This window comes from Pseudomonas svalbardensis (assembly GCF_030053115.1).
In the GTDB taxonomy this organism is placed as follows: Bacteria; Pseudomonadota; Gammaproteobacteria; order Pseudomonadales; family Pseudomonadaceae; genus Aquipseudomonas; species Aquipseudomonas svalbardensis.
Genome location: NZ_CP125619.1, coordinates 2935998 through 2993668, shown reverse-complemented (window position 1 = coordinate 2993668; position 57671 = coordinate 2935998). Strand labels below are relative to the sequence as shown.

53 protein-coding genes (2 of these 53 cut by a window edge) are annotated in these 57671 nt (G+C 59.9%); 24 read left to right on the top strand and 29 right to left on the bottom strand.

The features are described 5' to 3' along the window. Together QFX16_RS13815 and QFX16_RS13810 are read right to left on the bottom strand one after the other, a co-directional pair. Positions 1 to 602: the start of an NAD-glutamate dehydrogenase gene (locus tag QFX16_RS13815; protein WP_283184355.1), read on the bottom strand. Its footprint begins 4306 nt before the window's first position; 602 of the gene's 4908 nt are visible here — the first part of the coding sequence; it begins with the start codon at positions 600 to 602; its stop codon lies off the left edge, out of view. A gap of 203 nt (positions 603 to 805) precedes the next feature. Next, positions 806 to 1006 (bottom strand): hypothetical protein, encoded by a 201-nt coding sequence (locus QFX16_RS13810; RefSeq protein ID WP_283184354.1) that lies wholly within the window; start codon positions 1004 to 1006, stop codon positions 806 to 808. 98 nt (positions 1007 to 1104) lie between these two features. On the opposite strand from QFX16_RS13810, the gene QFX16_RS13805 reads away from it, so the two are divergent. From QFX16_RS13805 to QFX16_RS13775, 7 genes are all read left to right on the top strand, one after another. Then, the gene (locus QFX16_RS13805; RefSeq protein ID WP_008150802.1) at positions 1105 to 1458 is read left to right on the top strand and encodes a hypothetical protein; all 354 of its coding nucleotides are present in this window, start codon (positions 1105 to 1107) and stop codon (positions 1456 to 1458) included. Between the two features lie 275 nt (positions 1459 to 1733). Continuing rightward, a complete protein-coding gene (locus QFX16_RS13800) occupies positions 1734 to 2693 on the top strand; it encodes an AAA family ATPase (RefSeq protein WP_064677924.1) in 960 nt (319 codons plus the stop codon). A 5-nt stretch (positions 2694 to 2698) separates the two neighbouring features. Continuing rightward, positions 2699 to 3643, top strand: a complete 945-nt coding sequence (locus tag QFX16_RS13795; protein WP_283184353.1) for a DUF58 domain-containing protein — start codon at positions 2699 to 2701, stop codon at positions 3641 to 3643. Beyond that, positions 3640 to 4134 carry a DUF4381 domain-containing protein gene (locus tag QFX16_RS13790; RefSeq protein WP_033054673.1) on the top strand — a complete coding sequence of 165 codons (495 nt, stop codon included), beginning with the start codon at positions 3640 to 3642 and terminating at the stop codon, positions 4132 to 4134. Before QFX16_RS13795 ends, QFX16_RS13790 begins: the two co-directional genes overlap by 4 nt. Continuing rightward, positions 4127 to 5206 carry a vWA domain-containing protein gene (locus QFX16_RS13785; protein ID WP_283184352.1) on the top strand — a complete coding sequence of 360 codons (1080 nt, stop codon included), beginning with the start codon at positions 4127 to 4129 and terminating at the stop codon, positions 5204 to 5206. The genes QFX16_RS13790 and QFX16_RS13785 overlap by 8 nt, the downstream gene beginning before the upstream one ends. After that, on the top strand, positions 5203 to 6942 hold the full coding sequence (locus QFX16_RS13780) for a tetratricopeptide repeat protein (protein WP_283184351.1): 1740 nt from the start codon (positions 5203 to 5205) through the stop codon (positions 6940 to 6942). Before QFX16_RS13785 ends, QFX16_RS13780 begins: the two co-directional genes overlap by 4 nt. After that, positions 6939 to 8591 carry a BatD family protein gene (locus tag QFX16_RS13775; RefSeq protein WP_283184350.1) on the top strand — a complete coding sequence of 551 codons (1653 nt, stop codon included), beginning with the start codon at positions 6939 to 6941 and terminating at the stop codon, positions 8589 to 8591. Before QFX16_RS13780 ends, QFX16_RS13775 begins: the two co-directional genes overlap by 4 nt. A gap of 6 nt (positions 8592 to 8597) precedes the next feature. Here QFX16_RS13775 and QFX16_RS13770 read toward each other — a convergent pair whose 3' ends face one another. Then, positions 8598 to 10181, bottom strand: coding sequence for an ABC-F family ATP-binding cassette domain-containing protein (locus tag QFX16_RS13770; protein ID WP_283184349.1), 1584 nt, complete (start codon positions 10179 to 10181; stop codon positions 8598 to 8600). Between the two features lie 201 nt (positions 10182 to 10382). On the opposite strand from QFX16_RS13770, the gene QFX16_RS13765 reads away from it, so the two are divergent. Genes QFX16_RS13765 through QFX16_RS13755 form a run of 3 tightly spaced genes read left to right on the top strand, consistent with a single transcriptional unit; the run spans position 10383 to position 15858 of the window. After that, on the top strand, positions 10383 to 11627 hold the full coding sequence (locus QFX16_RS13765; protein ID WP_283184348.1) for an exonuclease SbcCD subunit D C-terminal domain-containing protein: 1245 nt from the start codon (positions 10383 to 10385) through the stop codon (positions 11625 to 11627). Further along, positions 11624 to 15265, top strand: coding sequence for an AAA family ATPase (locus QFX16_RS13760; RefSeq protein WP_283184347.1), 3642 nt, complete (start codon positions 11624 to 11626; stop codon positions 15263 to 15265). Before QFX16_RS13765 ends, QFX16_RS13760 begins: the two co-directional genes overlap by 4 nt. Next, a complete protein-coding gene (locus tag QFX16_RS13755; protein ID WP_283184346.1) occupies positions 15262 to 15858 on the top strand; it encodes a glutathione S-transferase in 597 nt (198 codons plus the stop codon). The genes QFX16_RS13760 and QFX16_RS13755 overlap by 4 nt, the downstream gene beginning before the upstream one ends. Positions 15859 to 15881: 23 nt before the next feature. On the opposite strand, the gene QFX16_RS13750 is transcribed toward QFX16_RS13755, so the two are convergent. The 9 genes from QFX16_RS13750 to QFX16_RS13710 all read right to left on the bottom strand — a co-directional run bounded on the left by QFX16_RS13750 (position 15882) and on the right by QFX16_RS13710 (position 22855). After that, a complete protein-coding gene (locus tag QFX16_RS13750) occupies positions 15882 to 16139 on the bottom strand; it encodes a hypothetical protein (RefSeq protein ID WP_283184345.1) in 258 nt (85 codons plus the stop codon). Next, a complete protein-coding gene (locus tag QFX16_RS13745; RefSeq protein WP_283184344.1) occupies positions 16136 to 16348 on the bottom strand; it encodes a hypothetical protein in 213 nt (70 codons plus the stop codon). Before QFX16_RS13745 ends, QFX16_RS13750 begins: the two co-directional genes overlap by 4 nt. Before the next feature lie 115 nt (positions 16349 to 16463). Next, positions 16464 to 16589 (bottom strand): hypothetical protein, encoded by a 126-nt coding sequence (locus QFX16_RS13740; RefSeq protein ID WP_255141673.1) that lies wholly within the window; start codon positions 16587 to 16589, stop codon positions 16464 to 16466. Positions 16590 to 16797: 208 nt separating this feature from the next. Beyond that, a complete protein-coding gene (locus QFX16_RS13735) occupies positions 16798 to 16977 on the bottom strand; it encodes a hypothetical protein (protein WP_008030101.1) in 180 nt (59 codons plus the stop codon). A 155-nt stretch (positions 16978 to 17132) separates the two neighbouring features. Continuing rightward, positions 17133 to 18302, bottom strand: a complete 1170-nt coding sequence (locus tag QFX16_RS13730; RefSeq protein ID WP_283184565.1) for a lactonase family protein — start codon at positions 18300 to 18302, stop codon at positions 17133 to 17135. Beyond that, a complete protein-coding gene (locus tag QFX16_RS13725) occupies positions 18295 to 18591 on the bottom strand; it encodes a DUF5629 family protein (RefSeq protein WP_283184343.1) in 297 nt (98 codons plus the stop codon). The genes QFX16_RS13730 and QFX16_RS13725 overlap by 8 nt, the downstream gene beginning before the upstream one ends. 201 nt (positions 18592 to 18792) lie before the next feature. Next, positions 18793 to 20373 carry an aldehyde dehydrogenase (NADP(+)) gene (locus tag QFX16_RS13720; protein WP_283184342.1) on the bottom strand — a complete coding sequence of 527 codons (1581 nt, stop codon included), beginning with the start codon at positions 20371 to 20373 and terminating at the stop codon, positions 18793 to 18795. A gap of 10 nt (positions 20374 to 20383) precedes the next feature. Beyond that, positions 20384 to 21376 carry an AraD1 family protein gene (gene araD1 / locus QFX16_RS13715; protein ID WP_283184341.1) on the bottom strand — a complete coding sequence of 331 codons (993 nt, stop codon included), beginning with the start codon at positions 21374 to 21376 and terminating at the stop codon, positions 20384 to 20386. 156 nt (positions 21377 to 21532) lie between these two features. Next, positions 21533 to 22855 carry an MFS transporter gene (locus tag QFX16_RS13710; protein ID WP_283184340.1) on the bottom strand — a complete coding sequence of 441 codons (1323 nt, stop codon included), beginning with the start codon at positions 22853 to 22855 and terminating at the stop codon, positions 21533 to 21535. A 193-nt stretch (positions 22856 to 23048) separates the two neighbouring features. On the opposite strand from QFX16_RS13710, the gene QFX16_RS13705 reads away from it, so the two are divergent. Both QFX16_RS13705 and QFX16_RS13700 read left to right on the top strand, forming a co-directional pair. Beyond that, a complete protein-coding gene (locus QFX16_RS13705; RefSeq protein ID WP_283184339.1) occupies positions 23049 to 24785 on the top strand; it encodes an IlvD/Edd family dehydratase in 1737 nt (578 codons plus the stop codon). 120 nt (positions 24786 to 24905) lie between these two features. Continuing rightward, positions 24906 to 25625: a FadR/GntR family transcriptional regulator gene (locus QFX16_RS13700; RefSeq protein WP_046049561.1), complete on the top strand. Its 720-nt coding sequence runs from the start codon at positions 24906 to 24908 to the stop codon at positions 25623 to 25625. A 70-nt stretch (positions 25626 to 25695) separates the two neighbouring features. Here QFX16_RS13700 and QFX16_RS13695 read toward each other — a convergent pair whose 3' ends face one another. The 8 genes from QFX16_RS13695 to QFX16_RS13660 all read right to left on the bottom strand — a co-directional run bounded on the left by QFX16_RS13695 (position 25696) and on the right by QFX16_RS13660 (position 35999). Further along, a complete protein-coding gene (locus tag QFX16_RS13695) occupies positions 25696 to 28080 on the bottom strand; it encodes an efflux RND transporter permease subunit (protein WP_283184338.1) in 2385 nt (794 codons plus the stop codon). A 28-nt stretch (positions 28081 to 28108) separates the two neighbouring features. Next, positions 28109 to 29182 (bottom strand): WD40/YVTN/BNR-like repeat-containing protein, encoded by a 1074-nt coding sequence (locus QFX16_RS13690; protein WP_283184337.1) that lies wholly within the window; start codon positions 29180 to 29182, stop codon positions 28109 to 28111. A 300-nt stretch (positions 29183 to 29482) separates the two neighbouring features. Further along, positions 29483 to 32140, bottom strand: a complete 2658-nt coding sequence (pepN, locus tag QFX16_RS13685) for an aminopeptidase N (RefSeq protein ID WP_283184336.1) — start codon at positions 32138 to 32140, stop codon at positions 29483 to 29485. Between the two features lie 10 nt (positions 32141 to 32150). After that, positions 32151 to 32981: a DUF2797 domain-containing protein gene (locus tag QFX16_RS13680; RefSeq protein WP_076031239.1), complete on the bottom strand. Its 831-nt coding sequence runs from the start codon at positions 32979 to 32981 to the stop codon at positions 32151 to 32153. Continuing rightward, entirely contained in the window at positions 32978 to 33238 is a 261-nt protein-coding gene (locus QFX16_RS13675) for a YeaC family protein (protein ID WP_008152127.1), read from the bottom strand. Before QFX16_RS13675 ends, QFX16_RS13680 begins: the two co-directional genes overlap by 4 nt. A 33-nt stretch (positions 33239 to 33271) precedes the next feature. After that, positions 33272 to 34141 carry a rhomboid family intramembrane serine protease gene (locus QFX16_RS13670; RefSeq protein WP_283184335.1) on the bottom strand — a complete coding sequence of 290 codons (870 nt, stop codon included), beginning with the start codon at positions 34139 to 34141 and terminating at the stop codon, positions 33272 to 33274. Further along, positions 34138 to 35109: a metallophosphoesterase gene (locus QFX16_RS13665; protein WP_283184334.1), complete on the bottom strand. Its 972-nt coding sequence runs from the start codon at positions 35107 to 35109 to the stop codon at positions 34138 to 34140. The genes QFX16_RS13670 and QFX16_RS13665 overlap by 4 nt, the downstream gene beginning before the upstream one ends. Next, the gene (locus QFX16_RS13660; protein ID WP_007906781.1) at positions 35109 to 35999 is read right to left on the bottom strand and encodes an NAD(+) kinase; all 891 of its coding nucleotides are present in this window, start codon (positions 35997 to 35999) and stop codon (positions 35109 to 35111) included. Before QFX16_RS13660 ends, QFX16_RS13665 begins: the two co-directional genes overlap by 1 nt. A 107-nt stretch (positions 36000 to 36106) precedes the next feature. Here QFX16_RS13660 and QFX16_RS13655 point away from each other — a divergent pair, with 107 nt between their 5' ends. Beyond that, positions 36107 to 37057, top strand: a complete 951-nt coding sequence (locus tag QFX16_RS13655) for a DUF1853 family protein (protein ID WP_283184333.1) — start codon at positions 36107 to 36109, stop codon at positions 37055 to 37057. A 42-nt stretch (positions 37058 to 37099) separates the two neighbouring features. Here the strand turns inward: QFX16_RS13655 and QFX16_RS13650 are convergent, their stop codons facing one another. Beyond that, positions 37100 to 37228 carry a hypothetical protein gene (locus tag QFX16_RS13650; RefSeq protein ID WP_283184332.1) on the bottom strand — a complete coding sequence of 43 codons (129 nt, stop codon included), beginning with the start codon at positions 37226 to 37228 and terminating at the stop codon, positions 37100 to 37102. Then, on the bottom strand, positions 37225 to 37785 hold the full coding sequence (locus QFX16_RS13645) for an NADPH-dependent FMN reductase (protein ID WP_283184331.1): 561 nt from the start codon (positions 37783 to 37785) through the stop codon (positions 37225 to 37227). Before QFX16_RS13645 ends, QFX16_RS13650 begins: the two co-directional genes overlap by 4 nt. Positions 37786 to 37960: 175 nt before the next feature. Here QFX16_RS13645 and QFX16_RS13640 point away from each other — a divergent pair, with 175 nt between their 5' ends. After that, positions 37961 to 38221, top strand: coding sequence for a hypothetical protein (locus QFX16_RS13640; RefSeq protein WP_074876303.1), 261 nt, complete (start codon positions 37961 to 37963; stop codon positions 38219 to 38221). Positions 38222 to 38309: 88 nt separating this feature from the next. Continuing rightward, on the top strand, positions 38310 to 39203 hold the full coding sequence (locus tag QFX16_RS13635; RefSeq protein ID WP_283184330.1) for a LysR family transcriptional regulator: 894 nt from the start codon (positions 38310 to 38312) through the stop codon (positions 39201 to 39203). On the opposite strand, the gene QFX16_RS13630 is transcribed toward QFX16_RS13635, so the two are convergent. The 3 genes from QFX16_RS13630 to dnaQ form a co-directional block, all read right to left on the bottom strand. Next, the gene (locus QFX16_RS13630; RefSeq protein ID WP_283184329.1) at positions 39169 to 39783 is read right to left on the bottom strand and encodes a GNAT family N-acetyltransferase; all 615 of its coding nucleotides are present in this window, start codon (positions 39781 to 39783) and stop codon (positions 39169 to 39171) included. The genes QFX16_RS13635 and QFX16_RS13630 overlap by 35 nt on opposite strands. Before the next feature lie 14 nt (positions 39784 to 39797). After that, entirely contained in the window at positions 39798 to 42053 is a 2256-nt protein-coding gene (locus tag QFX16_RS13625; protein ID WP_283184328.1) for an Orn/Lys/Arg family decarboxylase, read from the bottom strand. Positions 42054 to 42180: 127 nt separating this feature from the next. After that, complete coding sequence (gene dnaQ, locus QFX16_RS13620; protein WP_283184327.1) at positions 42181 to 42939, bottom strand: DNA polymerase III subunit epsilon; 759 nt, start codon at positions 42937 to 42939, stop codon at positions 42181 to 42183. A gap of 187 nt (positions 42940 to 43126) precedes the next feature. Here dnaQ and QFX16_RS13615 point away from each other — a divergent pair, with 187 nt between their 5' ends. Further along, the gene (locus QFX16_RS13615; protein ID WP_283184326.1) at positions 43127 to 43429 is read left to right on the top strand and encodes a DUF2388 domain-containing protein; all 303 of its coding nucleotides are present in this window, start codon (positions 43127 to 43129) and stop codon (positions 43427 to 43429) included. A 132-nt stretch (positions 43430 to 43561) separates the two neighbouring features. On the opposite strand, the gene rnhA is transcribed toward QFX16_RS13615, so the two are convergent. Together rnhA and QFX16_RS13605 are read right to left on the bottom strand one after the other, a co-directional pair. Next, the gene (rnhA, locus tag QFX16_RS13610) at positions 43562 to 44014 is read right to left on the bottom strand and encodes a ribonuclease HI (RefSeq protein ID WP_008152099.1); all 453 of its coding nucleotides are present in this window, start codon (positions 44012 to 44014) and stop codon (positions 43562 to 43564) included. 92 nt (positions 44015 to 44106) lie between these two features. Then, positions 44107 to 44865 carry a class I SAM-dependent methyltransferase gene (locus QFX16_RS13605; protein ID WP_283184325.1) on the bottom strand — a complete coding sequence of 253 codons (759 nt, stop codon included), beginning with the start codon at positions 44863 to 44865 and terminating at the stop codon, positions 44107 to 44109. A gap of 65 nt (positions 44866 to 44930) precedes the next feature. Here QFX16_RS13605 and gloB point away from each other — a divergent pair, with 65 nt between their 5' ends. The 8 genes from gloB to fabI all read left to right on the top strand — a co-directional run bounded on the left by gloB (position 44931) and on the right by fabI (position 55735). Next, a complete protein-coding gene (gloB, locus tag QFX16_RS13600; RefSeq protein ID WP_283184324.1) occupies positions 44931 to 45698 on the top strand; it encodes a hydroxyacylglutathione hydrolase in 768 nt (255 codons plus the stop codon). Positions 45699 to 45797: 99 nt separating this feature from the next. Then, positions 45798 to 47240 (top strand): transglycosylase SLT domain-containing protein, encoded by a 1443-nt coding sequence (locus QFX16_RS13595; RefSeq protein ID WP_283184323.1) that lies wholly within the window; start codon positions 45798 to 45800, stop codon positions 47238 to 47240. Between the two features lie 297 nt (positions 47241 to 47537). After that, entirely contained in the window at positions 47538 to 49370 is a 1833-nt protein-coding gene (locus QFX16_RS13590) for an extracellular solute-binding protein (protein WP_283184322.1), read from the top strand. Continuing rightward, a complete protein-coding gene (locus QFX16_RS13585; RefSeq protein ID WP_283184321.1) occupies positions 49367 to 51208 on the top strand; it encodes an extracellular solute-binding protein in 1842 nt (613 codons plus the stop codon). Before QFX16_RS13590 ends, QFX16_RS13585 begins: the two co-directional genes overlap by 4 nt. A gap of 4 nt (positions 51209 to 51212) precedes the next feature. Further along, a complete protein-coding gene (locus QFX16_RS13580; RefSeq protein WP_056741785.1) occupies positions 51213 to 52286 on the top strand; it encodes a microcin C ABC transporter permease YejB in 1074 nt (357 codons plus the stop codon). 1 nt (position 52287) lies between these two features. Next, positions 52288 to 53307 (top strand): ABC transporter permease, encoded by a 1020-nt coding sequence (locus QFX16_RS13575; RefSeq protein ID WP_123364351.1) that lies wholly within the window; start codon positions 52288 to 52290, stop codon positions 53305 to 53307. A 1-nt stretch (position 53308) separates the two neighbouring features. After that, on the top strand, positions 53309 to 54919 hold the full coding sequence (locus QFX16_RS13570) for an ABC transporter ATP-binding protein (protein WP_283184320.1): 1611 nt from the start codon (positions 53309 to 53311) through the stop codon (positions 54917 to 54919). A 21-nt stretch (positions 54920 to 54940) separates the two neighbouring features. Next, positions 54941 to 55735, top strand: coding sequence for an enoyl-ACP reductase FabI (gene fabI, locus QFX16_RS13565; protein WP_008152082.1), 795 nt, complete (start codon positions 54941 to 54943; stop codon positions 55733 to 55735). Positions 55736 to 55782: 47 nt separating this feature from the next. Here the strand turns inward: fabI and QFX16_RS13560 are convergent, their stop codons facing one another. Both QFX16_RS13560 and QFX16_RS13555 read right to left on the bottom strand, forming a co-directional pair. After that, positions 55783 to 57114, bottom strand: coding sequence for an IS4 family transposase (locus tag QFX16_RS13560; RefSeq protein WP_283182085.1), 1332 nt, complete (start codon positions 57112 to 57114; stop codon positions 55783 to 55785). Positions 57115 to 57233: 119 nt separating this feature from the next. Continuing rightward, positions 57234 to 57671: the 3' portion of a LysR family transcriptional regulator gene (locus tag QFX16_RS13555; RefSeq protein ID WP_283184319.1), read on the bottom strand. 417 nt of this gene lie beyond the right edge of the window; the window shows 438 of its 855 coding nt (coding positions 418-855); the start codon falls outside the window, past its right edge; its stop codon occupies positions 57234 to 57236.

Below are 57671 nucleotides of genomic sequence, written 5' to 3'. Positions count from 1 at the left end.
TCCTGGACCTTGGTTTTCATCGGTTCGAAATCGGCGACCGCGACGCGGACTTCACCGAGAACCTGTTCCAATTCCTTGCTCAGGACATTCAGTTCGGCCGAGTTGGCGCAACGGTCGATTTCCAGGTACATCAACGACTCTTGCAGCACGTCGTCGCCCTGGGTGCCTTTCGGCAGGATTTCCAGCAGCTCGCCCTTGCTGCCGCGACGCACGCTCAGCACAGTGGTTTGCAGGGTGTGGATGCTGTAACCGCGACGGTTCAGCTCGGTGCGTACCGAGTCCACCAGAAATGGCAGGTCGTGGTGCAGCACTTCGACCGCGGTGTGGGTCGACTGCCAGCCGTGGCGTTCGTAATCGGGGTTGTAGACGCGCACTTGCGGTTGCGCGTGATCGAAGCGCTCAAGCAGGCGCCACGCAGAAAGGGTGCAGCCGGCGAGGTCGGACAACCGACGCTGGGTCAGCTCGTCCAGGGAAATGATGCCGAAAAATTGTTCCGCGAACAGCGCCACTTGTGGCAGTGCCTGTTCACTGATGTGCTGGGCCAGTGCCGCTTGCAGTTGGTGCTGGAAGTCGGCTTTGCTGGCTGCGGTGAAGAACGCCATCTGTGGTACTCCGCTTGGGCTTGTTATTGATGGAAGCGTCGCGTGCAAACCCCTTTCGGGGCAATCCGTCACCCTGTTCCTGATTCTCGGGCAGAGGAAACAGGATGACAGGTGGGTGAAGCTGGACGAGACACTCAGGTCACATTCACCTTCCATGAATGGGCATCTGCAAAAACGACTGGGCAAGGTACAGCACAATGCCTTTACAGGTGCTCATCCGTTGCGCAGCTTAACCAGTGCGGCAAGCCCCGTGCTTGCAGCGCTGCGACATATTCGGTCATCGGTACGCAGCTTGCGCCTTGTGCATCGAACAACACTAGCAGCCGCACGACAAAACGGGGGTTTAAGCCCGTTTTTGCGGCACATCCGTACCAGAAATGACCAGCAACACCCCAGATGTTCACGACACATCCTCTGACAACCAGGCGAGCAGAAATTCCCGTCTGCTGGCAGAATCGTCCTTTGTTCGTCTTCACAATGCTCGTCGAGCCAGGAATTCCCCATGCAAATGACCACCGCCCTCTTGATCGTCAACCCGTGCGATGACGAAGAAGACAACATGGCCATGCTCTGCTGCCACAGCGATCAGGGCGATATGTTCCTGATGACCCGCTACCCCGACGAGGACGCGCTGGACATCAGCCTCGGCGACGAGCCTTCAACCCTGGACGGCGTGAAAGTCACCCTCAGCCCTACCCGACTGTTGATCGAAATCGCTGCCGCTGACGCCGATGCGCTGAACGGTGATGATTCGCTGGAAATCATTCACAGCACTGATGCGGCGGATTTGGCCGAAGTGGAAGAAACGTTGCAGAACATCCTCAAGGGCACTGGCACCTACATCAGCCAGCTTTGAATCTCAGCGCCTGAGCGGACGCCTTCGCGAGCAAGCCCGCTCCCACATTCGATCGCATTTCTCCTGGCTGAACGCGATCAAATGTGGGAGCGGGCTTGCTCGCGAAGAGGCCCGAAAGAACACCATCCCCCTACGCGCCCTGCAACCCCCCAACCATTTCCCACACTTTGCACAAAATGCCGTTAGTCGCCGCCCCCCGCGATAGATTAAAGTAACGCCCCCAGCCCTGGCGTTATTCGAACGTCTTCGGTCACCCTTTCCAGGAACAGTCATCGATGGAACATCGTGAAGCGCTGCTAGCGCTGCGAACCTTTCTTTCAACGCAGATTCTCGGCCAGGAAAAACTCATCGAGCGCTTGCTCATCGCTTTGCTCGCCGACGGCCACATGCTGGTCGAGGGCGCTCCGGGCCTGGCCAAGACCAAGGCCATCAAAGAACTTGCCGAAGGCATCGAAGCACAGTTCCATCGCATCCAGTTCACCCCCGACCTGTTGCCCGCGGACATTACCGGCACGGAAATCTACCGCCCGGAAACCGGCAGTTTCGTGTTCCAGCAAGGCCCGATCTTCCACAACCTGGTGCTGGCGGACGAAATCAACCGCGCCCCGGCCAAGGTTCAATCCGCCCTGCTCGAAGCCATGGGCGAACGCCAGGTCAGCGTCGGGCGCAGCACGTACGACCTGTCGCCGCTGTTCCTGGTGATGGCCACGCAAAACCCGATCGAACAGGAAGGCACCTACCCGTTACCCGAAGCCCAGCTCGACCGCTTCCTGATGCACGTGAAAATCGGCTTCCCGGACGCCGCCGTCGAACGTCGGATCCTGCAACAGGCCCGTGGCGAAGCACTGAACGGCGAAACCAAGCCCGAGCGCCGGGTCAGCCAGCAGGCGATTTTTGCCGCGCGCAAGGAAATCCTCGGCTTGTACATGGCCGACGCCGTGGAGGAATACCTGGTGCAACTGGTCATGGCCACACGCACCCCGGCCAAGTTCGACCCGGAGATGGCCGAGTGGATCGCCTATGGCGCCAGCCCACGCGGCTCGATCGCCCTCGACCGTTGCGCCCGGGCCCACGCCTGGCTGGCCGGTCGCGACTTCGTCAGCCCGGAAGACATTCAAGCGGTGCTGTTCGATGTGCTGCGTCACCGCATCATTCTTTCCTTTGAAGCCGAAGCCGCGGGCATCGACCAGGACCGGGTGGTCCAGCGGATTCTCGACGTCGTAGCCGTCGCTTGACCCCGATGAACGCCCTCCTGCCGCCCGAGCCGGGCATCCGTGTCAGCCTCGCCGAGCTGATCGAGATGCGCCATCGCGTGCGTGAAGTGCAATTGTTTTCCACACCGAGCCAGCGCAGCCCGCTGATCGGCTTGCACCACTCCAAACTGCGCGGACGCGGGGTGGACTTCGATCAGGTGCGGGTCTATCAGGCCGGCGATGACGTGCGAAGCATCGACTGGCGCGTCACCGCCCGCACCCAGGAACCCCATACCAAGCTGTTCCATGAAGAGCGCGAGCGGCCGATTTTCATCATGGTCGAACAAAGTCGCCGGCTGTTTTTCGGCTCGGGACTGATGTTCAAATCGGTGCTCGCCGCCCAGGCCGCGAGCCTGATCGGCTGGGCTGCACTGGGTCATAACGATCGGGTCGGCGGACTGGTGTTTGGCAACAACGAGCACTATGAAATCAAGCCACGACGCAGCAAACAGAGCCTGCTGCAATTGCTCAACCGTCTGGTGCGGGTCAATCAGTCGCTGCACACGGAAAGCGAGCCGGACCGGGACGCCTTCAACATTGCCCTGCGTCGCGCCCGGGAAGTATTGCGTCCCGGCAGCCTGGTGATCGTGATCTGCGACGAACGCACCCTGACCGAGGGCGCCGAACAACAGCTGAGTTTGTTGTCGCGGCATTGCGATCTATTGCTGCTGCCCGTATCCGATCCACTGGATCACGCCTTGCCCGCCGCCGGACTTTTACGTTTCGCCGAACGCGGTGCGCAACTGGAACTCGACACCCTGAATTTCGAGCTGCGCCAGACCTATCGCGCCCAGGCCGAAGCGCGTATCGCTCGCTGGGAGCTGCTGGCGCAGAAGCTGCGGGTTTTGCTGATGCCCCTGAGCACCCAGAGCGAGATGGTCGAGCAACTGCGCGAGTACCTGAACCCGCAGAAACCGGGGAAAGGCCGATGAGCAGCCTCGATCAACTGCAACCACTGATTTCCCCGCCACCGATCGAATTCTGGCCACCGGCGCCGGGCTGGTGGCTGTTGCTGTTGTTACTGCCTCTGATCGGTTTCGGTCTGTGGAAGGCCAGGCACTTCTTTGCGAACAAACGCCCTATCGTGCGCGCCGAACAACCGCTGGACCCGGTGCGCCTCGCCGCGCTGGCAGAACTGGCGCGGATGCCCAAACCCTACGACGGCGCTCCGGCCGGTGCTTGGTTGCAGCAACTCAACGGTTTGCTCAAACGCCTGTGCCGCAACCATTACCCCTACAGCCAGAGCCATACCCTCAATGGGCGCAAATGGCTGGCATTCCTCGACAATCGTTGCCCGGCTGCCGGCCTGACCCGCTGGATGGTGCTGGTCGAAGGCGCCTACAAACCCGAATGCAAACTCGACGACAAGGCCATCGCCGGCCTGACGCAGGCTGTCGACACCTGGATTCGTAAACATGTTTGAGTTCGCCTGGCCGTGGATCTTTGCCCTGTTGCCGCTGCCCTGGCTGATGCGCGTCGTGCTGCCTGTCGCCGACAGTGGCGAGCCGGCGCTCAAAGTCAGCTTCCTCGGCGACCTCGAAGGCCTGGCCCGCCGCCGGGCTCGGGCCAACCTGCCGGCCTGGCGCCAACAGGCACCGTTCATGCTGCTGTGGCTGTTGCTCCTGATGGGCGCGGCGCGCCCGCAATGGCTTGGCGAACCGCTGCCCATCGCCGCCAGCGGTCGCGATCTGCTGGTAGCGGTCGACGTGTCTGGCTCGATGGATTACCCCGACATGCAATGGCAGGACGAAGAGGTCAGTCGACTCACGCTGGTTCAGCACTTGATCGGTGACTTCCTTGAAAGTCGCGACGGCGATCGCGTCGGCCTGATCCTGTTCGGCAGCCAGGCGTATCTGCAAGCACCGCTGACGTTCGACCGGCACACGGTGCGCGTGTGGCTCGACGAAGCGCGGATCGGCATCGCCGGCAAGAACACCGCCATCGGCGATGCCATCGGCCTGGCGCTCAAACGCCTGCGCCAACGCCCGGCACACAGTCGCGTACTGATTCTGGTCACTGACGGCGCCAACAACGGTGGCCAAATCGATCCGCTCACGGCTGCGCGACTGGCAGCTAGCGAAGGCGTGAAAATCTACCCGATCGGTATCGGCGCCGATCCGGAGCAAAGCGGCACTTTGGGTTTCCTGGGGGTCAACCCGAGCCTCGACCTCGATGAACCCTCCTTGATGGCGATCGCCGAAGCCACGGGCGGCCAGTATTTTCGCGCCCACGATGACAAGGAACTGCAAGCGATCAAGGACACCCTCGATAAACTGGAACCGGTGACCCAGCAACCGACTCAGGCCCGCCCGGCGCAGGCGTTGTACCACTGGCCTTTGGCGATAGCGTTGCTGTTGAGCATGCTGTTGGTGGTTCGCGAGCGCTGGCCGGACAACCCGTTGCGGCGACTGTTTACCAAGGATCTGTTTTTGCAATCGCAACTGCCCGACTGGCGCCAGCGGCTTAAACGCCTGCGTCTGCGGAGGCGCCGATGAGTGCACTCTGGCCGTACGTGTTCCGCCCCTGGTGGTTGCTGTTGTTGCCATTGCTCGGCGGGTTGCTCTGGCAACTCTGGCATCGGCAGAAACGCGCCGGGCGCTGGCAGATGATTCTGCCACCGGCCTTCCATGCGGCGTTGCTCAGTGGTGGCAACGGTCGCGACAGCAAATTGCCGTGGGTCATCCTTGGATGTGCCTGGGTGCTGACCGTTCTGGCGCTGCTCGGGCCGAGCTGGGAACGTGTCGAGCAAGCCAGCCAGAAACCCGCCGACCCGCTGGTCGTGGTCCTTGAGCTGACCCCGGAAATGCTCGCCACCGACGTACCACCCAACCGGCTGGAACAGGCCCGGCGCAAACTGTTCGACCTGCTGGAGAACCGCAGCGATGCCCAGACCGCGATCGTCGTCTACGCCGGCAGCGCTCACACATTGGTCCCGCTGTCGGATGACCTGTCGACCAGCCGCAATCTATTGGATGCCCTCAAGCCTTCGCTGATGCCCCAAGCAGGACATCGCGCTGATCTCGCGGTGACCAAGGCCCTTGCCCTGCTGGATCAGGGTGCCCTCGGTGACGGGCGGATCCTGCTGGTCGGTTCAACCTTGACCGAACAGGAACGACAAGGGATTCAGCAGGCGCTGGACGGCAAGTCGACACAATTTCTGATGCTCGGTATCGGCACTGCCGAAGGGGCGCCGATCACCCAGGAGGACGGCAGTTTTCTGAAGGATGACCAAGGTGCGATTCTGGTGCCACATCTGGACGAACCCAGCCTGAAAGCCTTTGCCAACGACCTGGACGGACTTTATCGCCACGCGCGCCTGGACGATGCCGACTTGCGCGCCCTCGGCTTGCTCGACGGTCCACGCGCGCTGCGCAACGACGGCCAGACCCTGCGCCTCGATACGTGGGCCGATCAAGGTTACTGGCTGTTGTTGCCGTTGTTGTTGCTGGCGGCGTGCGCCGGTCGTCGCGGCTGGCTGTTCTGCCTGCCACTGCTCTTGCTGCTGCCACAACCGAGTTATGCCTTCGACTTCAACGATTTGTGGCTGCGACCCGACCAACAGGGTCTGATCTTGCTGAAGCAGAAGCGTCCGTCCGAGGCTGCGCAGCATTTCGAAGATCGACAATGGCAAGGTGTGGCGCTCTACGAGGCAGGCGACTACAGCGGCGCCGCCCAGCGGTTCGCCGAAGGCAGCGACGCCCACGCCCACTACAATCGTGGCAACGCCCTGGCCAAAAGCGGTGAGCTGGAAGCCGCGCTGGATGCCTACGAACAGGCGCTGGAGCGTCAACCGGATTTGCGCCCGGCCCTGACCAACAAGACGCTGGTGGAAAGTCTGCTCAAGCAGAAAAACACTCCACCGCCCGTTGCACCGGACAAAAACGCCGGCAACGAGACCGAGCCCCCCACGCAAGAACCGCCGCCGGGCGCGGCCACTCAACCGTCGGATAAGGGCGAACCGAAAACCGACGGCCAACAAGCCACGACGGACTCCGACCAACAGAGCAAAACGTCGTCGAAACCCGGCACCAATGAAGTCCCGGGCAGCGAGCTGGGGAATGAAGACAGCACCCGACCACCGATGCGCCCGGCCAGCGATAGCATCGATGGTGAACAGCGCCAGGCGCTGGAACAATGGCTGCGCAAGATCCCGGATGACCCGGGTGAATTGCTCAGACGCAAATTCTGGTACGAACAGCAACAACATCAGGATCAGGGAAAAACTCGATGACCCGCTTCACCGCTTTCTTGCTCGCACTGCTGCCCGCCCTGTTGCTCTGCACTGTTCAGGCACAGGCAGCCGGGCTGGTCGCCAGTGTCGATCGCAGTCGCCTGAACAGCGGCGAGACGATTGAACTGACCCTGGAATCCAACGACGTGACGCAGTTCGGCAAGCCTGATCTGACACCGCTGGAGCCGCTGTTCGAAGTGCGCGGCACCCGTCAGGTCAACCAGTTGACCACCCTGAATGGCGACAACCGTGCGACCACCCGCTGGATCATCACCCTACTGCCTCGGCAGAACGGCAGCGTGGTGATTCCGTCACTGCAACTGGGTGACGTGCAGAGCCAGCCAATCACCGTGCAAGTGGTCGAAACCGAAACCCAGGACAGCCTGACCAAACGGGCCCCGGTGTTCATCGACGCCAGCCTCGATCAAAACAGCGTGTACGTGCAGGCCCAGGCGATCCTGACCTTGCGCATCTACCATTCGGTGTCGCTGTACGACGACAGCAGCCTGCCCCCCTTGCAGATCCCCGATGTGCGCATCGAGCAACTGGGCGAGGCGCGCACCTACGAGAAAGACATCAATGGCCAGCGCCACGGCGTGATCGAGATGCGCTACGCGATCTACCCGCAACACAGCGGTGAGTTGGTCATTCCGCCGCAGATATTCAATGCTGCACTCGTGGACGCACAGCCCGCCCAAGACGCCGCCTCCCAGGCACCGAAATCCGGCAAGCTGATGCGGGTCAGCTCCGCCGAGATTCTGCTGACGGTCAAAGCCAAACCCATCACCTACCCGGCCGACATGCCATGGCTGCCGGCCCGTAGCCTCAGCCTGAGCGAAAGCTGGAACCCAGAACCGGATCATGCGCAGGTGGGTGATTCGTTGACCCGCAGCCTGACGGTAAAGGCTGAGGGGCTGGACAGTTCGCAATTGCCACCGCTGCCCGCCACCGACGTCAACGGCTTGCGGCGCTACCCCGATCAACCGGTGCTGGGCAACCAGAACAGCGAACGAGGCCTGATCGGCAGTCGCGAAGACCGTGAAGCGCTGGTACCCACGCGTAGCGGCGCAATCGAGTTGCCCGCGGTTGAAGTGGTCTGGTGGAACACCTTCGAGGACCACCTGGATCACAGCAGTCTGCCGGCCCGAACCCTGCCAGTGGCGAATAATCCGAGCTTGATGGTCGACACCCCGGCCGGCACGCCTCAAGTCTTTTCCGCGGCCGACAATGAAGCCCTCTGGTGGTGGAAACTTAGCACCCTGATCCTGGCCTGCACCACCCTGCTGGGCTTCGGTCTCTGGTGGCGCGCCCGCTGGCAACCGGCGATCCTGCGCGCGGCGCAGACCGGCCCGAGCCCGCGCACCGTGCTCGACGATCTCAAGCGCGCCTGTCAGGCCAACGACTCCCACGCCACCCGCCAGGCCCTCGACGCCTGGGCCCGGCAACAACCGGAAACCCTGGCCGATATGGCGGCGCGTTTTGTGCCGTTGTCCGACGCCCTCGATGGCTTGAACGGCGCGCTCTACAGCGAAACCGGCCAACATTGGCAAGGTGGCGATCTGTGGCGTGCGATCAAGGCAATTCCGATTGCCGAGCGGGCTCAGGATCCGGTGGGCGACAGCGGATTGCCGCCGCTTTATCCGAAGTAACGGTCCCTAGCTGTTGAGATGGAACTCGGCGTCCAGATGAATGGCCTGTAAAAAAGCGCTGTCGTGAGAGACGACGATCAAAGCCCCTTGGTACTGATTGAGCATCTGCTCCAGCGCAATTTTACTGGGCAAGTCCAAATGGTTGTCCGGTTCGTCCAGCAATAGCAATTGCGGTGGCCGCTGTGCATATAACTGCGCAGCCAGTGCTATTTTCAGGCGTTCGCCGCCGCTCAACTGACAGGTCTTGAGCGTCGCACGATCCGCATCAATGCCCATCTGCGCCAACCGGGTTCGCGCCTCGGCTTCGGGCAACTGCGGATTACTCTCGTAGAGCCATTGCACCGCCGTGCGTTCGGGGGACTGTAATCCGGCGTGTTGATCCAGCCAGCCAACATGGCAACTGCGAATGAGTTCGCCTTCGCGCACCGGCAGTTGGCCGGCGATCACTCGCAACAGGGTCGACTTGCCGCTGCCGTTGGCGCCCAGGATTGCCATGCGCATAGGCCCCGTCAGCGTCAGATTGAGCGGCGCCGCGTAACCGAACGGGAGAATGACGTCGTTGAGCTGCACAATCAGTTTGCCATTGGGCACTGCGCTTTCCGGAGACAACATCATGCGTTGAATGTCCGGCGCGCACCGCGCACGGGCCTCGGCGATCCGTTGTTGCTGCTGCTCCCGGGCCACCTGTTGATTGAGGCGCAATTTTCCCTGACTGTTTTCACTGCGTTCTTTCTGGGCGTTGGTGATCAGCTTGGTCTGATTGCCGTCACGGGCCTGACGGTCGCCGCGCGCATTACGCCGTTGCTGACGCTCCATCTGCACGGCCATCTCACGTTGCTCGCGCTTGGCCTGCGCCCGCTCACCTTGCAATGCCGACTGGAACGACTGCTGTTCCTGCTCGCGTGCCGCCGCATACTGACTGTAGTTGCCGCCATAAACCGCCAGCCCCAAGGGTGAAAGCTCGACAATTTCGTTCACGTGCTCCAGAAGACCCCGGTCGTGGCTGATCAACACCAGGCCATTGGGCCAGCGATCGATCTGCTGCGATAACTTGTGTTGCTGATCAATATCCAGGTGGTTGCTGGGCTCATCCAGAATGAGCCAGTCGGCTCTGGATAACCACGCCCCCAGCAACGCCACCCGTTGCCGTTCGCCACCACTGAGTGCGTCGGTGCGCGCGTCGGCATTCAAATGACCCAGGCCGATCTGCTGCAGCTCCGCCTCAAGGCGTGTGGCGCAATCCCATTGATCGACTGCCAGCGAATGGTCGTCATCGTCGACGCTGCCTTGGGCAATGCGATCCAGTGCCGCCAGAATAGGGGCCACCCCGGCCAGTGCGGCAACGCTGGGATAGCGCTCGGGTTCCAGTAACTGGGCCACGGAGTAAACCCGCCCTTCGCGACGGACGATGCCGCTTGTGGGCAGTTGCTCCCCCGTCAGGAGCCGGCCAAGCAAAGACTTGCCACAGCCATTGGCGCCCACGATGCCGGTGGCCCTGGCACTGAAGGTGTGGTTCAAGTGATCGAACAGAACGCGCCCGTCGGGCAGGTTGTACGACACTTGATCAAGTTGAAGTAACTGTTGAGTCATGACGCCTCCTTAAACATTAAAACTCCCTGATGCTGCGCAACAGCGTTCGACTGCCCTCTACCATACTGAAGCTGCACCACCCAATCGACAGGCTATCTTTCAAGGCTTTCAGCATCCCCGGTCTTTTGCCAGTAAACTCTCTCCCCTTTCGCCGTTGTCATTTTCCTCGCGGCCATCACCTTATTTCCCACGGAGTTCACCTTGCGTCTGTTTCACACCTCCGACTGGCACCTCGGGCAGAACCTGCACGGCCAGGAACGCGATTTCGAACACGGCTGTTTCCTTGAGTGGCTGCTGTGTCAGCTGAAGCTGGACCAGCCTGATGTGCTGCTGATCGCCGGCGATATCTTCGACACGGTCAATCCGCCGGTCAAAGCCCAGGAGCGTCTCTACGATTTCATCGTCAGCGCCCATGAACAGCAGCCGAAGCTGACCATCGTGATGATCGCCGGCAACCACGATTCCGGCTCGCGCATTGAACTGCCCGCGCCGTTGATGCGGCGTTTGCGCACGCATGCGCTGGGTCGTGTGCTGTGGCTGGATGACGGTCAACTCGACGCCGAGCGCCTGCTGCTGCCATTGCCGGATGCCAAAGGCAAAACCGTCGCCTGGTGCCTGGCGCTGCCGTTCCTGCGCCCCGCCGAAGTAACCGGCGCGCACCTGGGTGACAACTACCTGCGCGGCATCGGTCAGGTTCACGAATGGCTGATCGAAGCGGCCAATGCCAAGCGCAAACCAGGTCAAGCCCTGATCGCCATCAGCCACGCGCATATGGCCGGCGGTTCGGTCTCGGAAGACTCCGAGCGCAGCCTGATCATCGGTAACGCCGAAGCGCTGCCCGCCAGCCTGTTCGGGCCGAGCATCAGTTACGTCGCCCTCGGCCACTTGCACAAGCCGCAGAAGGTCAATGGTGAGGAACGTATCCGCTACAGCGGCTCGCCGATTCCGTTGTCGTTCTCCGAGATTGGCTATCAGCACCAGATTCTCGACATCAAACTCGAGGGCGAAACCCTGATCAGCGTCGAACCCAAACTGATCCCCCGGGCGGTGAATCTGCAACGCATCGGTCCCGCGCCATTGGCGGAAATCCTGCTGCAACTGGCCGACTTGCCGAACATCGACCTGCTGGCCGATATCCAACGCCAGCCGTGGCTGGAAGTTCGGGTGCGCCTCGATGAGCCGCAACCCGACTTGCGTTATCAAGTGGAAACCGCCCTGCAAGGCAAAGCCGTGCGCCTGGTGCGGATCGCCGCTGAATATGCCGGCAATGGCAGCCGCGATGGCGTCGATGACGGCACGACCTTGATCGAACTCGACCAGCTCTCACCTCAGGAACTGTTCAGCCGCGCCTGGCAGGACAATTACGGCAGCGAGGTCGACGAGCAAACCCTCAAGGACTTCGCCGAGCTGTTGCAAGACGTGCAGATGGAGAGCGAACAACCATGAAGATCCTCGCGATCCGCCTGAAAAACCTCGCCTCACTGGCCGGCCCCTTTGAAATCGACTTTACCGCTGAGCCGTTGGCCAGCGCCGGTCTGTTCGCGATCACCGGGCCGACCGGCGCCGGTAAAAGCACCTTGCTCGACGCCTTGTGCCTGGCGCTGTTCGGTGCTGTGCCTCGGCTTAGCAATGCTCAGGTGTCTGCCAAAGCGCCAGACGCTGACGGCGAGATCAGCACTGGCGACCCCCGCACGCTGCTGCGTCGTGGCACGGGTGAAGGTTATGCCGAAGTAGATTTCGTTGGCATCGATGGCCGTCGCTACCGCGCTCGCTGGGAAGCTAATCGCGCCCGCGAGAAGGCCGGCGGCAAGCTGCAAGCCAGCCGTCAGAGTTTGCGCGACATCGATCTGGATCAACTGCTGGCCAGTCAGAAAGTTGAATTCAAAATCCATCTCGAATCCGTACTGGGCCTGAACTTTGAGCAATTCACCCGCGCGGTGCTGCTGGCCCAGAGTGAATTCAGTGCTTTTCTCAAGGCTAACGACAACGAGCGTAGCGAACTGCTGGAAAAACTCACCGACACCGCGCTCTATACGCGCCTCGGCCGCCGGGCTTTCGACAAAACCAAAGAAGCTCGCGAAACCCACAAGCTGCTGCAGGACCAGGCCACCGGCGTGACGCCATTGTCGCCAGAAGCTCGGGCAGAACTCGATGAACGATTCAGCGAGGCTCAGCAACAACTCAAGACCCAGCAAGCGCAGCTCAAGCAATTGGAATTGCAACACACCTGGCTCAAGGACCTGCGTCAATTGCAGGACGAGCAGCAGAGCGCCACCGAGCAGTTGCAATCGGCCCAGCAGCGTTGGGAAGTTCTGGCCGGCGAACGTTTGAAGCTGACTCGCCTGGAGCAACTGGCCCCGCAACGGCACCAGTTCGCCCGCAAAACAGAACTCACTGCCCAGCTCACACCGCTGGCCGCGCAGATTCAGCAGCACACCCAACAGCAAACCGAACTGTATGAGCGCCAAGCGCAACTCGAACACAGCCTGAGCGCCGCGCAGACCGCACTGGTCGCGGCCCAAGGCCAACACACCTCTAGCGCTCCGCTGCTGCGTCAGGCGTTTGAAGAGCAAAGCAACCTCGCCCGCCTGGTCAAAGACGCCAGTCTCAGTGCCGACCTCAAGCAGCAGGCGGAACTGGCCTGCACTCAGGGCCAAAACACGATCCAAGGCTTGCTCGACCAACAGAAACAGGTCGTCGAACGTTTGCAGCGGATTGCCGGGGAGCTTGAGCAAAGCACCCCTCTGGCGCCCTTGAGCGATGCCTGGAACGCCTACCGTGATCGCCTGCAACAGCTGATGCTGATCGGCAATCGCCTGAACAAGGGCCAGGCCGAACTGGCCGCCCTGGAACAAAGCGCTGCTCGCGCTGCCGAGGACCTGTCCACTCAACGCCAGAGCCTTGAAGTGCTGTACAAGGAGGCCGGTGCCGAACCGGAAGCGGTGGCCGAGCAGATTCAGATTCTCGGTAGTCTGTTGCAGGATAACCGTAAGCAGCAGCGGGCCTTTGAAGAGCTGACGCGCCTGTGGGCCAGTCAGCAGGAACTGGACAAGCGCGCGTCCGAACTCCAGCAGCGCCAGCTGACCGCTCAGCAAGAACGAGAACGTCTGACCCAGGACGGTGTGAAGGCCAAGAACGAGTTGGTCGTTGCAGAACAAACCCTGACCGTCACCCGCCAATTGCTGGAACGCCAGCGTCTGGCCCGCAGCGCCAGCGTCGAAGAACTGCGCGAGCAGTTGCAAGACGATCAGCCGTGCCCAGTCTGCGGCAGCCCCGACCATCCTTATCATCAGCCCGAAGCCCTGCTGCAGAGCCTTGGCCGGCATGATGAAAGCGAACAGGCCAACGCACAAAAAGCCGTCGACCTGCTGAAAGAAAAGCTCACTGAACTGCGCGCAGAAGTGGGCGGCGTGATTGCGCAGCAAAAGGAGTTGCTGCAACAGCAAGAACACCTCGCGACCCAGCTGCAGAACCTGGCACCGAGCCTTGAAGCACATCCGTTATCTGCGCAGCTGTTGACGCAGGATGCGGCTAAACGCGATGCCTGGCTGGTGCAGCAAAACAACCAGTTGAACCAAAGCATCACTCAGGACGAACAACGGCAAACCGCCCTGCTCACCCTGCAACAGGACGCCGCGCGCCTTCAACAGCAACTGCGTAGCGCTGAAGCGGCGAGCCAGCAAGCTGCCCAGCACCTGGCCAACCAGCAACGTGAGTTGAGCAGTGATCACCAGCGTCTGGACGAGGAGTTGACGGCGTTCAGCACCCTGCTCCCGGCCGATACGCTGCAAGCGCTGCGCCACGAACCGGCCGCGACCTTCATGCAACTGGACCGGCAGATCGCCCAGCGGCTGGAACAACTCGATCAGCAACGCGATGAACTCGGCGAGCAGCAACAACGGCAGCAGACGCTGGAGAAAGAACAGGACCGCCAACTCACGCGCATCCAGCAGTTGGAAACGGCCCGCCAGCAGTTCACCGCCCTCGCCGACCAGCAACAGGTCTGCCAGCAAAAACTCACGCAACTGCTCGGCGAACACACTAGCGCCGAGCAGTGGCAGCAGAAACTGGATCAAGCCGTCGAACAGGCGCGCAATGCTGAGGCGACGGCCAATCAGGAACTGCAATCCGTGCGTACGCGGCTGGTGCAACTGGGCGCCGAACTCAAGGCCCAGCAGGAACGCTGGCAGGCGCTGGAAACCGAAGATCGCGAGCTGAGCGGCAAGATCGCCGACTGGCGCGCATTGCATCCGGAACTGGATGACGGTGGTCTGGAAGATCTGCTGAGTGTCGACGACCAGCAGGTCAGCGAACTGCGTCAGCAATTGCAGCAAAGCGAAAAAGCCATCGAACAAACCAAGGTTCTGTTGCAGGAACGCGATCAGCGTCTGCTCAATCACCAGGCACAGCACAACGGCAATCTCGACGCCGAACAACTGGCGATAGCGCTTACCGAGCTACAAAACCTGTTCACCGCCGGCGAACACCGTTGCGCCGAACTGCGCGCCGAACAGGCCGAGGATCAGCGCCGGCAAAATGCCAATCAGGCCCTCGCGCAGCAGATCGCCGACGCCTACACCGAATACCAGCGCTGGGCACGTTTGAATGCACTGATCGGTTCGGCCACGGGCGACACCTTCCGCAAGATCGCCCAGGCCTACAACCTCGACCTGCTGGTGCATCACGCCAACGTTCAGTTGCGCCAACTGGTGCGGCGCTATCGCCTCAAACGTGGCGGCAGCATGCTCGGTTTGTTGGTGATGGACACCGAGATGGGTGATGAACTGCGTTCGGTGCATTCGTTGTCCGGCGGCGAGACGTTCCTGGTGTCGCTGGCCCTGGCCTTGGGCCTGGCATCGATGGCATCGAGCACGCTGAAAATCGAATCATTGTTCATCGATGAAGGCTTCGGCAGCCTTGATCCGGAATCCCTGCAACTGGCCATGGATGCTCTCGACGGCTTGCAAGCGCAGGGACGAAAAGTCGCGGTGATTTCACACGTGCAGGAAATGCATGAACGGATTCCGGTGCAGATTCAGGTCCGCCGTCAGGGCAACGGCCTGAGTACCCTGGAGGTGAAATGAATACGCTGTATTCCTTCCGCCGCTGCCCCTACGCGATGCGGGCGCGCATGGCCCTGCGTTATTCCGGCGTTGCGGTGAATATCGTCGAGGTCAGCCTGAAGGCCAAACCTGCGGAAATGCTGGCGCTGTCGAGCAAAGGCACGGTGCCGGTACTGAGCGTCGACGGTCAGGTGATCGATGAAAGCCTGGCGATCATGCACTGGGCCCTGGCGCAGAACGATCCGCAGGATTGGTTGCTCAAGGATGATCCTGTCGGTCAGCAACTCATCGCCGAGCTGATCGAAGAAAACGATCAGGTGTTCAAGGTGCACCTGAATCGCTACAAGTACGCCGAGCGATACCCCGAGCAGCCAATGGTGTTTTATCGCGCCGAGGGCGAGGTGTTTTTGCGCAGGCTCGATGAGTTGCTGGAGGGACGCGACTACTTGCTGGCCGAGCATCCGAGCCTGGCGGATGTGGCGCTGATGCCGTTCGTGCGGCAATTCGCCCATGTGGATCGCGAGTGGTTCGGGCAGACGCCCTATCGCCGTTTGCAGGATTGGTTGCAGCGGTTTGTGGAGTCGGAGCTTTTCATCGGAATAATGGCGAAGTAACGGTCCATTGTGGCTGCTGGCATTCACGCCAACACTGCACACATCTCCAACGCCGAGCAATCCACGTGGAACGGCCCGAAAAAACTGCCCTGGCGTTTGATCGGTGGGTTGCCGGCCAGCAGCCCCAGGGCCTTCGCGGTTTCAATGTTGCGAGCAAGGTTGTGATTGGCTTCGATAGTCCGCGCCACCGACCCCGCCGAGCCCTGTCCGATCCCCAACAAGGAAGATCCATTGGTCATGAACGCCAGGAAGGCGATGACCCAAAGTCTGTGCCCTTTCATTCCCCGGCGACTCCTGCGAGTTCAGCCTGATCGACCATCGCGCTGTGCGAACGGTGTTCAAACTGGATGCCGGGATGAGTGACTTGAATCGGCGCTTCAAGAGGTTGGCGCGTTTGAGGCGAGAGGCTGACAACCAGCACCAGGACTACGTAAAGACCGATAGTCAGGTAGGCGCCGTGTTTGGCAGAAGTGATGATTGCGCTGGCCATGATGTTCTCCGCAGGCATGTTTCGATGCCCAGAGAATCGATCAAAAAAGCGGTGATAACCACTCAGGGTTATCCATAGTGACCATCAACTTCGTTGATCATTAAGCCAGTCCATTTCAGTCTTCAATAAAACTCATCAAGCGCTCGCGGGCCGCATCCGGCTCGTCTGGAACGGGCTGGGCAGCCGAAAGAATGGGGGTGGAATAGAGAAACAGAAGAACCACGGCCAGACGCATTGCCATGCTGTCGATCCTTATCAGGAGAAGGAGTCAAAAAATCAGCGTCAAATTTAAACTTATGGCCATGTGATATCAAGCAATACATTGATAGCAATATGATGCTGTCGTAAACGCGTTATGCAGGAGCGACATCACTCAGGTCTCTCGAAGCGTTTCAGCTCGATCGGCGCAAGTGACTTCGCTCCTGCATAAAAGGTGCAGGGTTCAAATTTCAGGCTTGGGTCTTGTGATCCAGAGCCGCGTAAAAGTTTGCGCTCTGTTGCAGGTATTTCTGGGTGTAGCTTTGGGCGTGGGATTTTTTGTCGCTGATTTCAACGTTGGCGCTGGCTGGCAACGCAACGGTGGCAGAGATAGCGGAAGCGGCGATTACGGAGAAGAGATTGAAATTCATGGCGGTGTTCCTCGGATTCAGTTGGCTTGCTTGCCCGGTGGGGCCGTGAAGCAAACTTAACCTTCGAGGTTGGCGCCTTGAAATCTTTTGTAGCATTAGCAGATATCAGCGTCATTAATAGAAGGATGCAGGCCCCATCAACCGGGGCCTGCGGCCTATTGACGCACCAGGAACTTGAGGTCGCTCGGGGCATTCATCGGCAGTTTTTGCACGGTTTTACCCAGCAGGCCTGTCTTTGAATCGCGTTCGACGACGACAATCTGGTTACTTTTCTGGTTAGCGATCAACAAGAACTTGCCACTCGGATCGAGGCTGAACTCGCGCGGGTGATCACCTTCAACGGAACGGCGCTGCAGCTCCTTGAGGTGCCCGCTCGCAGGATCGATGGAAAACACCAGCAGCTGATTGGCGGTGCCACGGTTGCTGACGTAGAGGAACTTGCCATCGCGCGATGCGTGAAGCGCAGCGGCTGCCTTGTCCGAAACGGGCTGCCCCGTCGCCAACTCGACCATCTGCGTTTGCTTGAGTTGGCCGTCCTTGTAATCGAACACCGCAACCTGCGCACTCATTTCCATGGTCAGCCACGCGTGCTTGCCATCGGCGCTGAACAGCAGATGACGCGGGCCGCTGCCGGGTGGCAACTGGACGGACGCCGGTGTAGCGGCGGTCAAGGGCAGTTCCGGGTTGACCTTCGGGTCGAAGCGGTAGGCAAAGATCTGGTCAGCGCCCAAGTCGTTGGAGAACACATACTGGCCGTCCGGCGACGAAACCGTTGAATGCACGTGCGCCGACATCTGCCGCTCGGGATTGACCCGGCTTGATGGATGGCTGCTCATTTGCACCACGGGTTTGAGCTTGCCATCGGCGCCCACCGGCAATACTGCCAGCGTGCCACCCGGATCTTCAGCCACCGAATAGTTGCTGACAAACAGGTGGCTGGCTTCAAAGCCGAGGCTCGAATGAGTCGGCTCGTTGCCCAGACTCTGCACCTGATTGATCAGGCTCAGTTCATGGGTCTTTGGATCGATCGCATAACTGCTGACGCGCCCTACCGGATCGGTCTGTCCCGGGCCGTTTTCGTTGACCACGAACAGCTGACGCTGGTCCGTGGACAGGGTCAGCCAGGATGGGTTTTCGCTCTTGATCACTTGCAGTGGTTTGGCGTCGATCTGCCCAGTGGCGGCGTCGAAGTTCAGGCGATAAATCCCCTGGCTCTGACCAGCTGTATAGGAACCGACCAGCAACTGATAGTCCTCGGCCGAGGCAACCTGAAAACCCATCGCGCCGACGCTACCGGCCATCAACAGTGGCCAGAGCTTACGCATCCTCATTCACTTCTTCCTCGTCGTCATCACCGCGGAACGCGGTCATGCACACCAACCGGTGCTCACCGGAACTGCCGGTGATCAGCCAGCTTTGCAGGGTTGGATCGAAGGTCGCGGCCTCGACTTCGGCCGGGGTGAACTCCCAGTGCTTGGACACACGACCGTCCAAGCATTCGATGTGCAGGTTATCGTCTTCATCGAGGGAGAATTCGAAGGCGTGCAGCCCGTCGATTTCCACCATATCGCAGTGTTCGAGGGTGGCGAGCAAGGTGTCGGTTGCGGCAGTCATGGCAGTCAATCTTTGAATGGGAAAGACGCAATGATAGCTCAATGTGGCAGCGGTCCCGCGCCCGGCACAAAACTCACTAACGACAAAGAACAAATGTGGGAGCGAGCCTGCTCGCGAAGGCGATGTATCAGTCAAAATGATGTCGACTGACACTCCGTCTTCGCGAGCAGGCTCGCTCCCACAGGGGATTGCGGTTTGCTGTTAGAGGGCGTCTCGGGATGGCTGGCCGTCCACTAATCGCTGAATACGCAACGGATTGCCATTCTTCAAGGCATCCGGCAGCAGGCTGTCGGGGTAGTTCTGGAAACACACCGGGCGCAGGAAACGGTCGATGGCCAAGGTGCCGACCGACGTGCCGCGCGCATCGGAAGTTGCCGGATACGGCCCGCCATGGACCATCGAATCGCAGACTTCCACGCCGGTCGGATAGCCGTTGAGCAGGATCCGTCCGACCTTCTGTTCCAGCAACGGCGTCAGCTCAGCGAACTGCTCGAAGTCTGCCGGCTCGCCAATGATCGTCGCCGTCAGCTGCCCGTGCAGGCCGTTCAATGCGGCGCTGAGTTGCGCCTGATCGGCGACTTCGACAAACACCGTGGTCGGGCCGAACACCTCTTCCTGCAGCACTTCATCGCCATTAATCAACAGGCTGACATCGGCCTTGAACAGTTGCGGCCGGGCCTGATTACCCTGCTGTGGCTGACCGGCCAGTTGTTCGATTCCCGGATGAGCGAGGAGTTTTTGCAGGCCTTGGCCATAGCTGCTCAAGGTCCCGGCATTGAGCATCGTTTGCGCCGGCTGATCGCCGATCAGGCTCGCCACCTGTTGCACGAACGCGCTGAACTGCGGCGAACGAATACCGATCACCAAACCGGGATTGGTGCAGAACTGACCGCAGCCCTGAACCACCGAAGCGGTCAGGTCGCGGGCGACCGATTCGGCGCGAACTTGCAGCGCCTGTGGCAACACGATCACCGGGTTGATGCTCGAAATCTCGGCGAACACCGGGATCGGTTGTGGACGCGCGGCAGCCATGTCGCACAACGCACGACCGCCCTTCAACGAACCGGTAAAGCCTACCGCCTGAATCGCCGGATGCTTGACCAGCGCTTCGCCGACCCCACCGCCGTAGATCATGTTGAACACGCCAGCCGGCATCCCGGTTTTTTCTGCGGCGCGGATGATCGCGTCGGCCACCCGTTCGGCTGTGGCCATGTGACCGCTGTGGGCCTTGAACACCACCGGGCAACCGGCGGCCAACGCCGACGCGGTGTCGCCGCCAGCCGTAGAGAACGCCAACGGAAAGTTACTGGCACCAAACACGGCGACCGGCCCGAGGCCGATGCGGTACTGACGCAAGTCCGGACGCGGCAACGGTTTGCGCTCAGGCAATGCCTGATCGATCCGCGCACCGTAGAAATCACCGCGACGCAGCACCTTGGCGAACAGGCGCATCTGACCGCTGGTGCGACCGCGCTCGCCTTGAATCCGTGCCGCTGGCAGCGCAGTTTCGCGGCAGACCAGCGCTACAAAGTCATCGCCCAGCGCGTCCAGTTCATCGGCAATCGCGTCGAGAAATTGCGCCCGACGTTCGGCGCTCAGGCTGCGATAGGTTGGGTAAGCCGAGGCGGCAGCCTTGGCGGCGGCATCGACTTCTTCAAGGGTGGCCTGGTGGAAACTGTAAGGCAGGTTTTCGCCCGTATTGGCGTCAACGCTTTTGACGATGATTTCGCCGGCAGCGCTGCGCTGACCGCCGATGTAGTTGTGACCAAGAATCTGGGTCATGCCTATCTCCTTAAAGGGTGCCAACGGTGCCAGGCTCGAACGCTGCTTCAACCGGTGCAATCCCGTTGATCAACGGTGCACCGAACTCGGCCTGACTGATCTCGAACACGTCACCCGGCTGGGTGCGAATGCCGTCGGCAAAGGACAGGGTCGCAGTGCCGAAGAAGTGAATGTGCACATCGCCCGGACGGAGGAACTGGCTGTACTTGAAATGGTGGTACTCGAGGTTTTCCAGGCTGTGGCACATGTTGGCCTCACCACTGAGAAACTCGTTCTGCCACAGCACTTCACCGTGACGCAGGATGCGGCTGGTGCCTGCCAGGTGCTCCGGCAGTTCACCGACCCGAAGTTCCGGGCCATAACTGCAACTGCGCAGTTTGGAATGGGCCAGGTAGAGGTAATTTTTGCGTTCCATTACGTGATCGGAGAACTCATTGCCCACGGCAAAACCGAGTCGATACGGTTTGCCGTCGTGGCCGATGACGTAGAGCCCGCTGAGCTCCGGCTCCTCCCCCGCGTCTTCGGCGAACGGTGGCAGCGGGAACGGTTGGCCCGGACGCACGACGATGCTGCCGTCGCCCTTGTAGAACCATTCCGGTTGTACGCCGGCCTGCCCCGCCGTCGGTTTGCCGCCCTCCACGCCCCATTTGAAGATGCGCATGGTGTCGGTCATCGCGGCTTCGTCGCCGACTTGCTGATGCATCTTGTCCCGTGCCCACGCGCTGCCTAAATGGGTCAGGCCCGTACCGCTGACCAGCATGTGTGCCGGGTCCGGGTGATCCAGCGGTGGCAGGATGCGCAGTTTGGCCAACAGCTCTGCATAGTCATGGCTGATGCCCAGGCCCAGGTTTCTCACCTGTTGCTCAAGATTGACGCCCGCCTCGATCGCCGCCAACGCCAGGTCGCGAACCGTGCGCGCGTCCTGCACTTCGCGCACCAGACCGTCTTCGACCACGCCCACCCGGCGCTCGCCGTTACTCAATTCGAACTGAACTAAACGCATGATTTTCTCCTTTGAACAAACTCGAAAACGCCACAAAACCAATGTGGGAGCGAGCCTGCTCGCGATGAGGCCATTCAGTCCGACATCAATGTTGAATATCAGGCCATCATCGCGAGCAGGCTCGCTCCCACAGTTGATTAGTGTTAATCCTCAGATTCAGGTACGGGTAGCGCCACGGGCGCTGGCAGCGAACTGGTCGGCCGGCAGTACGTGCTTGCGTTCCAGCAGGCGATAAACCACACCGGTCAACACCAGCCCGAACACCATCACACCCGAAAGGAAATACAGGCCCGAAGCCAGGTTGCCGGTGTATTCCTTGAGCGCGCCGATCACGAACGGACCGATGTAGCCGCCGAGGTTGCCCACCGAGTTGATCAAGGCGATCCCGGCCGCCGCACTGGCGCCGGCAAAGAAGCGGCCCGGCAAGGTCCAGAACACCGCGGTGCAGGAAAACAGCGCGAAGGCCACCAGGCACAACGCCGCCAGTTGCAGCACCGGCACCGTTAGCCACGCGCTGAGGAACAGGCCGATGGCACCCAACACGTAAAGCACCGCCAAGTGACCGTAGCGATCATTCAAGCGGTCGGAACTTCGCGGAATGATCAGCAACCCGATGATCCCGAAGATGTACGGCACCGACGACACGAAACCGGTCACCAGATCCGTGCCACCGAACTGCTTGATCAGGGTCGGCAGCCACAAACCCAGGCCGTAGATGCTCAGGGTCACCGGCAGATAGAACAGCGCCAGCAGCAACACACGTTTGTCCTTAAGGGCGTGCAAGGGATTGCCGTGGCGGGTCTGACCGTATTCCTCAAGGTCCTTTTTCAGTTCGCCGGTCAGCCAGTCCTTTTCGGCCTGGTCCATCCACTTCACCTGTTTCGGACCGTCCGGCAGCCAAAGCAGCACTGGCCAGGTCAACAGGATCGCCGGGGCGCCGATGACGATGAACAGCCACTGCCAGCCATGCAGGCCAAGAATGCCGTCCATGCCGAGCAGACCGCCGGACACCGGGCCGGTGATCAACATGGCGATGGGTTGGGAAAGGATGAATAGCCCGAGGATCTTGCCGCGATGGCGCACCGGGAACCACTGGGTGATGTAGTAGAGAACGCCCGGGAAGAACCCGGCTTCCGCCGCGCCGAGCAGAAAGCGCATCACATAGAAACTGTGCGCCCCCTGGACGAAGGCCATGCCGATGGTGATGGCGCCCCAGGTGATCATGATTCGCGCGAACCAGCGCCGCGCGCCAAAGCGTTCGAGCATCAGGTTGCTGGGGATTTCCAGCAGGAAATAGCCAATGAAAAACAGCCCTGCACCCAGCCCGTAAGCGGCGTCACCGATGCCGAGGTCGGCGCCCATGTGCAATTTGGCGAAGCCTACGGCGGAACGATCCACATAGGCGATCAGGTACAGCAGGATCAGGAAGGGAATCAGTTTCAGCGTGATGCGACGAATAAGCCGCAGTTCCTGGCTCATGAGATCGGTCTCCGATTGTTGTTGTTATAGAACCTCGGGAGACGCCTCTCGCGGAAAACCGCCAGGGCAATCCCTCCGTTGAAACGGACTATATAGTAATACTATTTACGCAACAACACTTCCAAACAGCCGAATTTGCGCTTATGTTACGCCTCATCCCGAACAATATAGTCATACAATAAGAGAACCGATCATGTCTGATAAGAAACCCACCCTGCGCTCCGCCCAATGGTTTGGCACTGCCGACAAGAACGGCTTCATGTACCGCAGCTGGATGAAGAATCAGGGCATCGCCGACCACCAGTTCCACGGCAAGCCGATCATCGGCATCTGCAACACCTGGTCGGAACTGACCCCGTGCAACGCGCATTTCCGCCAGATTGCGGAGCACGTCAAACGTGGGGTGATCGAGGCTGGGGGCTTTCCCGTGGAATTCCCGGTGTTCTCCAACGGCGAGTCGAACCTGCGTCCGACCGCCATGCTCACTCGCAACCTGGCGAGCATGGACGTCGAAGAAGCGATTCGCGGCAACCCGATTGACGGTGTTGTGCTGCTGACCGGCTGCGACAAAACCACCCCGGCGTTGTTGATGGGTGCGGCCAGTTGCGACGTGCCGACCATTGTCGTCACCGGCGGGCCGATGCTCAACGGTAAGCACAAGGGCCAGGATATCGGCTCGGGCACCGTGGTCTGGCAGCTCAGTGAACAGGTGAAAGCCGGCACGATTACCATCGACGATTTCCTTGCGGCCGAGGGTGGCATGTCCCGCTCGGCCGGTACCTGCAACACAATGGGCACCGCGTCGACCATGGCCTGCATGGCTGAAGCACTGGGCACTTCCCTACCCCACAACGCAGCGATTCCAGCGGTCGATGCGCGTCGTTATGTGCTGGCGCACATGTCCGGCATGCGCGCGGTGGAGATGGTTCGCGAAGATTTGAAGCTGTCGAAAATCCTCACCAAAGAAGCCTTCGAAAACGCCATTCGGGTGAACGCCGCCATCGGTGGTTCGACCAATGCCGTGATCCATTTGAAAGCCATTGCCGGGCGCATCGGTGTCGAGCTGGATCTGGATGACTGGACCCGCATCGGTCGCGGCATGCCGACCATCGTCGACCTGCAACCGTCCGGGCGTTTCCTGATGGAAGAGTTCTACTACGCCGGTGGCCTGCCAGCGGTGCTGCGTCGTCTGGGTGAAGCTAACCTGATTCCGAATCCGAACGCCCTGACCGTCAACGGCAAGACCCTCGGCGAGAACACTAAAGACGCACCGATCTATGGCCAGGACGAAGTGATCCGCACCCTCGACAACCCGATCCGTGCCGACGGCGGCATCTGTGTTTTGCGCGGCAACCTGGCGCCACTCGGTGCAGTGCTCAAGCCTTCAGCCGCCAGCGCCGAACTGATGCAACATCGCGGGCGTGCGGTGGTGTTCGAGAACTTCGACATGTACAAGGCGCGGATCAACGATCCGGAGCTGGAGGTGGATGCCAACTCGATTCTGGTGATGAAAAACTGCGGTCCGAAGGGTTATCCGGGCATGGCCGAAGTCGGCAACATGGGCTTGCCGGCCAAGTTGCTGGCCCAAGGCGTGACGGACATGGTGCGCATTTCCGATGCGCGCATGAGCGGCACGGCGTACGGCACTGTCGTTCTGCACGTAGCCCCGGAAGCGGCCGCTGGCGGACCTTTGGCGACGGTGAAGGAAGGTGACTGGATCGAACTCGACTGCGCCAACGGTCGTCTGCACCTGGACATTCCCGACGCCGAACTGGCGGCGCGCATGACTGATCTGCAGCCACCGCAGCAGTTGATCGTGGGTGGCTATCGTCAGCTGTACATTGATCATGTCCTGCAGGCGGATCAGGGTTGCGATTTCGACTTCCTGGTCGGCTGCCGCGGTTCTGAAGTTCCCCGCCACTCTCACTGATCACCCATGCTCCTACAGATGAATTTCATCTGATTCAGGACTGTGCTTGCTCTGGCGACCGTCCTCGCCGCGCCTGTTATCATGCGCGGCACCCCCTCGCCCAGGATCGCGCCGTTCCCCATGGATTACCGCAAACCCTCCGACCGCAAAAGCATGCACTCGCGCATCGTCCAGGAACTGGGCATGCAGATCGTTTCCGGACGCTTCAAGCCGTGTGACAAACTGCCCGCCGAAGCCCTGTTGTGCGAGGAGTACGCGGTCAGCCGTCCAGTCCTGCGCGAAGCCACCCGGGTATTGGTCGCCAAGGGTCTGGTGTATTCCCGTCCGCGGGTGGGCACGGTGGTCAAGCAGCGCAAGGAATGGCACATGCTCGATCCGGATGTGCTGCATTGGCTGATGCAAAGCAGCCCGCAAAATGAATTCTTCGATTTGCTGACCAGCGTACGCAGCATCATTGAGCCCGCAGCGGCCGCCCTCGCGGCGCAGTTCGCCACGGACGCTGACATCGCCTCCATCGGTGAAGCCTACCAACGCATGGAAGCGGCGCCGACGCCGGAAGCGCTGCTGCAACCGGATCTGGATTTCCATAGCCGGATTGCCGATGCAACACACAACGACTTGCTGGCGAACCTGTGCAACATGCTGTCGGTGGCGATTGCCGAAGCCTTGAAGCATTCCAACCAGCGACCAAATCTGCATGAACTGGCATTGCCCCGGCACAAGGCAATTCTGACGGCTATCGAGAATCGTGATGCGTTGGGTGCGCGGCATGCGACGCTGGTGCAGTTGGATGATGCGCGTAGTGCGTTGAATGCGGTGCTGGGTACCGATTTGTCATAGAGCAAAGTCAAAAGGTCTTCGAATAAAAAAGCCGCAACCATGGTTGCGGCTTTTCTATTTCAGCCTGGGCTCAGTGAGCGAACAACGAGTTGCCCTTCTGCCCCGCCAGTTTCTCCGGTTTGATCAGGAACCGTGCCAGCGCTGGCAACAGCCACAGTGCGCCAAACATGTTCCAGAGCAACATGAAGGTCAGCATCAGGCCCATGTCGGCCTGGAACTTGATGGCCGAGAAGATCCAGGTGCACACGCCGATCGCCAGGCACAGGCCGGTGAACAGCACGGCTTTACCGGTGGACTTCAGCGTCTGGTAGTACGCCTCTTGCAACGGCAGACCAGCACGGAGGAAGCTTTCCAAGCGGCTGTAGATGTAGATCCCGTAGTCCACGCCAATCCCCACCCCGAGCGCCACGACAGGCAAGGTCGCGACTTTCACGCCGATGCCCATGAAGGCCATCAGGGCGTTACCGAGTACCGAGGTCAGGACCAGCGGCAGGACGATGCACAACGTCGCCGCCCAGGAACGGAAGGTGATCATGCACATGGTCGCCACGCAGATGTACACCAGGATCAGGATGGTCAGCTCGGATTCCTTGATCACCTCGTTGGTGGCGGCCTCGATTCCGGCGTTACCGGCGGCGAGGATGAATTCCAGACCTTCCTTGTTGTTCTCCTTGGCGAAGTCCTGCACCGCATGCACGGCGCGATCCAGCGTGGCGGCCTTGTGGTCGTTGAGGAACACCAGCACCGGCGCCAGGGAGCAACTGTTGTTGTACAGGCCGTCAGCCCGGGCGATCGAGTTGTTCAGCACGTCCGGGTTACGCGACAGGGTTTCCCATTTCAGGTTGCCTTCGTTCATGCCCTTGATCATCTGCTTGGACACGGTCACCAGCGAGATTGCCGACTGCACGCCCTCGGTGTTCTGCATCTTCCACATCAGCTCGTCGATCGGCGCCATGGCTTCGTAGCGCGAGCAGCCTTCGGACTTGGTCTTGACCATCACCACCAACACGTCGGAACTGGTGGAGTAGTTGCTGATGATGAAGTTGTTGTCCTTGTTGTAACGCGAGTCTGGACGCAGCTCTGGAGCGCCCTGATCCAGGTCGCCGATTTTCAGGTTCTGGCTGTACCAGAGGCCGCCACCAAAGGCCAGCAAGGCCAGCGCGATGGACACCGGCGCGACTTTCGGGCTGGCAAAATTCGACAGCAGGCGCCAGAACGGGTGTTCGCGGTGCGCGTCTTTCTTGCTGCGTTCGACGGCGCGTTTACTGATGCCGACGTAGGAAATCGCCACCGGCAGCAGGATCAGGTTGGTGAACACGATCACCGCCACGCCGATAGACGCGCCGATGGCCAGTTCACGAATCACGCCGATGTCGATGATCAGCAGCGTGATGAAACCCACCGCATCCGCGAGGATCGCAATCATCCCCGGCAGGAACAGCTGACGGAACGTGCGCCGCGCCGCGGTCAAGGCGTTGTCTGCCTCACTGGACTGCAAGGCGATACCGTTGATCTTTTGCACGCCGTGGGAAATACCAATGGCGAAGATCAGGAACGGCACCAGCATCGAGTAGGGATCGAGCCCGAAACCAAAGAAGTGCATCAAGCCCAGCTGCCAGACCACCGCTACCAGCGTGGTACTCAATACCGCCACGGTGCTGCGCATGCAGTTGGTGAACCAGTAGAGCAGGATCAACGTGATGATGAAGGCGACGCCGAAGAACATCACCACCATGACCAGCCCATCGATCAGGTCGCCGACTTTCTTGGCGAAACCAACGATGTGGATCTGCACGTTAGGGTTCTGGGCTTCGAATTTGTTACGGATCTTGTCTTCGAGTTCGTGAGAGAACTTGCGATAGTCCAGCGCCAGCAACTTGCCTTGGTCCTGCGGGTCCGGGTAGGACTCCAGCAGCGGGATATCGACAATGCTCGAATTGAAGTCGTTGGCCACCAGACGCCCGACCTGACCAGACTTGAGCACGTTGTTGCGCAACAGGTCGAGGCTTTGCTGGGAACCGTTGTAGCTCTGCGGAATAACTTCACCACCGGCGAAGCCCTCCTCTGTCACTTCGGTCCAGCGTACGCTCGGGCTCCACAGCGACTTGAGGCCGGAACGGTCGACGCCGGAGATGTAGAACACCTCGTCGTTGATCTGACGCAGCGTCTCCATGTACTCCTTGGAGAAAATGTCGCCGTCGGTGGCTTCGACGGAAATCCGCACCGTGTTACCCAGATTCGCCAGATCGTTGCGGTGCTCCATCATCTTTTGAATGAACGGATGTTCGAGCGGGATCATTTTTTCGAAACTGGTGGACGGCCGGATCAGCGTCGCCTGCCAGAACAGGAAAATACTCACCAGCAGGCAGATGGTGATCACTGCCGGGCGGTTGTTGAAAATCAGGCGTTCAAGAAACGTCGCCTTGTCTTGATGATGACTGCTCAAGGATGTCATAGACCCGCCTTCTTATTATTTGCCCGGCTCATTTGGACGACCCGTTTTTTCCATTCTCTGCGCCGGCACCGGTTGGCGAAGTGACGCGAACGCCACCCTGTCCTGCCAGAATCAGATTGCCGTTCCCCGCTGCGGTGACTGCCGAAACGGAAATGCGATCCGGACGATTGAACACGCTGAAGGTTTCGCCGTTGTCGTTGCTGCGGATCACCGAGCCACCGTTGCCGACGATCACGATGGAACCGTCGTCGAGCAGCGTCGCGCCGGACAGACCGAATTCCAGCGCACCGCGAGCGGCCTTGAGCTCAACCGGCTCCCAGGTCGTACCGAAATCGGTGGAGCGAAACAGATTGCCCCGCAGCCCGTAGGCCAGCAGCGTATTGGCTTGAGCGGTGCCGATCACGCCAAACAATGAGCCCTCATAGGGACCTTCAAGCTTCTCCCAGGTCTGGCCCCAGTCGGCGGAGCGGAACATGCTGCCCTGCTCGCCGACGATGAACAGCCCGGAATCCTTCACCGCGGCGATGGCGTTGAGGTGGTACTGGTCTTCGTTGTCCAGACGATCGCTGGCGTCTTCCCAATTTTTGCCGCCGTCGGTGGTGGCCAGCAACGCGCCGTAAGCGCCCACGGCAAAGCCGCTATTGACGTCCTGGAACCAGACGTCGAGCAGCGGCGATTCGCGTTTCAGATCTTCGAATTGCTTGGTCCAGGTGACGCCGCCGTCCTCGCTCGCGAGGATCTGCGCGTCATGGCCGACGGCCCAACCGTGTTTGTCGTCGACGAAAAACACCGAGGTCAGCAGTTGCCGCGTCGGCACCTTGGCTTGGGTCCAGGTCGCGCCCTGGTCATCTGAATACAAAATGTGCCCGCGATCACCGACCGCCACCAGACGCTTGCCGGCGTGCACGACGTCGAGCATCAGACTCTTGCTGGCTTTGGCAGATTCAACGGAATAGACAATGTCGGATGCTGGCGCAGCAGCGGCCAGCACAGGTGCCGACAGCACGGCACAGCCCAACAGCGAGAGCGCTGTAGCCAGCAACGCGAATTTGCGTAATGCCGGCGGGCGGCAGATACCCACACCCATGACAGGCTCACTCATAGACCTTCCCCCATTATTATTGTTAGGCCGTTCAACCTTTCAGGGCGCCGCAAGGGCTGCTCTTTGGGATTGCCTTTTCTGGAGCATAGTCCTGAAATACGCAATCTAGAGCCCCTTCGGAAGCTGGCTTATCCTATCGGGGTTTGGAAAGGTCTGACAATCGGCGCCACGTTATGTTTTGTTAACTGGGGAGATAACGGGCGTGGCTGAATGGGGAGGCATTCGGAGGGGTGATGTGGCAGAAGATCGTTCCCGCGCTCTGTGCGGGAACGATCAACCGCTGTAGGAGCGAACCCACAGTCAGGCCAGGCTTTTGCTGACCACTTCAAACACATCACTCGACAACTGACCCGAAGCACGAATCCGCTCCAGCTCACCTTTCATCAACGCCTGACGCGCATCGTCATACTTGCGCCAGCGAGTCAGCGGCGCCAACTGCCGAGAAGCGATCTGCGGGTTGAACCCGTTCAACTCGATCACCAGATCGGCCAGGAACCGATAACCCGAACCATCGGCCGCATGGAAGTTGATCAGGTTCTGCCCGGCGAACGCGCCGACCAGTGCGCGCACCTTATTCGGGTTCTTGATATTAAATGTCGGATGCTGCATCAACGCCTTGACCCGCTCCAGCCCACCGGGCAACACACTGCCGGCCTGGACGCTGAACCACTGATCCATGACCAGCGGATTATCCTTGAAGTGCTCGGCAAAACTCGCCAATGCCGTGGCCTTCTCTTCTTCGAACGGCGAATTCACCAACACCGCCAACGCCGTCAGGCGCTCGGTCATGTTGTCGCTGGTCTCGAACTGCTCAAGCGTCGCCGCCAACACTTCCGGTTTGCCGCTGAGCATCAGGTACGACAGCGCAATGTTCTGCAACGCGCGACGAGCGAAGTGCTCGGCCTCGGCTACATATGGGGTTTTCTTCGACAGATCGCGATTGGCCTGATAACGCAGCCACAACGCTTCGAACAAACCTTCTGCCAATTGTTTACGAGCGAACTCGCGAGCGATGTGAATGGCGTCAACGTCAGCCACTTCGCTGATTTCGGTCAGATACGCCTCGCCCGGCAGCGAGAGCATTTCCGCGACCATCGCCTGATCCAGCGTCTCGTCAGACAACACGGTGCGCAAGGCAGAAATCAAACGCTGATCCAGCACCAGTTTCTCGCCCTTTTGCTGCTGAACAATCAGCTCTTGCAGCACCTGAACCGACAACTGCTGACCCGCATCCCAGCGGTTGAAACCGTCGCTGTCGTGCTGCATCAGGAACATCAGCTGATCGCGGTTGTACGGGAAGCTCAATTTCACCGGCGCCGAGAAGCCACGTAGCAACGAAGGCAATGGCTGTTCCGCGATGTCGATGAAGGTGAACGTCTGCTCGGCTTCGGTCACCGAAATAACCCGTGAGGTGCCCTGAGCGCTGGCTTCACCGGAAAGACGCAACGCAATGGCCGCACCTTTGGAGTCCAGCAGGCCCAACTCGACCGGAATCACGAACGGCAACTTCTCAACCTTGTCCGGGGTTGCCGGGCAGCTTTGACGGAACGTCAGGCTGTAGGTTTTCGCCGCCGCGTCGTATGACTCGCTGACTACCAGGCGCGGTGTGCCTGCCTGGCTGTACCAGCGTTTGAACTGGGTCAGGTCGACACTGTTGGCGTCTTCCATTGCTTTAATGAAGTCGTCGCAGGTCACGGCCTGGCCGTCATGGCGTTCGAAGTAAAGATCGCTGCCTTTGCGGAAGCCTTCGGCCCCAAGCAAGGTATGGATCATGCCGACCACTTCCGAACCCTTTTCGTACACGGTCAGGGTGTAGAAGTTGGAAATCTCGATGAAGCTGTCTGGGCGCACGGCGTGAGCCATGGGGCCGGCGTCTTCGGCGAACTGGTGGGTGCGCAGGTACGCCACGTCCTGGATGCGCTTGACCGTGGCTGAGTTCATGTCGGCGGAGAAGCCCGAATCGCGGAACACGGTGAAGCCTTCCTTCAGCGACAACTGAAACCAGTCGCGGCAGGTCACGCGATTGCCCGACCAGTTGTGGAAGTATTCGTGGGCGACGATCGCTTCAACCCGCTGGTGTGCGGCGTCGGTCGCGGTTTCAGCGCGGGCCAGCACGGCGCTGGAGTTGAAAATGTTGAGGCCCTTGTTTTCCATGGCGCCCATGTTGAAGTCGTTGACCGCGACGATCATGAAGATGTCCAGGTCGTACTCGCGACCGTACACCTCTTCGTCCCAGCGCATCGACTTCTTCAGGCTGTTCATGGCGTGCTGGCACTTGTCGATGTTTTCCGGTTCGACATAAATGCGCAGCGCCACGGAACGATCGGTCATGGTGGTGAAGGTGTCTTCGACGCACCACAAATCACCGGCCACCAGCGCGAACAGGTAGGCAGGTTTCTTGAACGGGTCTTCCCAGGTCGCCCAGTGCCGGCCATCTTCACCCGGACCGCTGGCAATCGGGTTGCCGTTGGACAGCAACACCGGATAGCTGTGCTGTTCGGCAACCACCGTGGTGGTGAACGTGCTCATCACGTCCGGACGGTCGAGGTAATAGGTAATCTTGCGAAAGCCTTCAGCCTCGCACTGGGTGCAGAACATCGTGCCGGATTTGTACAGGCCTTCCAGCGCGGTGTTGGTTTCCGGATGAATCTTGACGCTGGTGTCGACCGTGAAGGTGGTGCTGGTCGGGTGCAGGGTCAGGTGATTCTCGGTCAGTTGGTAGTCCGCTTCAGCCAACTCGCGGTCAGCCAGGGTCACCGACAGCAATTCCAGCTGCTGGCCATCCAGCACCAGCGGCGGCAGGCCCGGCCCCCGTTCAGGATTGCGGCGTATCACCAGTTGCGCATGGACCAGGCTGTGGTCCTCGAACAACTCGAAGGTCAGGTGCGTCTCGTCGATCAGGTACTCGGGCGCCTGATAGTCCTTCAGGTAGATCATCTTCGGTTGTTCGGTGCGCATGCTGGAGTCCTTACTGATGCACGGCGAGCTGGTAGGCCGTGTATTTACGAATATTGATTACGCCGGTGTCGAAAATCAGGTACTGGCCCTTGATTCCCAACAGCGTGCCTTCGGCGATCGGATTCTTGTCCAGGTTGAAGCTGACGATTTTGGCCGGGTATTGCTCGACCGGATAGCGGATTTCGAGCGTTTCTACATCGGCAATGGTCTGGATCGCCTGTAGGCCGAATCGTTCCTGCAAACTTTGCAATCCTTCGGCGCAACTGTCGAACAACTGATCACGAACCTGCGCCAGGTCGACCGACACCGCGTCGCCCTTGAGTAAAGCACGCCAATTGGTCTTGTCCGCCACCTGACTGCGGAACAGGTCTTCGACGAAGCCCGACTGCTGACGGGTCGAAACCCGCATGATCGGCAGCGCCTGACGAGCGCCCTGATCGATCCAACGGGTCGGCAGCTGGGTGGCGCGGGTAATCCCGACCTTCACCCCCGAGGAGTTGGACAGATACACAATGTGATCCGTCATGCAGAACTTCTCGCCCCACTCCGGCTCACGGCAGGTGCCAGCGTCGTAGTGGCAACGCTCCGGGCTCATGATGCAGATGTCGCACTGGGCCAGTTTGGTCATGCACGGGTAGCAGTAACCCTGACTGAAACTGGTTTTGGTCTTGCGTCCGCAATGGGAGCAATGAATCGCCCCCAGGTATTCCAGGCGCACCGTGGTCCCGATCAAAGGATTGACCGGCACCTCGACGTCGTCCAGACGAAACGCGTACTGCACGTTCGGCCCGTCAAGGCGCGCCGACATTTTGCTGATTGCACCGCGCCCAATCTCGATCAATGGACGGCATCCGATTTGAACAGGATATTCGGCACTTCGATCGACTTGGAGCCGCACTCCTGCACGCCCATATAACCGGTGCGCTGGTCTTCGGGCAGGTTCTGGATTTCCCAGGCGATCATCGCTTGCAGCGACAGTTCGCGTTGTTCGGCGGTGAGTTTGCCACCGTCGGACCATTTACCGATTTCCACCGCCAGTTTCAGGCTCTGGTAGATATCGGGGGTGATGTTGTTGATCATTTCGTTAAAAGAGGACATCAAGGGCTCCGCGCTCTTTATTGACATAACTAGTTAGACGGCCAGTTTACGGCGGTTGTACAAACCACCCAACAAACCGGTCAAGCATCCGATGAGCAACCCGCCGACGTGGGCCGCATTGGCAATTTCACCGAAGCCGATCATCGAGACCAGCCCGGACAGGCACAGCAGCAGCCACACCAGCATCATCACCAGCACGCCGCGCGGCAGGCGATAAGCCGGGTTTGGCGACAACAGCTGAAAGATCCAGCAATGCCCGAGCAAGCCGTACAGCACGCCGGACAAGCCGCCAAACAGCGTCGGACCACTGAAAACAAACTGGGCGTAGTTCGAGACCAGCCCGAACAGCAACGTCAGGCCGATGAGGTTGATACTGCCCTGGCGCGACTCGATGCGCCGCCCCAGCTCCCAATACCACATGCCATTCATGGCCAGGTGCAGGATGCCGAAGTGGATCAGCATCGGTGTCACCAGACGCCACCATTGCCCCGCCGCCAGGCTGTCGGCCAATGGCACGAAGTGGATGTACTCGCCGACAACGCGAAAATCGAGGAAGGTCAGCCAGCGCATCGTGTCGAGGTTTTCGCCCAGCAGCGTCACCGCGCCGACAAGCAGGCTCAGCAGCAACACGAACGCTGTCGCCTTGGCGTGGCGCAGTTGCTCGACGAAACTTGGGCGCTTTATGGTTTGCGCCACCGGAATGTCCAGCTGTTGATCGGGATCACCGGCCGGGAAGCGTTCGTACAACGTGCGCACGTCTTCGCTGATGTTGGCCGGCACCCACAGCACTTGCTCGCCCGCCTCTTCACTGACCCGATGCGGCACCTGCATGCGTTGCAGCAGTTTGACGAACCCGCTCAAGTCCACCGCCAGCGGCAGCCGTAAAACAGCAACGGCACTCATCGCAGCACCTCCGGCCGCTCGACATCGACCCAGACAAATTTGTGCGGGTCGAGGCGGGTTTCCTGGTCCAGACGATAGGCGACCAATTTGCCGTAAAGCACCGCGCTGTAATCCAGACAGGCCAGGTTCGGCCGGATCGGCACCGGTTTGCCGCTGCGCCAGTAATGGCCCACGAACAACAATGGCTCATCGATGCCATAGCGCAGCAAGGTGTCTTTTTCAGTGGACGACAGCGGCGTCTGGGCCACGGGTTCGGGCAAGGCGTCAGGCTGGAACACAATATCTCCGTAGGTTTGCGGGTCGTCTTCCCAGAACTTGGTGCGGAAAAACGAACGCGTCAGGCCATCGCCGCTGGTCATGGTCTGACCATGAGGCAAGCGCATGTCGGTGCCGCGCAGCAGGCGGTCAAACACGGTGCAGGCGAAACTGCCCGGTACGGCTGAGGCCTGGAGGAAATGTTCATCGACGCAACCGTTGGGGAATAAAGCGCGCAATGGTTCGATCAGCCCCGCGTCCCAGCAGGCATGCACCACGCGGAAACGCCCGGCATCGACGAACAATGGCATCTCATAGAACCATTGCAGGAAGTCATGCCAGTCAGCCGGATGGTCTTCGAATTGGGTCAGGGTTTCGTTCAGCAAACGGGCATGGCGCGGGGTGTGTTCACGCACGAACTGCTTGCCGCTGCCCGGAGGCGCCGGAGTGCACCAGCCGAGGGCGTTGAATTCATGGTTACCCATGATGCACAGCGCCTGACCCGCTTCGACCATGTCGTGAACGATGTGCAGCGCTTCGCGAATCCGCGGACCGCGGTCGATGATGTCGCCGACGAACACCGCCATGCGCGACGGATGCCGCCAGACGCCACCGTGTTTTTGGTAACCGAGCCGGTCGAGCAAGTGCTCAAGGGTCAGAGCGCAACCGTGCACGTCACCGATCAGGTCGTAGCTACGCGCGGGATCGAGCATCAGTCGCCTCCACCACCCAACTTGCTGCCCCAGCCGAGTTTGGTCCGGCAGACTTCATAGTAGTTGTGGTCGAGCGGGTGAATCAGCCGCAGCTTCTGAGCCTTTTTGCTGATGGTGATGGTGTCACCCGGCGCGCAGGTGAAGTGGTTCTGCCCGTCACAGGAGACTTGCGGGTAAATCTGCATATCTTTGGACACGACGATTTTCAGCTCACTGTTGCCATCGACCACAATCGGCCTGCCCGACAAGGTATGGGGATACATCGGCACAATCACAATAGCGTCGAGTTTGGGATGCATGATCGGCCCGCCCGCCGACAGCGCGTAGGCGGTCGAACCGGTGGGCGTGGCGACGATCAGGCCGTCGGCCTTCTGGCTGCAGACGAACTGGCCGTCGATGTACAGTTCGAACTCGATCATCCGCGTCGATTTGCCGGGGTGCAGCACCACGTCGTTCAGCGCGTCGCCCTGACCGATGGCCTCGGCATGACGACGAACTTCGGCTTGCAGCAGGAAGCGGTTCTCGACCAGATAGTGGCCGTCGAGCACTTCGGCGACTTTGACTTCCAGCTCATCGGGGCGAATATCGGTCAGAAAGCCTAGGCTGCCACGGTTGATGCCGAGCACTGGAATATTGTGCCGGGCTAGCGCGCGAGCGGCGCCGAGCAGGCTGCCGTCACCACCGACCACAATCACCATGTCACATACTTCGCCGAGCATCTTGCGCGACGAGGTTTGCAAGCCATGACCCGGCAGCACTTCGGCGATGGTGTCTTCGAGGATCACGTGCAGGTGACGATCGAGCAGAAACCGTTTCAGTCGGCGGACGGTATCCAGCACCTGAGAACTGCCCAGGCGACCGATGATGCCGATATTACGAAATTGCTCCATGAGGTTCCTGCGCGGCGGCGAAAAACACGATTATGGGCGAAAGCGCGGGATAGACAAAATCCTTTCAGCCACAACGGTGTACTCACGATTGAGGCTATGCTCGCAAGATGATCCTCTTTCCCGATTTGCTGCAGTTACCCCACCAGTTGCGCCACCCCGAAGTGCGCGACCTGGCCTGGGCCATCCTCGCGCCGCCGATGCTTGGCGTCACGACGTGGCCGCAGCGTCACCCGCTGACAGGAAGTGACTGGGTACAAGCACCGGAGCGTCTGGAACAGTGGCTGCGGCAACTCGATCACGACAGTTATGACTTGCTGCACTGGCTGGCGCAGGCCCGAACCCGGCGATTGGGCTTGTACTACGAACGCCTCTGGCAATACGCCGTGCGGCACGCGCCGGGTATCGACCTGATTGCCGCCAACATGCCGATCCGCCGCGAAGGCCACACGCTGGGAGAGCTGGACATGCTGCTGCGCGATCGTGACGGCGTGCATCATCTGGAACTGGCGATCAAACTTTACCTTGGCCCGCAAAATGGCGACGGACACGACACGGCGCAGTGGCTCGGTCCCGGTTGCCACGATCGACTGGACCGCAAACTGGCCCATCTGACGCAGCATCAATTGCCGATTTCGGCGCGTCCGGAGAGCCGCGAAGTATTGGCGGCGCTGGATATCCAGCAGTTCAGCGCGCATTTGTGGCTGGGCGGCTATTTGCTGTATCCGTGGCCGGGACCGGCCGAGCCACCGATTGGCGCACATCCCCAGCATTTACGCGGTAGCTGGCTGCATCAGAAGGACTGGGCAGACTTCGTCGTGCAGCGCCCGTTCGGTCGCTGGCAACCCCTGCCCCGCCATGCCTGGCTGGCACCGGCGCACTATCCAGTGGAGCAGACCTGGAGCACTGAACAGCTGAATGCCTGGCTCAGCATTCTGGAGCCACTGGCCCCGGCGCAGTTGCTGGTGCGACTCACAGAAAACGCCCAGGGCGATTGGGAGGAAGCCGAGCGGCTGTTCCTGGTGGCGGATCTTTGGCCGAATGTGCCTGGCAGTGGCTAGTTTGTTGGTGATTGAACTGGCCCGCGATGGGGCCAACTCAATTTAAATGGTCAACCGCACAGCCAGCGCCGCCAACGTCGCCGGGCTGCAGATCGGCGCGTGGCTGTCGGAAATGGAAGCAATGATCTGTAGCCGACTGGCCAGCACCCCGTAACCCAGGCGGTTTGTCACAGTTTCTTGTGTTGTTCGACCCAAAGACCATAAGCATTGATGAATTTTTGCAGAAACGGTTTGAGCGACTCGGACAGGTTACCCGCCTCGTCGAACGCTGAACCGGCGCCGCTCAAGTAGGCTTCCGGTTGCTGCATGCAAGGCACATCCAGAAACACCATGGACTGACGCAGGTGATGGTTGGCGCCAAAACCACCGATAGCGCCCGGCGAAGCACTGATCACCGCTCCGGGCTTGCCGCTCCAGGCACTCTTGCCATAGGGACGCGAACCCACATCGATCGCGTTCTTCATCGGCGCAGGCACCGAACGGTTGTATTCGGGGGTCACGAACAGCACCGCGTCGGATGAGCTCACTTGTTGCCGGAAAGTGCTGTAGGCTGCCGGCGGTGAAGCACCATCGATGTCCTCGTTGTAGAGCGGCAGATCGCCGATTTCGACGATAACCAGTTTGAGATTGGCAGGCGCCAGCTCGGCCAGGGCCAGGGCCACCTTGCGATTGATCGATTCCTTTCTCAAGCTGCCGACCAGTACAGCGATCGTATAGACGTTGCTCATGGAAGATTCTCGACTGTCCGATGGAAAGAGCTTGTAGTTATAGATGACGATTCAACCAGTGGGCGACTGAAAACGCCGCCCCTGACTATTTTTTTCCTGTAGGAAAACTTACCTCGCCCAACCACGGTCTACAGAGCCGCAAATTGAGTGATTTATCCCCAGAGGTTCTAAGCAGATGGCAGCAGTACTCGTCGGTCAGTTCCATGCAAGAGACGCGGAAGGCCGCGTTTATTCCGTGCATGAGTTCCAGGAATCCACCCCGTCGGCAGACGGTCTCACCGGCTCGGTGCCTGTCACCACTTATAAGCTGGCCATTGGCGACCGCGTACGGAAACTCGATGACAACCAGTTTTTGCTGGTGCAGTCGGACGTGACCATCGTGCGCGAACCCGACACCTATGTTGGTAACCTGCCGGAAACCAACGTCGCTTCATAACCCCGTGTTATGAGCAGAAGTCATATGCGCGCACTTGAGTTAGGATTCAGCCACTGACTCCCTCACCTGCTGAACATGGACTTCACGCATGCGTTTACGTCATATCGAAGTGATCCAGGCGCTCTTGCAGACTGGTCACCTGGGCACCGCCGCCGAATGGCTGCAGTTGCCTGTGGCCGAAGTCGAAGAAATTCTGCGCGACGCCGAGGATCAGTTGGGTTTCATGCTGTTTTCCAGCGTGCGTGGACGCTTGCAGGCCACGCGCGAGGCGCGGGAGTTGCAGGTCCAGATCACCCACGTCTATGAAGCGCTCGAGCCGGTTCAGCGGCTGGCCAACAGCCTCAAGCAATATCAGGCTCCGCCCTTGCGGATCGTCTGCACGCCGCCCCTGGCACAGCAGCTATTGCCACAGAGCATTGCCGCCCTGCGCCGACGCCTTCCTGACGCGCCTTGCACCCTCCTGAGTCAACCTACCCGCGAGATCGTCAGAAACCTGCTGCTGCGCGAAAGCGATCTGGGACTGAGCCTGCATGACCCCGATCACGCCGACATTCATTGCCAGGTGATTGCCCAAGGCAAGCTTCAACTGCTTGCGCCCCACGGCTGGTTGCAACCCAAACAAAAGTACATCTCGCTGCAGGACCTGGCCGGCCAATCGATGGTGGGCCTGGAAGGTCATGATCCGCTGAGCCCGGCGCTGGAAAACAAGCTACATGCCCTTCGCCCTGCCCCGGTCATTCAGACCCGGGTACAGACTCATCAGATGATGCGCAGCATGGTCGAGGCCGGTGAAGGCCTGGCCATCGTCGACCCTTTCACCGCCCTCGGAGCCAAATCGGCCGGGCTGGATGCCTGCCCGCTGGCGCCAGCCGTGCCGATCAGCCTTTATGCCTTGACCCTCAAGAACGGCGAGCCATCGCCAGCGGTTCAGGCATTGCTGGGCATCATCACGGAACAAGCCGTGGCGATGTTGGCGAACTAACCGGGGCTTCCAGCGGATTATCGAACAATCGATACCAGAACAGCGCCACTTCGGCGGTGTTCGGATCGATCCCGCGATAGCGCAAATGATCGATTCCGCCCAAGACGTAACCGCGGCGCTCATAGAGTCGGCAGGCCCCAAGGTTGTTGTTCTGGGTTTCAAGCATGATGCCCGGCAGTTTCTTTTTGCGGCTCCAGAATTGCGCCACATCCAGCAGGGCCTTGGCCACGCCATGACGGCGCGCCGGCGCATGCACCGCCAGCTCGTCGATATGGGCAAAGCCGTTCCAGTTGGTGCTGACCACCAGGTGACCCACCGGCTCATCATCGAGATAAGCCATGAAAATAGCGCTGTCAGCAGCATCGCGGAAACTGCTGAACTCTTCGGGATCGATGCCGTAGCACTTGCGATAGGGTGTGATCGGCGTCACCGGCCACTGCTCCACCGGTTTACCGATTTCGGCTGCGCCGTAGGCCGCGACTTCAAAACTGAAATCGCTGCCCCAGATGTAGGCTGCAAAACCATCGTCGGCAACGCGCACCGACAGCCCTGGGTATTTCGGATTCATGACCGGTTGCATACTGGGAAAGGTCCTCACTCCTTGATGCAATCGACGGTATACAGCCGTCCATTGCCCTCGTCTTCGTGTTGCAAGCCGTGCACATCAGCGACAAACCCCGGGAAGCTGCTGTCGAACGTACGGGCAAACGCCAGGTAATCGATGATCGAGCGCGTCGACTCCGTAAAGCGCTCGCCGGGCATGATCAACGGAATCCCCGGCGGGTACGGCACCAGCATCACCGCGGCGATCCGCCCATCCAGAGCATCGATCGACACCGCTTCAACCTCGCCACGCACTAATTGATCATAGGCGTCAGACGGCTTCATGGCGATTTCCGGCAGCACTGTGTACATGCGCTTAAGGTGTTTGGCCGTGGCATTGCTTCGATAGCAGGCGTGCAGTTGATCGCACAGATCGCGCAACCCCATGCCCTGATAGCGCGCAACATTCTCTTGCGCCACGCACGGCAGGCACGTCGCGAGGCTGACATTGGCATCGTAGCTGCGCTTGAACTCCAGCAACTCGGTCAGCAGCGTGCTCCATTTGCCCTTGGTGATGCCCATGGAGAACAACACCAGGAATGAATACAGCCCGGTCTTTTCAACCACCAACCCCCGTTCCCAAAGGAATTTGCTGACCACCGCCGCCGGAATCCCGCGCTCGCTGAGGGCGCCGCCTGCCGTCAGGCCCGGCATCACCAACGTGACCTTGATCGGATCAAGCAGCACGTAGTCGTCGGTCACGCCGCCAAAGCCGTGCCAGTCGGCGTCGGGTTGCAGCAGCCAGTCATCGGTGACCACACGGTTGATACCCTCCACCGACGGCGGCTGCCAGATGGAAAACCACCAATCGTCAGCGGCGATGTGCTGGCGCAAGTTGGCCAGCGCCCGGCGGAAACTCAGCGCTTCGTCGAACATTTCCTGCAACAGCGAACGCCCGGCGGGGCCTTCCATCATGGCCGACGCCACATCCAGCGAAGCGATGATGCTGTACTGCGGCGAGGTGGAGATGTGCATCATGAACGCTTCATTGAAGCGATCCCGATCCAGCTGCCGCGCGCCGCCGTCCTGGACGTGAATCATCGACGCCTGGCTGAACGCCGCCAGCAGTTTGTGGGTGGAATGGGTGGTGAACACCAGGGGGCCGTTTTCACTTCGGGAAGTGCCCATGCCGTAACGTCCTGCGAAGAACTCGTGAAACGCCGCGTAGGCGTACCAGGCCTCATCGAAGTGCAAGACCTCGACGCTGTTGCCTAACTGCAGCTTGATCAGCTCAGCGTTGTAGCAGAGGCCGTCGTACGTCGAATTGGTCACTACCGCCAACTTGACTTTGGGCGCCCGGCCCTTGGTCAGCGGGCTGGCGTCGATCTTGGCCTGAATCGATTCGCGGCTGAATTCGCTCAATGGAATTGGGCCGATGATCCCCAGCTCATTGCGCTCCGGGCACAGGTACAGCGGAATGGCGCCGGTCATGATGATCGAGTGCAATATCGACTTGTGGCAGTTGCGGTCCACCAACACCAAGTCATCGCGAGCGACCATCGAATGCCAGACGATTTTGTTGGCGGTCGAGGTGCCATTGATCACAAAGAAAGTGTGATCGGCGCCGAAATTGCGGGCAGCACGGGCCTCGGCTTCTGCCAGCGGACCGGTGTGATCGAGCAAAGAACCGAGTTCCGGCACCGACACCGACAAATCGGAACGCAGGGTATTTTCCCCGAAGAACTGGTGAAACGCCTGGCCCACCGGGCTCTTGTGGTACGCCACGCCGCCGCCATGGCCGGGTGTGTGCCAGGAATAGTTGGAGTCGGCCGTGTGCTGCACCAGCGCTTTGAAAAACGGCGGCAGCAGACCATCCAGATATTTGCGTGCCGCTCGAGCGACCTGCCTGGCCAGAAAAGGCACGGTATCTTCGAACAGATAAAGAATCCCGCGCAGCTGATTGAGTTCAGCCATGGCGTCGGCCGGAGCGTTCTCCAAGGTCACCTGCTCACCCAGCGCGAAGATCGGCAAGTCAGGCGCACGCACCCGCGCCAGGCCAATCAGTTCGGCCATGTTGTGCAATAGATTAGAGTGAGTGCTGGCGTCTTCGGCTGCAATCAACATGCAGGAAAGACCGTGATGGGTCGAGGCAACCAGACGCCCTTCGGTGTAATCCACCGCCGAGACAATGCTGAAGCCTTCCTGCTCCAGCTCCCGGGCGATGCCACGCACGCGATCACCGGCGACGGTGTCGGCCTTGATGTCGCGATGGACGATCAAGACCGGGAATTTCAGATCTTTATACATGAGGCTCAGTGTCCTGAGGCGGCAGACCGTGGTCCGCCAATCACCTCAGGGTAGAGGGTTCGAGCGCTTGTGGCGAGCGCGATGCCCTGATGTGGGTCAACGGATGCACCATCATGTGGCCAGCAAATCAGGCCTGAGCCTTGGCCTCGGCCAGTTGCTGCCAGAGCGACGGGGCGCCGGCGGATTTGGCAATGGCTTCCAGGCGTGCCACGTGTTGGGCCAGGTCATCTTCGCTGGCACGGATGATACGCGTCAGTTGACGATCGACCGGCAGACGGCGGATCTCGGTGGCGGAATTGTCCGCTCCTTCCCCGGAACCATTGCCGTCGGAAGCATTACCAGCCAGGGACAGGCTGGTCTGGCCGCCCGTCATGGTCAGGTAAACGTCGGCGAGGATCTCGGAGTCGAGCAAAGCGCCGTGCAGTTCACGACCGGAGTTGTCGACGCCATAGCGTTTGCACAAGGCGTCGAGGCTGTTGCGCTGCCCCGGGTGACGTTCCCGGGCCATCATCAGGGTATCGAGGATCGAGCAGTGCTGCGTGATGTCCGCACGATCGTGCTGGCCCATCAGGGCGAACTCGTTGTTGATGAAGCCAACGTCGAACGCCGCGTTATGGATGATCAACTGCGCACCCTTGATGAATTCAAAAAATTCATCGGCCACTTCAGTGAAGCGCGGCTTGCCGACCAAAAATTCGTTAGTGATGCCGTGGACGCCAATGGCGCCTTCATCACTCTCGCGGTCCGGTTGCAGGTAAACGTGGAAATGCCGGCCCGTCAGGCGCCGACCGATCAACTCGACACAACCGATTTCGATAATCCGGTGGCCGTCGGTCACCGGCATGCCGGTGGTTTCGGTATCGAGTACAACGGATCTGGTGGCCATCAGTGCTCAGCTCTCAACGGATCATTCGTGCAAAAGCGGCGATGTTAACACGCCCGCGGGATCCAGCGCGCCACGCCAAGTGACCTGCGCTCATGCAGTTTTTAACAATCATTAGCAAAGTTCATAAAGTCTGGCGGCAGGTGGCTTGTTAGCGTGCATTGCTTACTTGCGATGGATTGAGTTCGTCATGAAGACCGTACGTTTTCTTTTACTGAGTGCCTGCCTGCTGGGTACCGGGGCCCAGGCCACCAGTTTCGTGATCAGTACCGATGTTACGGTGAGCCTCACGCTGAGCTCGACCAAGGGCACCAGTGGGTCGTTCAGCGATGACAAGATCGTGTTGGCGGCGAAGGATGATGCGGCGGCGTTTGTGGCGAGTGAGGGGGAGATTCGCGGAGCGCGAATTGAGGCGGCGTTTAAGCGGATTCGTGGGGAGGTAATGGATAAGTACTCAGACCAACAACTGGCCACCGCCATATTGATGCTGTAAAGGTCTTGTAGGAGCCGAGCTTGCTCGCGATGCAGGCGATGCAGGCGATGCAGTCTTTCAGGAATACCGCGTCATCGTTCATCGCGAGCAAGCTCGCGATGGCCGCGACGCGGTGTATTGGCAGAAACTGAATCAGGCCTGTTTGTAACCACGCACTTCATCCACGCCACGATTGGCCAATTGGTCAGCCCGCTCGTTACCATGGTGACCGATGTGCCCGCGCACCCATTTCCAGGTGACGTTGTGGCGATTGACCTGCTCATCCAGCAGCTTCCACAGATCAGCGTTTTTCACCGGTTCTTTCGCGGCGGTTTTCCAGCCGCGCTTCTTCCAGTTGTCCATCCACTCGTTGATGCCTTTCATCACGTACTGCGAGTCGGTGACCAGCAGCACGTCGCAGGAGCGCTTGAGTTCCTCAAGGCCGCGGATCGCGCCCATCAGCTCCATGCGGTTGTTGGTGGTGTTGGCTTCGCCGCCCCACAGTTCTTTTTCTATGCCCTTGCACACCAGCAAAGCGCCCCAGCCGCCAGGGCCAGGATTGCCTTTACAGGCGCCGTCGGTGAAGAGTTCTACGCTATCGCTCATGCCAATCTATCCAGAAAATGCGGTGGCTCGCCGATCGGTGATCGACGATGCCCGAGGCCGGGGCAAGCCCGACCGGGAAAATGAAAAGTGTATTACGGATCGATGCGGCGACGATTGACCTTGGCCATCGGCAATGGAATCAGCTTGCCCATCGGTTCGCGCCGCTCCTGACGGACGGGCCGCAGGCCCACCACGATCTTGCGCGCAACCAATAGATAGAAGCCGCCACCCGACAGTTGCCAGTCACCGGCCTTGCGCTCCCAACCGGCCAGGCGAGCCTGCCAGGCGGGTGACGCAAGCGGCGGACGATAGCACCCGAAGCGGCGTTTCTCCAGCGCGAAGCCCAGCAGGTTCAGCCAGTCACCGACTCGCGACGGGGAGATGCAGCGAGCCTTGCGCAAGGCGTCGTGAGCAAAAACGTGGCGCAAGCCCCAGGTGCTCCAGGGGTTTATGCCGACGATCACCAAATGCCCGCCGGGCCGCACGCTGCTCGCCGCTTCACGCAGCAAACCGTGGGGCGACAGGCAGAAATCCAGCCCATGCTGCAACACCACCACATCGGCGGCATGCTCGCTCAAAGGCCACGCCTGCTCCTCGCAGACGATCTCGACGCCCGGCAACGGCGCGCCGAGCCGCACATTGCGCTGGACTTGCGGCGCCGACGGCGGCGTTTGGGCCGACGGGCCGTAATGCACCAGGTAGCCACCGAAGAACCGTCCCAACTCGTCTTCGAGCATGCGACGTTCTTCATCCAGCAGAAATTGCCCGATGGGGCCAGACAGCCATTCTCGGGCCGCGCTGATCAATTTCAGCCACTCAGGATCAGCCTGAGCGAACGCTTTATCGGTCATTGCATTCTCCAACGCGCCAGGAAGTTCTAAGATGCGCCATTGTTTTCCGCTTGGCGAATCCGACGATGATACAGATCAGTGCCCTGCCCGCCTTCACCGACAACTACATCTGGTTATTACAAGACCACCGCACCCAGCGCTGCGCAGTGGTTGATCCGGGCGATGCCGCGCCGGTGCAGGCCTGGCTCGCCGCGCATCCGGGTTGGGTGTTGAGTGATATTTTGATCACTCACCATCATCATGACCACGTCGGCGGCGTCGAGCAGCTGAAAAAAGCGACAAACGCGACAGTCTACGGTCCGGCCAGCGAAACCATCCCGCTCCGGGACGTGGCCCTCAAGAACAACGACCGCGTCAGCGTGCTGGGCTGGGACTTCGATGTCATTGCCGTCCCCGGCCACACCTTGGGGCATATCGCCTATTACCATCATGGTTTGCTGTTCTGCGGTGACACCCTGTTCGCCGCGGGTTGCGGGCGCTTGTTCGAAGGAACGCCGGAGCAAATGCATAACTCACTGACCCGCCTCGCCGCCCTGCCTGAAGATACGCTGGTCTACTGCACTCACGAATACACCCTGAGCAACCTGAAGTTTGCCGCAGCGGTCGAACCAGGCAATCCAGACACCGCCGCACGTCTGGAAAAAGTCACCGCACAACGTGAAGCAGGAATCATGACGCTGCCCTCTACTCTGGCGCTTGAAAAGCTTACCAACCCGTTTTTGCGTGTCGACGAAACATCTGTTAAAGAAAAAGTGGACGAACGGAATGGAACCGAAAACCGGGCTCCTAGTGCGGTTTTTGCTGCTCTGCGTGCTTGGAAAGATAAGTTCTAAGTAGCTTGCCTGATGGTACAAAAATTCTGAATGGTTGACCGCAGGGGGTACGCTTTCTAGAATCGCCCGACATTTTTGCCCGGAACTTACTTCCAGCCAATGTCGTCATCTATTCGTAAAGCCATCAATTCAGACGCATTGACCCGCCTGGCTCAAGCCATTGCGGTGGCTGTGTCCGCCACATTGGCGGGCTGCTCAAGCCATGTGCCGCAGACCGAAGCGACACACACTCCGAATATCGCCGCCCGAGCCAAGCAGAAGCCTATCTGGCTCAGCGAAAAACCGACTCCACAAGTTCCACAAGATGTCTGGGAGCGCATGCGCCAGGGCTTCCAGTTGCAGGACAGCCTGGGCGTCAACCCGCGCATCGAGCAACAGCGCCTGTGGTTCGCCAGCAACCCGTCCTTCCTCGAAAACGCCGGCGAACGCGGCAGCCTCTACATTCATTACATCGTCGAACGCCTTGAAGAGCGCAACATGCCGCTGGAACTGGCGCTGTTGCCGGTGATTGAAAGCGCCTACAACCCGATGGCCTATTCCCGGGCCAACGCGGTTGGCTTGTGGCAATTCATCCCTTCCACCGGGCGTTACTTCAACCTGCGTCAAACCCGTTTCTATGATGGCCGGCGCGATATCACCGCCTCGACCACCGCGGCCATGGATTACCTGACCCGCCTGCACGACATGTTCAACGGCGACTGGCTGCTGGCCCTGGCGGCGTACAACGCCGGCGAAGGCACGGTCAGCCGGGCCATCGAGCGCAACGAAAAGCTCGGCTTGCCGACCGATTACTGGAACCTGCCGCTGCCGGCCGAAACCCAGGCCTACGTGCCAAAGCTGCTGGCCCTGTCGCAAGTGGTGCTGGCACCTGAAGCCTACGGCGTAAACCTGAACCCGATCGCCAACGAACCGTACTTCCAGGTCGTCGAAATCAACCAGCGCATGGACCTGTCCAAGGTCGCCGCGGTGGCTAACATCGACGAAGACGAACTGTTCCAGCTCAACCCGGCCTTCAAGCAGCGCACCACCATCGATGGCCCCCAGCATTTGCTGGTGCCAACGTCCAAGGCGCAACTGCTGACCGCCAGCCTGTCGACCATGCGTCCTGAAGAGTTGATCAGCAAGAAGCCGCTCAAGCCGGTGTTCGAAGGCTCAGACGACTCCGAACTCGCCAGTCTCAAACGCGCTTACCGCGTTAAACGCGGCGACAACCTCGGTACCATCGCCAAGGCCAACAAGGTCGACATCAAGGACCTGCAGCGCTGGAACAAGCTGACCGGCAAAAACCTCAAGGTTGGCCAGACACTGGTCATGCAGGACACCACCAAGCGCTCTTCCGGACGCGTCAACACTGTCGTAGCCGCGAACAGCAAAGCTGACAAACAGAAGCCGCAGACCAAATACAAGGTCAAGCAAGGCGATTCGCTGTACATGGTAGCCAAGCGTTTCAACGTTGAAATGCAGCACCTCAAGCGCTGGAACCCACGTGTTGGCCAAGCGCTGAAGCCTGGCCAGATGCTGACGGTGGCTTCCCCACGCTAAAAGGAGCCCCTGATTTCAGGGGCTTTTTTTTGGCCAAGGGTTTAACCAACCCCTTGTAGCAGCTGGCGAAGCCTGCGTTCGGCTGCGAAGCAGTCGTTAATTCAGACGGTTCGGTGTTTCAGGAAGACCGCGAACTCAGGTTTTGCAACCGCTTCGCAGTCGAACGCAGGCTTCGCCAGCTGCTACAGGGGTGTGCTTGCGCAATTAACGCCGCATTAAGCCCCGTCTTTTTCCTGTCGATACAAGCTGTTACTGTACGGGCCACAAAGCCCAAGCCGCCTGGATCGGATCCCTGACTTGAAGCGTCCCCTCCTCCTGCTCCTGATCAGCCTGGCCTTGAGCTCTCCCGCAAGCGCGACGATCAGCGAAAGCCATGGTTATGCGCAGTTCGGCACGCTCAAGTACCCGGCCAGATTTACCCATTTCGACTGGGTCAACCCGCAAGCGCCCAAGGGCGGTACGTTGCGGGTGATGGCGTTTGGCACCTTCGATACGCTCAACCCCTACACATTCAAGGGTTCAAGTCCGGTTTCCACGCCGAATTTCCTGCAATACGGCATCAACGAGCTCAATGAACCGCTGATGGTCGGCACCGGCCAGTACGCGCCGTCCGGCGATGAGCCAACCTCCAGCTATGGCCTGATCGCACAATCGGTGGAATACAGCGAAGACCGCAGCTGGGTGGTGTTCAATCTGCGCCCCGAAGCGCGTTTCCACGATGGCACACCGATTACCGCCTATGACGTGGCGTTCTCCTACCGCTTACTGCTCAAGGAAGGCCACCCGCAATACCGCACCAACCTTCAGGAAGTGTCGCGGGTCGACATCCTCAATCCGCAGCGCATTCGTTTCGTCTTCAAGCGCGCCGGCAATCCGTTGCTGATCCTGCGCCTGAGCGAATTGCCGGTGCTGCCCCAGCATTACTGGAAAGGTCGTGACTTCAAGGCCACCACCTTCGAACCGCCACTGGGCAGCGGACCGTATCGCATCACGTCGGTAGAGCCTGGACGGCAGATCGTTTTCGAACGGGCCAAGGATTACTGGGGCAAAGACCTGCCGGTCAATCGCGGCAAATACAACTTCGACCGCATGGAAGTCGAGTTCTACCGCGACAGCGACGTCGCGTTCGAAGCCTTCAAGGCCGGCGAATTCGACATCTATATCGAGCATCAGGCGAAGAACTGGGAAAACGGCTACAGCTTCCCGGCAGTGCGACGCGGCGACGTCATCAAGGCGCAAATCCCGCATCAGATCCCGACCCAGAGCCAGGGTCTGTTCATGAACTCCCGACGCCCGACCTTCTCCGAGACCAAGGTCCGTGAAGCGCTGGGACTGATGTTCGACTTCGAGTGGACCAACCGCACGCTGTTCAGCGGCGCCTATAAACGCGCCATGAGCTACTACCCCAACAGCGAGTTCTCCGCGACGGGCCTTCCGGTCGGCCACGAATGGCTGATGCTCACGCCGTATCGCGAGCACTTGCCCGCCAAGCTCTTCACCGAGCCGTTCAGCCTGCCGCAGACCCAAGGGCGCGGCATCCCCCGGGAAACCATGCGCAAGGCCCTGGGCCTGCTTGCCGAGGCCGGCTGGAAGCTCAACGGTCAACGGCTACAGAACACCATCGGCCAACCGTTGCGTTTGGAGATCCTGCTGGTCAACCCGAACCTGGAACGCATCCTTCAGCCTTACGTCGAGAACCTCGCCAGCATCGGCATCGATGCGCGGCTGCGCACAGTCGATCGCGCCCAGTACAAGCAACGCCTCGATCAGTTCGATTTCGACATGATCCTGATGACCCTCAACCAGACGCTCAGTCCGGGGCTGGAACAATGGCAGTACTTCCATTCCAGCCAGGTCGGGGTCAAGGGCAGCAAAAACTACGCCGGCATCGCCAATCCGGTGGTCGACCATTTACTCGAACAATTGCTCGCCGCCCAAACCCGCGATGAACAGGTCGCCGCCGGCAAGGCCCTGGACCGGGTGCTGCTGTGGCAGCACTACATCATTCCCAACTGGTATCTCAATTATCACCGCCTGGCCTACCGCAACCGGTTCGCCTTCGTCACCACGCCGCCCTACACCCTGGGTCTGAGCGCGTGGTGGCTGAAATCTTCGGAGAAAGATCGATGAAACCTGTACGTGCCCTGCTCTTGCAGGCCAGCGGTCTGTTGTTCGCCGGGCTGGCCTATGCCGCCCCGCAACATGCCCTGACCCTGTACAACGAGCCGCCGAAATACCCGGCCGATTTCAAACATTTCGATTACGTGAACCCCGACGCGCCCAAGGGCGGGATCTTCCGCCAGGCCGGGTTCGGTGGCTTTGACAGCCTCAACCCCTTCATCAACAAGGGTGTCGCGGCCGACGACATCAGCATGATCTACGACACCCTGGCCAAACAGGGCCTGGATGAACCGTTCACCGAGTACGGCCTGGTCGCCGGCAAGATCGAAAAAGCCCCGGACAACAGTTGGGTGCGTTTCTACCTGCGCCCCGAAGCGCGCTTCCACGACGGGCATCCGATGCGCGCCGAGGACGTGGTGTTCAGCTTCCAGACCCTGATCAAGGACGGCGCGCCGCTGTTCCGCGGTTACTACAGCGATGTCGAGGAAGTGGTCGCTGAAGGTCCGCTGACGGTGCTGTTCAAGTTCAAACACAACAACAACCGTGAACTGCCACTGATCCTCGGCCAGTTGCCGGTGTTGCCCAAGCATTGGTGGGCGACTCGCGATTTCAACAAGGGCAACCTGGAAATACCGTTGGGCAGCGGTCCGTACAAGGTCAGCGAAGTCAAGGCCGGGCGCTCGGTGCGTTATGAGCGGGTCAAGGATTACTGGGCCAAGGACCTGCCGGCCAACCGCGGGTTCTACAACTTCGACGTGATGACCACCGACTACTACCGCGACAACACCGTGGCCTTGGAAGCACTCAAGGCCGGGCAGTTCGATTACTGGCTCGAAATGGCAGCCAAGAACTGGGCCAACGCCTACAACATTCCGGCCGTCACCGAGGGCCGGTTGATCAAGGAGCAGATCCCGAACGGCAACCCCACTGGCATGCAAGGCTTTGTATTCAACCTGCGCCGCCCGGTGTTCCAGGATGTGCGCGTGCGCCAGGCCTTGACCCTGTTGCTGGATTTCGAATGGACCAACAAGCAACTGTTCAACGGCGCCTACGTGCGCACCCGCAGTTACTTCGAGAACTCGGAAATGGCTGCCAGCGGCCTGCCGGACGCCGATCAACTGGCGATCCTCGACCCGTTCCGCGGCAAGATTCCCGAGCAGGTGTTCAGCGAGGCGTTCCAGAACCCGGTGACCGACGCCAGCGGGATGATCCGCACCCAGCAGCGCAAAGCCTATCAACTGCTGCAAGAGGCGGGCTGGCGGATCGTCGATGACAAGATGGTCGACGCCAATGGCAAACCGGTGACCATCGAGTTTCTATTGGCCCAGACCGAATTCGAGCGGGTGCTGCTGCCGTTCAAGCGCAACATGAGCGACTTGGGGATTGACCTGGTGATCCGCCGGGTCGACGTCTCGCAGTACATCAACCGCGTGCGTTCACGGGACTTCGACATGATTGTCGGCAGCTTCCCGCAGTCCAATTCACCGGGCAATGAACAGCGTGAATTCTGGATGTCTGACGCCGCCGACAAACCCGGCAGCCGCAATTCCATGGGCCTGAAAGACCCGGTGGTGGACCAATTGGTCGAGCAACTGATCAACGCCGATTCACGCAAAAGCCTGGTGGCCCATGCACGCGCGCTGGACCGCGTGCTGCAATGGGGTTATTACGTGATCCCCAACTGGCACATCAAAACCTGGCGCGTGGCGTACTGGAACCACATCGGTCATCCGAAAATCTCCCCCAAGTACGACATCGGCATTAACACCTGGTGGGTCAAGCCCGATGCCAAACCTGCGGTAGAAGTCGAAACCAAACTGCAAGCCGACCCTGCGGGCACGGAGTAATTAGATGCTGGCGTATATTTTTCGGCGACTGCTGCTGATCATCCCGACCTTGCTCGGCATTTTGCTGATCAACTTTGTGATCATCCAGGCCGCCCCCGGCGGGCCGGTGGAGCAGATGATCGCCAAGCTCGAAGGCTTCGAAGGCGCCACCAGCCGCATCGCCGGCGGCGGTGCCGAAGTCTCGGTGGCGGGTTCCGCTTATCGCGGCGCCCAGGGCCTGGACCCGGCGCTGGTCAAGGAAATCGAGCACATGTACGGCTTCGACAAATCGGCGCCGGAACGCTTGTGGATCATGATCAAGAACTACGCCACGCTGGATTTCGGCGATAGCTTTTTCCGCGACGCCAAGGTCATCGACCTGATCAAGGAAAAGATGCCGGTGTCGATCTCCCTCGGGCTGTGGAGCACGCTGATCATGTACCTGGTGTCGATCCCGCTGGGGATCGCCAAGGCGACGCGACACGGCAGCCACTTCGACGTCTGGACCAGTTCGGCGATCATCGTCGGTTACGCGATACCGGCGTTCCTGTTCGCCATCCTGCTGATCGTGGTGTTCGCCGGCGGCAGCTATTTCGACTGGTTCCCGCTCAGAGGGCTGACCTCCAACAACTTCGATGAGTTGAGCATGGGCGGTAAGGTTCTCGATTACTTCTGGCACCTGGCATTACCGGTGACGGCGCTGGTAATCGGCAACTTCGCGACCATGACCCTGCTGACCAAGAACAGCTTTCTCGACGAAATCAACAAACAATACGTGGTCACCGCCAAGGCCAAGGGCCTGACCAATCACCGCGTGCTCTACGGCCATGTGTTCCGCAACGCCATGCTGCTGGTGATCGCCGGGTTCCCGTCGGCGTTTATCGGCATCTTCTTCACCGGCTCGTTGCTGGTGGAAGTGATCTTCTCCCTCGACGGTCTCGGGCTGATGAGTTTTGAGGCCGCGATCAACCGTGATTACCCGGTGGTCTTTGGCACGCTGTTCATCTTCACCCTGTTGGGATTGGTGGTGAAACTCATCGGTGACCTCACGTACACCTTTGTCGATCCGCGTATCGACTTCGAAAGCCGGGAGCATTGAGATGAACCTGTCCCCTCTCAATCGCCGACGCTTCGAACTGTTCAAGGCCAACAAGCGTGGCTGGTGGTCGCTGTGGCTGTTTCTGCTGCTGTTTGGGCTGAGCCTCGGCGCCGAGCTGATTGCCAACGACAAACCCTTGGTGGTGCACTACGACAACGGCTGGTACTTCCCTGCGCTCAAGCGTTACCCGGAAACCACCTTCGGCGGCGAATTTCCGCTGGAAGCCAACTACAAGAGCCCGTACATCCGCGAATTGCTCAAGGCCAAAGACGCCTGGGTGCTGTGGGCGCCGATTCCCTACAGTTACCAAAGCATTAACTACGACCTGAAAGTCCCGGCTCCGGCGCCGCCCTCCACCGACAACCTGCTAGGCACTGATGATCAGGGCCGCGATGTGTTGGCCCGGGTGATTTACGGCTTCCGGATTTCGGTGTTGTTTGCCCTGACACTGACCATTCTCAGCTCGATCATCGGCGTGATTGCCGGGGCCTTGCAGGGTTTCTACGGCGGCTGGGTGGATTTGGCCGGGCAGCGCTTTCTGGAGATCTGGTCCGGGCTGCCGGTGCTGTACCTGCTGATCATTCTCGCCAGTTTCGTCCAGCCGAACTTCTGGTGGCTGCTGGGGATCATGCTGCTGTTCTCGTGGATGAGCCTGGTGGACGTGGTCCGCGCCGAATTCCTGCGAGGGCGTAATCTGGAATACGTGCGCGCCGCGCGGGCGTTGGGGATGCAAAACGGTGCGATCATGTTCCGACACATCCTGCCCAACGCCATGGTCTCGACGATGACCTTCATGCCGTTCATCCTGACCGGCGCCATCGGCACCCTGACCGCGCTGGATTTCCTCGGCTTCGGTTTGCCGCCGGGCGCGCCGTCCCTCGGTGAACTGGTGGCCCAGGGCAAATCCAACCTGCAAGCGCCGTGGCTCGGCATGAGCGCGTTTGCCGTGCTGGCGTTAATGTTGAGTTTGCTGGTGTTCATCGGCGAGTCTGCTCGCGATGCCTTCGACCCGAGGAAGTGAAATGAATCAGGACAATCTGATCGAAGTGCGCGACCTGGCCGTCGAATTTGTCGTCGGCGAGCGCGTTCAGCGGGTAGTCGAAGGCGTGAGCTTCGATATCAAACGCGGCGAAACCCTGGCACTGGTGGGCGAAAGTGGCTCCGGTAAATCGGTGACGGCGCACTCGATCCTGCGGCTGCTGCCCTACCCGCTCGCCCGGCATCCGTCCGGGACCATCGAGTACTCCGGGCAAAACCTCCTGAGCCTGAAAGAGAAAACCATCCGCCACATCCGCGGCAACCGGATCGCGATGATCTTCCAGGAGCCGATGACCTCGCTCAATCCGCTGCACTCGATCGAGAAGCAGATCAACGAGGTGTTGGGCGTTCACAAAGGCCTGATCGGCAAAGTCGCGACCAAGCGCACCCTGGAGCTGCTGGAAATGGTCGGCATCCCGGAGCCCGAGAAGCGCCTCAAGGCCCTGCCCCACGAATTGTCTGGCGGCCAACGGCAGCGGGTGATGATTGCCATGGCCCTGGCCAACGAGCCGGAACTGCTGATCGCCGACGAGCCGACCACCGCGCTGGACGTGACCGTTCAGCTGAAAATCCTCGAATTGCTCAAGGAATTACAGGCCCGGTTGGGCATGTCGCTGCTACTGATCAGTCACGATTTGAATCTTGTACGAAGAATTGCGCATCGCGTATGTGTCATGCAGCGCGGTTGCATCGTCGAACAGGCATCGTGCGAAGAGTTGTTCCGCGCACCGCAGCATCCGTACACTCGGGAACTGCTGGCAGCGGAGCCCAGCGGCAAGCCGGCGACCAATGTAATTGGCCCGCCGTTGCTGCAGGTCGAGGACCTGAAAGTCTGGTTCCCGATCAAGAAAGGCTTTCTGAAAAAGACTGTCGGCCACATCAAAGCGGTGGACGGAATCAATTTCAGCCTGCCTCAGGGCCAGACCCTGGGGATTGTGGGGGAAAGCGGTTCGGGCAAGTCGACACTGGGTTTGGCGATTTTGCGACTGATCGGCAGCAAAGGCGCGATCCGTTTTGAAGGCAAGCAGCTAGACTGCCTGACGCAGCATCAGGTTCGGCCGCTGCGGCGGGAGATGCAGGTGGTGTTTCAAGACCCGTTCGGCAGCCTGAGCCCACGGATGTGCGTGAGCCAGATCGTCGGCGAAGGCCTGCGGATCCACAAGATGGGCACCGAGGCGGAACAGGAACAAGCGATTATTGCGGCACTCAAGGAGGTAGGTCTGGACCCGGAAACCCGGCACCGCTACCCCCACGAATTTTCCGGCGGGCAACGGCAGAGAATCGCCATTGCCCGGGCATTAGTGCTAAAACCGGCGTTGATTCTGCTGGACGAGCCGACATCGGCCCTCGACCGGACAGTGCAGCGCCAAGTGGTGGAGCTTTTGCGTTCACTGCAAACCAAGTACAACCTGACGTATCTGTTTATCAGCCATGACCTGGCTGTCGTCAAAGCGCTGAGCCACCAGCTGATGGTGGTCAAGCAAGGCCAAGTGGTCGAACAGGGAGACGCGCAAAGTATTTTTGCGGCCCCCAAACATCCGTATACACAGCAGTTGCTGGAAGCCGCTTTCCTGGCCCCAGCCACTGCGCAATAACCTGAAAGAGAGGAGCAACACATGGGTTTTCTCGCCGGTAAGCGCGTACTGATCGTCGGTGTCGCCAGCAAGCTGTCCATCGCATCCGGCATCGCTGCCGCCATGCATCGCGAGGGCGCTGAGCTTGCCTTCACTTATCAGAACGACAAACTCAAGGGTCGTGTCGAAGAGTTCGCACAAAGCTGGGGTTCCAACCCTGACCTGTGCTTCCCGTGCGACGTGGCCAGCGATGAAGAAATCGCCAAGGTCTTCGTTGAGCTGGGCAAGAAGTGGGATGGCCTGGACTGCATCGTGCACTCCGTCGGCTTCGCCCCGGGCGACCAACTGGATGGCGACTTCACCGAAGCCACCACCCGTGAAGGTTTCCGCATCGCTCACGACATCAGCGCCTACAGCTTCGTGGCCCTGGCCAAAGCCGGCCGCGAAATGATGAAAGGCCGCAACGGCAGCCTGCTGACCCTGTCGTACCTGGGCGCCGAGCGCACCATGCCGAACTACAACGTAATGGGCATGGCCAAGGCTTCCCTGGAAGCTGGCGTTCGTTACCTGGCCGGCTCCCTGGGCCCGGACGGCACCCGCGTCAACTGCGTATCGGCTGGCCCGATCCGCACCCTCGCTGCTTCCGGCATCAAGAACTTCCGCAAGATGCTGGCCGCCAACGAAGCGCAAACCCCGCTGCGTCGTAACGTCACCATCGACGAAGTCGGCAACGCCGGCGCCTTCCTGTGCTCGGACCTGGCGTCCGGCATCAGCGGCGAAATCATGTACGTGGACGGTGGCTTCAACACCACGGCCATGGGCAGCCTGGAAGAGTAATCTTCGGTCAGCCAACTAAAAAACCCGCCTCTTGAGGCTAATGCCAGTCAGTTAAGCTGACTGGCATTTTTCTTTCTGATCGGATATTTCGGTGATTTGAGCCTTATGGCGCGGGGATAAATGCGCTCTTCCCGTCGATGCGGCAGAACATAATGCGGGGCAGAGGCGTGCAGCTCGGCCAGATATTTGGGGATGTTCCCGGAACGGTCGGCCGAAACGCTGTTGATAAACCCTAAAATTGCCCAAGTACACGCGGCAAAGCTCATTTCGCACGGGTAAATACCTGGACAGTGGCGGCTCATTTCCACCATCTGGTAGCGCAGCAGGTTGTAGCCCAGCAACACACCCCACAGTTCCTGCTCGATCATCTCGGGCGTCTTGCTACGCAATGTATAGCTGCTGTTGAGCAGCGTCTGTTTCATCTCGCGAAACCCTAATTCGATCTCCCATCGCTGGCTGTACAGGTCGACGATTTCGTCGGACGGGAAGCGTAGCGGATCGGCCATCGACGTCAGGATCTGACAAACCTTGCCCTTGACGGTTTTGCTCAGCAATCGCGCGGTCAGGCGCTCCGGCAGCCCCGGCCATTGCGTGCGGGCCTGCGGCGAAGTGCTCAACGAGACCACAGCGTCCTGGCGCCCCAAGCGCTGAATCACTTCGTACTGCGCACCTTTGCGCAGAGGCATCAGCCAATGCCGCTCGATGCCTGCTTGCTGCCACTGATGCAGCAAACCCAAGGAGTAAAAACCGCGATCGAACAGCGTCAGCGAGTGATCGGGCGTGGTTTCGATCAGTTGCTCCGCCAGTTTCATTTCGTTGCTGCGATAGCCATCCAACGCGCTGCCGATCAGCATGTGGCTGGTCAACTCCATTTGGCAGACCATGCGCACCTGGGGGAAACCGGTGTCGCCATGCTGGTTGCTGGCGGAATCGTAGCGCGCCCGATTTTCGGGTGTATCGGGCGTTCGCCATACGACACCGTCGACCCCCAGCAAACGCAAGCCTGCCCAAGTTGGGTGATCCACGGCCTCATGCCAACTTTTCTGAGTCAGATGGAAGACTTGTCGTACAGCCTCGCAGCCCAATCTCTGACGGGCTTGAACCACAGCGCTGGGTGCCACCAATGGACGTTGGCCCGGCAGCATGATGTTCATGCGGCTGACCACATCCCACGCCGACATGCGGCGAAAGAAGGCCATGGAGATCACGCACCAGAGCATCATTTCCAGTGGCAAACGCCGCTTGCGCAGGGTCGCCACGCCGGCCTGTTCAAGTGCCTGCTCGACCAAAGATGGATCGAGCAAGGAATCCAATCCCTCGATTGAGTTAGGGGTGGAGGCGATGTTGTGGGTCAGTTCCAGGGCCCGAGCGAGACGCATAAAAAAATCCGATGCCAGTACAGGCATCGGATTTTGATTTCTTGCGGCCAAAGGTCAAGCAAGAGGGCTTAACTGATCGGCATTAGCCTCTTCAGGCGGGTTTTTTATGGGGCGCGAAGTCAGGCCAAACACTGCGCAAATAGCTGCTGGATCGGTTGCGTGCGCTGACTGTAACGCTGCAACAACACAATCTCCCGGTAGAACGTCAACTCCCCCAACGGAATGATCCGAACCTTCGCCCCATGCTCAAGCCAGAGCCCCGCCTCGGGTAGCAGCGACACCCCTAACCCGCATTCAACCATCTTCACGATGGCTTCCAGCTCATCCAGTTCCAAAGCCACCTGCACATCAATCTGCTGCTCACGCAAAAACCGCGTCACCAATCTTCCACCGAACGAATTGCGGTCGTAACGCACGTGCGGATGGCTCGCGAGGATCTGCAACGGCTCATCGCCTTCAAGGTCCGCTGGCACGATCAATACAAACGGCTCCTTGCGGATGACCTGCGCTGACAGTTCCTTGGGCAACTCGAACGGCGGCTTGATCAGGATCGCCAG

Coding starts and splice junctions, on each gene's coding strand:
- QFX16_RS13780 (WP_283184351.1), top strand. CDS start 5,203: ATGAGTGCACTCTGGCCGTACGTGTTCCGCCCCTGGTGGTTGCTGTTG.
- QFX16_RS13770 (WP_283184349.1), bottom strand. CDS start 10,181: ATGACTCAACAGTTACTTCAACTTGATCAAGTGTCGTACAACCTGCCC.
- QFX16_RS13615 (WP_283184326.1), top strand. CDS start 43,127: ATGAAGACCGTACGTTTTCTTTTACTGAGTGCCTGCCTGCTGGGTACC.
- QFX16_RS13700 (WP_046049561.1), top strand. CDS start 24,906: ATGGATTACCGCAAACCCTCCGACCGCAAAAGCATGCACTCGCGCATC.
- QFX16_RS13660 (WP_007906781.1), bottom strand. CDS start 35,999: ATGGAGCAATTTCGTAATATCGGCATCATCGGTCGCCTGGGCAGTTCT.
- QFX16_RS13735 (WP_008030101.1), bottom strand. CDS start 16,977: ATGAATTTCAATCTCTTCTCCGTAATCGCCGCTTCCGCTATCTCTGCC.
- QFX16_RS13580 (WP_056741785.1), top strand. CDS start 51,213: ATGCTGGCGTATATTTTTCGGCGACTGCTGCTGATCATCCCGACCTTG.
- QFX16_RS13790 (WP_033054673.1), top strand. CDS start 3,640: ATGAGCAGCCTCGATCAACTGCAACCACTGATTTCCCCGCCACCGATC.
- QFX16_RS13705 (WP_283184339.1), top strand. CDS start 23,049: ATGTCTGATAAGAAACCCACCCTGCGCTCCGCCCAATGGTTTGGCACT.
- QFX16_RS13665 (WP_283184334.1), bottom strand. CDS start 35,109: ATGCTCGATCCCGCGCGTAGCTACGACCTGATCGGTGACGTGCACGGT.
- QFX16_RS13805 (WP_008150802.1), top strand. CDS start 1,105: ATGCAAATGACCACCGCCCTCTTGATCGTCAACCCGTGCGATGACGAA.
- QFX16_RS13800 (WP_064677924.1), top strand. CDS start 1,734: ATGGAACATCGTGAAGCGCTGCTAGCGCTGCGAACCTTTCTTTCAACG.
- QFX16_RS13795 (WP_283184353.1), top strand. CDS start 2,699: ATGAACGCCCTCCTGCCGCCCGAGCCGGGCATCCGTGTCAGCCTCGCC.
- QFX16_RS13595 (WP_283184323.1), top strand. CDS start 45,798: ATGTCGTCATCTATTCGTAAAGCCATCAATTCAGACGCATTGACCCGC.
- QFX16_RS13640 (WP_074876303.1), top strand. CDS start 37,961: ATGGCAGCAGTACTCGTCGGTCAGTTCCATGCAAGAGACGCGGAAGGC.
- QFX16_RS13645 (WP_283184331.1), bottom strand. CDS start 37,785: ATGAGCAACGTCTATACGATCGCTGTACTGGTCGGCAGCTTGAGAAAG.
- fabI (WP_008152082.1), top strand. CDS start 54,941: ATGGGTTTTCTCGCCGGTAAGCGCGTACTGATCGTCGGTGTCGCCAGC.
- QFX16_RS13775 (WP_283184350.1), top strand. CDS start 6,939: ATGACCCGCTTCACCGCTTTCTTGCTCGCACTGCTGCCCGCCCTGTTG.
- QFX16_RS13570 (WP_283184320.1), top strand. CDS start 53,309: ATGAATCAGGACAATCTGATCGAAGTGCGCGACCTGGCCGTCGAATTT.
- QFX16_RS13785 (WP_283184352.1), top strand. CDS start 4,127: ATGTTTGAGTTCGCCTGGCCGTGGATCTTTGCCCTGTTGCCGCTGCCC.
- pepN (WP_283184336.1), bottom strand. CDS start 32,140: ATGCGCACCGAACAACCGAAGATGATCTACCTGAAGGACTATCAGGCG.
- QFX16_RS13755 (WP_283184346.1), top strand. CDS start 15,262: ATGAATACGCTGTATTCCTTCCGCCGCTGCCCCTACGCGATGCGGGCG.
- QFX16_RS13695 (WP_283184338.1), bottom strand. CDS start 28,080: ATGACATCCTTGAGCAGTCATCATCAAGACAAGGCGACGTTTCTTGAA.
- QFX16_RS13625 (WP_283184328.1), bottom strand. CDS start 42,053: ATGTATAAAGATCTGAAATTCCCGGTCTTGATCGTCCATCGCGACATC.
- araD1 (WP_283184341.1), bottom strand. CDS start 21,376: ATGCGTTTAGTTCAGTTCGAATTGAGTAACGGCGAGCGCCGGGTGGGC.
- dnaQ (WP_283184327.1), bottom strand. CDS start 42,939: ATGGCCACCAGATCCGTTGTACTCGATACCGAAACCACCGGCATGCCG.
- QFX16_RS13585 (WP_283184321.1), top strand. CDS start 49,367: ATGAAACCTGTACGTGCCCTGCTCTTGCAGGCCAGCGGTCTGTTGTTC.
- QFX16_RS13630 (WP_283184329.1), bottom strand. CDS start 39,783: ATGCAACCGGTCATGAATCCGAAATACCCAGGGCTGTCGGTGCGCGTT.
- QFX16_RS13575 (WP_123364351.1), top strand. CDS start 52,288: ATGAACCTGTCCCCTCTCAATCGCCGACGCTTCGAACTGTTCAAGGCC.
- QFX16_RS13740 (WP_255141673.1), bottom strand. CDS start 16,589: ATGGCAATGCGTCTGGCCGTGGTTCTTCTGTTTCTCTATTCCACCCCC.
- QFX16_RS13605 (WP_283184325.1), bottom strand. CDS start 44,865: ATGACCGATAAAGCGTTCGCTCAGGCTGATCCTGAGTGGCTGAAATTG.
- QFX16_RS13675 (WP_008152127.1), bottom strand. CDS start 33,238: ATGTCCTCTTTTAACGAAATGATCAACAACATCACCCCCGATATCTAC.
- QFX16_RS13760 (WP_283184347.1), top strand. CDS start 11,624: ATGAAGATCCTCGCGATCCGCCTGAAAAACCTCGCCTCACTGGCCGGC.
- QFX16_RS13635 (WP_283184330.1), top strand. CDS start 38,310: ATGCGTTTACGTCATATCGAAGTGATCCAGGCGCTCTTGCAGACTGGT.
- gloB (WP_283184324.1), top strand. CDS start 44,931: ATGATACAGATCAGTGCCCTGCCCGCCTTCACCGACAACTACATCTGG.
- QFX16_RS13655 (WP_283184333.1), top strand. CDS start 36,107: ATGATCCTCTTTCCCGATTTGCTGCAGTTACCCCACCAGTTGCGCCAC.
- QFX16_RS13720 (WP_283184342.1), bottom strand. CDS start 20,373: ATGACCCAGATTCTTGGTCACAACTACATCGGCGGTCAGCGCAGCGCT.
- QFX16_RS13725 (WP_283184343.1), bottom strand. CDS start 18,591: ATGACTGCCGCAACCGACACCTTGCTCGCCACCCTCGAACACTGCGAT.
- QFX16_RS13670 (WP_283184335.1), bottom strand. CDS start 34,141: ATGAGTGCCGTTGCTGTTTTACGGCTGCCGCTGGCGGTGGACTTGAGC.
- QFX16_RS13750 (WP_283184345.1), bottom strand. CDS start 16,139: ATGAAAGGGCACAGACTTTGGGTCATCGCCTTCCTGGCGTTCATGACC.
- QFX16_RS13710 (WP_283184340.1), bottom strand. CDS start 22,855: ATGAGCCAGGAACTGCGGCTTATTCGTCGCATCACGCTGAAACTGATT.
- QFX16_RS13745 (WP_283184344.1), bottom strand. CDS start 16,348: ATGGCCAGCGCAATCATCACTTCTGCCAAACACGGCGCCTACCTGACT.
- QFX16_RS13560 (WP_283182085.1), bottom strand. CDS start 57,114: ATGCGTCTCGCTCGGGCCCTGGAACTGACCCACAACATCGCCTCCACC.
- QFX16_RS13730 (WP_283184565.1), bottom strand. CDS start 18,302: ATGCGTAAGCTCTGGCCACTGTTGATGGCCGGTAGCGTCGGCGCGATG.
- rnhA (WP_008152099.1), bottom strand. CDS start 44,014: ATGAGCGATAGCGTAGAACTCTTCACCGACGGCGCCTGTAAAGGCAAT.
- QFX16_RS13690 (WP_283184337.1), bottom strand. CDS start 29,182: ATGAGTGAGCCTGTCATGGGTGTGGGTATCTGCCGCCCGCCGGCATTA.